The sequence below is a fragment of the Shewanella colwelliana ATCC 39565 genome, assembly GCF_000518705.1.
GTDB lineage: Bacteria > Pseudomonadota > Gammaproteobacteria > Enterobacterales > Shewanellaceae > Shewanella > Shewanella colwelliana.
Genome location: NZ_JAEC01000005.1, coordinates 1 through 57671, shown reverse-complemented (window position 1 = coordinate 57671; position 57671 = coordinate 1). Strand labels below are relative to the sequence as shown.

Below are 57671 nucleotides of genomic sequence, written 5' to 3'. Positions count from 1 at the left end.
CCTTCCTGCCCGACTAATGACAGCCATTGCTGTGCGACGTTCGCTTGATGACTGCTGCGACGATATGCACCAAACAGCGGCCGTTTTAATCCCTCTGCACCAAGTTTAACCGCCTTCAATGACAAGCCGTGGGCTTCATTAATTGACCAACTTGGTAGCGCCGCTACGCCATCTTTGCAAGCGACACGCTGCAGTAACATGGCGGTCAAGTCACAGCGGATCTGTTTGTTCACCGGGACACCCGCAGGTTCCATGAAGTGGCGATATATGTCTAAGCGGTCCACTGGCACTGGGTAGGTGATGAGTGGCTCTCCTGCTAACTGTGATGGTGTCACATAAGGGAGGGTGGCAAGCGGATGATCATTTGCCATGAGTAGTTTGACTTCAAAATCGAACAGGTGCAGATACGCAATATCGTTGTCAGGAATAGGATCTGAGGTGAGTACCACATCTAACTGTCCCTGTTTTAGTGCGCTCAGAGACTCAAAAAGATGCCGACTCGACAACTCCAAATTGGTATGGGGGAAGCTTTGGTTAAACTTTTCAGTGACAGGCATTAACCAACGAAAACAGCTATGGCAGTCTATGCCCACAAAGAGATCGCTAATTTGATCGGTTAAACCATTCTTGAGGTCAATTTCGGTTTCAACCACTTTTGGCAAAATTTCCTCTGCCAAATTAAGTAAGCGCGTGCCCTCTTGAGTAAAAGAGAGTGGTTTACTCTTTCTGACAAAAATGGTCGAGTTGATCCGTGTCTCCAGCTCCTTAATCTGATGGGACAAGGCCGATTGAGTAACAAAACGCTTTTTCGCCGCGCCAGCCAGACTGCCGCTTTCCTTGAGTGCGACCAATGTACGTAAGTGCCTAAGCTCTATCATTTTACCCTCACATGAATGTTGCTCATGTTGTTCTTGAAATCAATTCGATTGCGAAGTCACAGACTAACACAATAAACTTCTAGACGTCCAGACGCCCAAATATTTAATATCTATGATAGCGGCAATAGCGTGTCGCTATTTATCAACAGAAGGCGTTGATTCATGAATTTCGCTCATATTAACTCAAAAGGTATACAATATGCAAAGTGTAAAAATCGCCTCTTTAGGCTTTCCAAGGATTGGTCGCAAGCGAGAGCTGAAATTTGCGCAAGAGAAGTACTGGCGCGGGGAGATCTCCCGTCAAGCATTGTTTGATGTAGCCAAATCATTGCGGATACAACATTGGCAGTGGCAGGCTGAGGCCGGGGTTGAACTGCTGCCAGTGGGTGACTTTGCGTATTACGATCAAGTGTTGACCTTAAGCGCTACTATTGGAGCGATACCAGATCGCCACCGAGGCAGTGAGCAGGTTGATCTTGATACGCTGTTTCGTGTGGCTCGGGGCCGTGCACCTACTGGCGAGGAAGCGCCGGCAGCAGAGATGACCAAATACTTTAATACTAACTATCATTACATAGTGCCAGAGCTCAGCCCAGCGCAAACGTTCAGTATCGCTTATGAACAACTGTTCGAAGAAGTAGAGGAAGCAGTTGCACTGGGTTATAAAGTGAAACCTGTATTGTTAGGGCCCGTTTCATATCTCTACCTGGCTAAGGCGCAAGGGGAGGAATTTGACTGCTTAAGCTTATTGGACAATTTGGTCGCCGTTTACCAAGCGATTTTGGCGCGGTTTGCAGCCCAAGGTGTTGAATGGGTGCAGTTAGATGAACCCATTCTAGCTTTAGCACTTGAGCCACAATGGACACAGGCTTTTGAGTCGGCTTATCAAACGCTTAGCCATAGCAAGCCAAAGTTACTGCTTGCCAGCTATTACGGAACGATTGCTCATCATCAACCACTCGTTTCCGCTTTGCCCGTTGCAGGTCTGCATTTAGATCTGGTGGCGGCTCCAGAGCAACTGCCGCTGTTTGCTGCGCAGTTAAGTCAAGATCAAGTGCTCTCTCTTGGGGTGATCAATGGCCGTAATGTGTGGGCGGCCCAGTTAGATGACATTGCCGATAACCTTTCAGCTGTGGTGAAGGATTTTGCAGACCGAATTTGGATAGCGCCGTCATGTTCGTTATTACACTGCCCTGTTGACTTAGATTGTGAGCAGCAATTGGCCCCATCTTTACGTGATCAGCTAGCATTTGCTAAACAAAAATTGACTGAGCTTGCGCAGTTAAAGTTATTGTTAACGTCACCAGACAGCGAGTCAGCGAAACAGATTGTTGGTACCTGTATTGAGCGTCGCAATGCTCGTTCGCAAGCGGCGAATAAACAGGTTCAGCAACGTGTCGCTTCCTTGTGTCCCCAAGACTATGAGAGACAACATGCGTTCGCTTATCGCCAAGCGGCGCAGCAACAACGGTTTAAGCTCCCACTTCTGCCCACAACGACTATTGGCTCCTTTCCACAAACGCCAGCCATTCGAGGTTTGCGCAATCGTTGGCGTCTAGCTGAGATAACCCAAGCCCAATATACCGCGCAGCTTAAGGCGGTGACTCAAGACACCATTGAGCGCCAACTAAAACTCGGTATCGATGTGTTGGTGCATGGTGAAGCAGAACGCAATGACATGGTTGAGTACTTTGGTGAGCAACTGCAAGGCTTTGGTTTCACTCAGTATGGCTGGGTGCAAAGTTATGGTTCACGCTGCGTTAAACCGCCACTCATTTATGGTGATGTCAGTCGTAAGGGGCCGATGACGCTAGAGTGGGCAGAGTATGCACAGAGCCTTACCGATAAACCGGTCAAAGGGATGTTAACTGGGCCGGTGACCATTCTGCACTGGTCGTTTGCGCGTGAAGATATCAGTCGCGATACCATTGCGACGCAGATAGCCTTAGCCATACGCGATGAAGTGGTTGATCTGCAGGAGGCGGGCATAGGCATTATTCAGATTGATGAGCCAGCTTTTCGTGAAGGTTTGCCACTCAAACGTAGCGATTGGCAGCATTACCTCGACTGGGCAGTGGCGGCCTTTAAACTGAGCGCGGCAGGCGTGCGGGATGATACACAGATCCATACTCACATGTGTTACAGCGAGTTTAATGAGACGATTGCAGCCATCGCGGCCATGGACGCCGATGTAATAACCATTGAGACCTCGCGCTCGCGCATGGAGCTTTTAAATGCCTTTGAAGATTTTGAATACCCCAACGAAATCGGCCCAGGTGTATATGACATCCATAGTCCTAATATTCCAAGTGTCGAGCAGATGGTGAGTTTAATGGAAAAGGCGGCAAGTAAAGTGCCTGTACGGCAACTATGGGTTAACCCAGATTGCGGCTTAAAAACCCGTACCTGGGAGGAGGTTGAGCCTGCCTTAAAAAATCTTGTTACGGCAACAAAATCACTACGACGTAGCCTAGGATAATCAGTTGGGATAAACCATAAAGTGGCTCATCATGAGCCACGTTTTCGTTACGTTAGCGGTGTGACGCCGGCATAGTGAATGCCTGACAACAGCGCCATCTCTTTGTGCCATGTTGCTAAGTCATCAAGCGTAAAGTCAGCCAGATGATGATGGCCGCAGGCACGCGCCATCACTTGCATCAAGGTTGTTGACGCCGCAAAAAAATTGGCCAGTTGCTGCGCTGATTGATCGACATTGAGCCGTTGTCGCAGATCGGCTCTTTGGGTCGCTATGCCAGCAGGACAGTTGTTGGTGTTGCATATTCTTGCCGCAACACAGCCAATTGATTGCATGGCGCTGTTGGCGATGGCAACGCCATCAGCGCCCAGCGCCATCGCTTTGACAAAATCGATAGGCACTCGCAAGCCGCCGGTGACAATAAGGGTAACTCGCCCCTTTGCGCCCTGGCTGTCGAGGTAACGCCGTGCACGAGAAAGTGCAGGAATGGTGGGGACACTGATATGATCACGAAACATGCTTGGAGCGGCCCCAGTACCGCCACCGCGACCATCTAAGATGATGTAATCAGCACTGGCATCGAGAGCAAACTGGATATCTCGTTCAATATGGTTGGCACTGAGTTTAAAGCCGATTGGGATACCGCCACTGACCTCTCTGACTCGATCGGCAAATTTCTTAAAATCAGCAACTGAGTGTAAGTCTTTAAAGCAGGGGGGAGAGATGGCCGGTTGGCCCGCAGGAATACCTCTAACCTCTGAAATCTTGCCAATATTCTTGATACCCGGTAGGTGACCACCTGTGCCAGTTTTAGCGCCTTGACCGCCTTTAAAATGAAAGGCTTGCACCTTGTGAAGTAGCTGCTCTTGGTAGCCAAATTGGGCGCTAGCCAGCTCATAAAAATAGCGTGAGTTGGCCGCTTGTTCCTCAGGCAGCATACCCCCTTCGCCTGAGCATATCCCGGTCCCAGCAAGTTCTGCGCCTTTAGCCAGTGCCACTTTAGCCTCTTGTGATAATGCACCAAAGCTCATATCAGAGACAAACAGCGGTATCTTCAATATGAGTGGTTTTCTGGCTTGGGGACCGATAACCAATTCCGTTGCTACAGCCTGATCTTCTTGCAGTGGTTGGGTAGCCATCTGAGCGGTCATTATCTGTATGTCATCCCAGTGAGGCAGGTGGTGACGGGGAACACCCATTGAGGTCATAGGGCCATGGTGCCCCATTTTACTTAGGCCTTCGCGCGCTAATTGATGGATAAATTCTACCGTCGGCTCCTCTTGGGTAACGGCGGCGTGGGGTTGAGCGTCGGACCCGTTGAGTGTTGCGATGCCAGGACCTTCGTGGCCAACATCTTTGGCTGTAAATTGTTTATGGCTGCCATCACAAAACGGGGTGTTGGCGCTATGTTTGCAGGCGCATAGGTAGGCATCGCCCTCTTGCTTAGCAATAAAAGCTTTAGGTTTAAAGTTGGTGCCCGCATGAGAACCGTCACAGAAGGGTTGGCTTTTAGAGCGGCCACAAGCGCAAAAATAGTACTCTTGCCCTTTAGTTAGAGTGACTTTTTTGGGCTTGTTGTCAGCAATGATTGGATGAGACATAGGTCCTCCTTAGCATGGGCTTAAAACGCATGAGTAAACTATAGGAGATCTTTTGCTGCGATGCCCTAACTCAAGGCGTGAGTATTGATTGGGTGTTAATTTTCTAACTTTATGAATATTTTCAGTTAATGGGCGGTCTGGTGTATTAAGATAGTGAGTGCATTATTGGAGACGCTGAGGGAGCAATGATGGCCAGAATAACCAGGCAGCACCTGACGAATAAGGGCAATATGTCGCGTTACGCGTACGCATCAGGAATGAGCCGCCGAGCCTTTTTGCAAAAGACGGGGGCGGGTGCAGCACTGCTTGCGTTAATCGGCATCAAGCCGGTTTTTGCTGGCACCGAGGCGTTTGACCGTAACCAAGTGGTGCCAGATAGAAGTACAAGTTCCCCAAGAAACTTTGATGTGATCACCCGCGCGATTGTCGAAACCGTACAGCTGCATCTGTTCCCTGATGATGGTGATGGTCCGTCAGCTCAGCAGCTTAACGCCTATACCTATCTGTTGTGGGCGATCGATGAGCCTGACAATCAAGCCGATGGTGATAGGCCTTTTGTAATACAAGGCGCTAGCTGGCTGGAGGAGTTGTCGCAAGAGGAGTTAGGTACGAGTTTCTTGCTCCTCAATGAGACAGCTCAAGATAACCTGTTACAGCGAGTCGCCAAAAGCCGCGCTGGCGAGAATTGGTTGTCCTTGCTGCTCTATTACCTGTTAGAAGCGCTTACGCTTGATCCCATTTATGGCGGTAATCCCCAAGGTATCGGTTGGCAATGGCTTGAGTATCAACCAGGATTTCCGCGCCCAACGGTTGGTAAAACCTACTTGGATTTTTAGCGGGCTGTGGCGTTGTTCGCAAGGCTGAAGTACGGCCTATTGCGCTAGATTGTTGTACACGCCTTAAAGGTCACTCGACGTTTATCGTGATTGCCAAAGCAGATAAAGAGATAGTCTTTATGAATAACAAATTAGATTTTGATGTGTGTATTGTCGGCAGTGGAGCCGGGGCGGCTCCTATTGCCTATGAGCTGGCAAAAGCGGGTTACTCTGTTGGCGTGCTGGAAAAAGGGCGGTGGTACAAAGAGAGTGATTTTACCAAAGATGAGCAGTTAGGTCGTCATAACCGCTTTCGTTCACAGTTTAAAGATGAGCGACATCAGTTAGAAGAGCCTGATGAGCAAGGGGGCTGGTCTCTAGATACCACTGCGCAATTCTGGGGCGGTAATTTGGTCGGTGGTGCATCCAATTTTATGAGTGGCTATTTTCACCGATTAAAACCACAAGACTTTCGACTTATTAGCGAATTTGGTCCCATTGCGGGAGCCAATACGGTTGACTGGCCCATAAGTTATGCTGATTTAGAGCCATATTATACCAAGGTAGAGCAGGTCGTTGGAGTATCAGGGCGGGTGGTTGACCATCCTCACCTTGAGCCACGCTCAACCCAAGATTACCCTTTTCCACCCACAGCAGAGCATCCCATTGCCGCCAAATTTGATTTAGCGTGCAAATCATTAAAGCTCCATCCATTACCTATGGCTCGCGGCGTATTATCCATCCCATTTAATGGTCGGAAAAGTTGCGAATATTCAGGTTTTTGTGGCAGCTATGGTTGTCATTCAGGTGCTAAAGCCAGTGCGCGTGCAGCGCTACTTGATCAGGCTGTAGTGGGAGGGCATTGTGAGGTGATCACGCAAGCTATGGTGTATCGCCTTAATACTGACCACAAGGGGCTGGTGAGTTCGGTTGACTATTTTGACGCTGATGACAAGCGTCAGCGTGTGACGGCAAAGCTGTTTGTGGTGGCCTGTTATGCTATCGAGAGCGCGCGATTACTGCTTAACAGCAAAGGGGAGAAACATAAAAAAGGCATTGGTAATCGCTTTGGCCAAGTGGGCAAAAATCTGCATTGCTGCGCGGGAGGTACTGGCCACGGGGTCTTTAAACTAGATAGATTAAACGACAACCAAAAACGGCAGCTTAGCCTGCGAGGCCCCTTTTTCAATCGCGCATTGCAAGACTGGTATGTGATTGATGATAAGTCGATAGCAAGCAAACCAATAAAAGGCGGCACGCTAGATTTTGTTTTCGATCCGCCAGCACCAACGGCCGACACCTCAAGCCTCAAGTGGAAAGAGGGCAATTTACTTTGGGGCACACAGTTAAAGCAGCGAATAAAAGCCCATTTCACCCAGTCGAAGGATTTTAAATTTGAAGTGTTTTGCGACTGGCTGACCAACGATGAGTGTTATGTCAGTTTAGCTAAAGATGAAAAAGATCGTTGGGGCCAGCCCGTCGCGAACGTTAGAGTTGGCTTTCATCCTCATGACCTAATCGTTGCTCAATACCTGGTAGACAGAGGTGTTGAGGTCATGAAAGCCATGGGCGCCGACGAAGCATGGGGCAATGTGTTTAGTGCGCCGACCTCAAACTTAGTGGCGGGGGGCTGTCGTTTTGGCGATGATCCCAAAACGTCTGTACTGGATAAAAACTGCCGCGTGCATGACTGCGACAATCTTTATGTTACCGATGGCTCGTTTATGCCTAATGGTGGCTCGGTCACGCCAACATTAACCATCTATGCCAATGCTTTTCGCGTCGCCGATAAGATAGCCGCACATCTTGGTGAACTTGTTGCCGACAAAAACACAGCCGATTTAGCTGATTAACGCTGGCAGCCCTTTAAAAGTTGAATGACTTGATGCTTGAGGTGATGCCGATAATGAGTCGTATGGGATATCTATTCAGAAGATGAAAAGAAAATTTCAGGCACAAAAAAGCCCACAGGTTAATGCAGGCTTTTTTGTTTAAATTGGTGGCCCCTCACAGACTTGAACTGCTAGGTGTTTGAGATGATGACGATGATGAGTCAGCTTTCAAAAGCAAACTGTGGCGATTCAAATAGCGATTGGCAAGGCTACATGGCAGCTATGGGCGGTGTCTCTGCCAAACATAAAGATAGACCGATTAAACTGTATTACGAACTGAATATTGATGAAGAAACTGGGGAGTGCTTACAGAGCTACTATGACGGTGAGCTAATCACTAAAGTTAAGGGGTTATGGTTTGCAGGGCGGACTATCATCACCAGACTTTACCAATGGAGGATAGAAAAGGCTTAGTGCTTTTGGTTAGGCGTTAACCCAAATCAAAAAATGAACCGCAAAGTCTCAACTATTAATGCTGAGAGCCAATATATGAATAGAATAACACCTCACCAGTAGTTTTAGCCTAAAACTAGGTGCTACTTCTATGCCAACCCCCCTTCTTTAATCTTTTAGTAGTCGCCAGCCAGAATGGCTAAGATGCTTTTACTTGGAGTTCTGTAAACAACTGTACCAAATATGAATTATAGATTGGCTTTGCTCAGTGAATACCAACAATTCTAATTTATCACTCTCATAACGTGTTGATAAAAATTGTCAGAATTTGAATGTAAGATAGTTGTGCCATCCTTAGCAGTAGTGAAGCAAACTGCTAAGGAAGGCAGGCCGTATTATATATCTAACTTAGGCAGTGACTTCACAATTTTCATCGTTTCTAAACTAACTGTGATAACACGTTGGAATAGCTCCAATGGATATCTAGCATTACCCATTGTTTCTATTGCCCAATCGTTAGCATCGTTAGTAATCTGTGACTTTTTATCTGTAGTTACTGCTTGACGTTCAATCACCCAGTCGAGGGCAGGCTTGCCGTTAACAACATATTCGTAGGCTTCAACAGGAATGTTTTTGATGGTTATTCTGTCGTTATATTTAACGGCGGTTAAATCCTTCTCTTTCCCATTTTTGGCATACTTCATTTTGGTGACATAATAATCATCATTATTAAGCTCTTTGATTGATATATCGCCTGTATCTAGAGTTACAGGGTAGCAATCTACTGTTTCATAATTTAAATGCAGTTCAGCTAAGTCTCGACCTGCTTTTGATAATAACCAAAAATCATTTTCTGATTTTACAGTAGGTATTCTAGGTAAGGCTTTAGTTAGGTTTTCTCCAAATCTATCGTGATAATCTGGTGAATGTAAAACACCATAAATATAATAAAAGATATCCACTGGCGTTATTTCTACATTTGAATATAACTCTTTAAAATGTTCAATTATGGTGTCAGAAATTGCGCTTACTTGCTCTAGATTACCTACATCATTAGCTTCATATAAATATAAAGGAAAACCCTGACCACCAGAGTGTTGCAAATTCAAGTCTGGTAAACCGTCTAGCATAAGAGCCGTTAATTTTTTCCCGCTGTTACCTGAACCACTTAAATAAATAAGTTTATTTTGTGCCAACTTATCTGGAAAAATATTTGGCATTTGCCCAACACGATGATTAAACATCCCATCGTGATATAACCACTGCTTACTAAAAGGTCGGTAATATGATTTGATAATATTTCCTTCAGAATAGCTTGCAACAACACCTTTACCTACCTTAGGTAATAAACTACTAGACCAGCTTATTTTAGTGGGGTCATTATTAACAAAACTTTTTAAATCATTAGGTAATACTTCTTTATAACGAGCAACTTCAACATTATAAAATGAAGTCATTTTTTCCATATTAGATGCAAGTTTCTTTTTTGAGCCGTTATAGCACCATGCATCACGTGCTGTTTCTATTCCCCTTGAGTAATTTTTAAAAACAAAGTCCTCAGTAGTGCCTTTCTCTTTAGTTCCTATTACAACATGATCATAAAAGCTATCATCACGTTGGTTTATCCAATCATGGTATTTATCAGGGGTAATCTCAGTCCACTTGTTCTCATTTGTAATGCCATCAACGCTAGAAAAGTCACTTACTATATCTAACTTTTGCTGTTGTGTTAGATAATCACCAATATCATGCCAGTAGATTTTTCCTTTATCTTTAGCTTCAGGGTTCTTAACTAAAAGAGAAATAGCTATAGGTGCTCTACTACCACTACCAAAAATTTTTCCGCCTTCTTTTCGAGATAATTCACCAGATGTTCTTTGGTTTCCTCTAAGGTGGAATACATAAATATTACTGTATTCTTCAGCTAAACATTTTCTAATACCATCGGCAGTATTGCCTTCTAGAAAGCCTGCATTTGTAACAAAACCAACAATCCCTTTATCTTCGATTCGGTCACTTGCCCAACGAATAGCTCTGATATAAGAATCATATAGTGCATTTTTATTAGTTGCTGTTGAATGTGCTGCGTAGGTTTCTCTTATGCCATTGTCTAACTTTTCATAAGATAAATTCTGGTTATTGTCATTGGCATTCGTTTGACCAGCCGAATAAGGTGGGTTACCAATAATCACTTGAATGTTTTCTAAATTTTTCTGGCGAACTCTACGTTGGCTATTATCTGATAGACGCTCTTGGATTAGGTCGTCTTTTTCATAAAGCTGGAAGGTATCGGTTAAACAAATTCCGTTAAATGGCTCATAATGAGTTAAATCACCTGTTTCGTCTTGATTGCCAACTAATGAGTGATAAACAGCTTCAATGTTAATTGCTGCAATGTAATAAGCTAATAAAACGATCTCATTCGCATGTATTTCATTTTTGTATTTATGCTCAAGCTGCTCTTCAGAGATTAGTCCACTTTGTAGCAAGCGAGTTATAAATGTACCTGTGCCAGTAAATGGGTCGAGAATATGAACCCCTTCACTGCCGAGGGTTTGACCAAACTCTTTTTGAAGTAAGTCATTTACACTGTGAATAATAAAATCAACCACCTCCACAGGGGTATAAACAATTCCTAAGCGTTCGGTCATTTTTGGGAAGGCATTTCGGAAAAATTTATCGTATAACTCTACAATTATCTTTTGCTTTGCAGAGGCATCGTCAATGCCTTCAGCTCGCATTGCTACACTTGCATAGAATTGTTCAAGTGTATCAGCTTCTTTGTCTAACCTATGTTCATGCAGAACATCTAGAACTCCCTGCATAGCTAGAGAAACTGGATTATTAGTAGCAAAACTGTGATCTTTAAAAAGTGCATCGAATACTGGTTTAGTAATTAAATGCTGTGCGAGCATTTCAATCACTTCCTCAGAGGTAATAGCCTCATTTAAATCATCTCTTAATTCTTCAACAAAGCCATTAAACGCTTTAACTTCTCTAACATTGTTAGGATCTTCAACAATCGTTTTTATTCTTAATATGTGGGTATCAGCAATTTTGGCTATATCGTTTGCCCATTGCTCCCAATGCTTACGATTCCCACATTTTTTAACTACCTGAGCATATAGTGCTCTCTCAACTTCGGATACAGAAAAATCAAATGCACCTTGGCTATCATCTTGCTCTGTACCATGCTTTTTATTTCTACCATCTCGCTTACTACCAATGAAAAACTCGTCTTTACCTGATTTCTTTTGAGACTTTGATTTTTGTTTTGGTGCAATTTTGTCGGTAATAGCAATAACTTCCATTTTAGAAGGTGCTTTACCAATTAAATCAAGCTTGTTTATCATGGCATCAAAGCGATCATCATGAGATCTTAACGCTTGTAATACATCCCAAACCACTTTAAAAACTTGATTATCATTCAGTGCTTCATCTGGTTCCATGCCTGTAGGCACAACAACAGGTAAAATTACATAGCCACGTGTTTTACCCTCAGACTTACGCATAACACGGCCAACAGATTGAACAACATCAACCTGAGAGTTTCTTGGTGTTAAAAATAAAACAGCATCAAGCGCTGGGACATCTACACCTTCTGATAGACAACGAACATTACTTAAAATTCGACAAACGTTGTCTTCAGTTTTTTCTTTAAGCCAGCTAATTTTTTCGCCTTTTTCTGAAGCATTCATGCTGCCATCTATATGCTCAGCTTCACAGAAAAGGCCATCTTCAATGTCACTCGCTTCTTGATAGGCTTCCACTACTGATTGAAACATGGATGCAATATTCTTTGAACTGACTTTATGTTTGGCTGATTTTCGTTTTGATGTACTTTGAGGTTCAATAACCTGACAGAATGCTACCGCTTTTTGCATTGGATGAAGATCATCTGATAAATCTTCTTGAGTGTCCTGTTTACTTAGTGCTTTCCAACATCCGATAATTTTCGCAGCATCATCAACTTTAAGTTCATTGTTTTCATCTTTTAATAACGATTGAATTTTTTTACTGATATAGGCTTCATCAACGGTCAAAACAATGACTTTATAATCACAAAGTAAATCTCTTCTTACCGCTTCAGAGAAAGTGATGGTATGTAAATCTCTACCATATAAAGCAGGATCATCCATTGAGCAAAGCGTTACACTGTCTTTCTCCGCATTTGCTTTAGCAGAGTTACCGTATAACCTTGGTGTTGCTGTCATGTATAAGCGTTTATCTGCTCGAATAAAGTTTTGATCATGTACACGAACAAAAGCACTCTCATCTTCATCGGCAAATGTTGCGCCTGTAGTACGATGTGCTTCATCACAAATAATTAGATCGAAGTCAGCTAAACCGTGTTGTTTTTGCGCTCTATTTATAACGGTAATTGAATGGTAGGTAGAGTAAACAACGCTCATGTGTTCATCGTCATGACGTAGCTCAAATTCTTTTGCTAATTTATAAGCATCTGTTGTCGCGGGATATCTAAGTTCATGAACTAGCGTTTGAACAACATCATCTTCATTTGTATCTCTATTCTTACCAACATCAGAGTCGGAACAAACAGCAAAGCTATGTAGTGGAATTTCACTTTGCTGTGTCCATTCAGTTAATGTTTGAGATAATAATGACAAGCTTGGAACAAGGAACAATACTCTTTTGCCCTTACCTGCTTGTTGTTCTGCTAATCGTAAACTGGTAAAGGTTTTACCTGTACCGCAGGCCATGATTAACTTGCCACGATCAGTAGTTTTAAATTCACGAACTACGTTATCAATAGCTGTTTTTTGGTGAGGGCGAGGGTCAAACTTTTTCTTTAATACGGGAGCTTCGTTAGATTCATATTTTGACCAATCTATTTGACTGCTTTCTAAATCGGCTAAATCAATTTTGGAAACGGGAATTTGCTGATCTGCCATTGCATTTTCAGCATGCTCACTCCAGTTGGTTGTAGTGGTAACAATTAATCTGTGGGTGAAAGGTTTCTTACCTGAAGCAGTAAAAAAACTGTCTATATCAGCTTTTTGAATTCGATAATCTTCAGCGTAGCATTTACATTGAATAGCATGATATTCATTTGTTGCATCCGTTTGCGCAACCAAGTCGATACCTGTATCACGGCCATCTATACCTTGTTCCTTTGCCCAATCAGCGTATAACCAAACTTTAGAATATAAATCTTTATAAGTCGGTTCATTTTTAAAGTAAGTGACGATAAGTTCTTCGAAGTAGTTACCTTTTTCACGTTCCGTTTTTGATTCTTGTCGATATACTTCTAATAGGTTTTTGAGTGCAGACACAGGTCAATTCCTTTCATTTATCTTACTTCTGTAAGCTTTTGCTTCTTACACAGGCTTGTGAGTAGCTAGACAGCCAGATTAGGCTTAAAAGGTATCTAGCTGTGTTTATCAAAATTAGCTTTAAACATACTACATGAAATATTGTATTTAGCACTAACGAAATGGCAGGGTAATCAGTGACCTAGGTTAAAGTATGTCACAGTTGATGCTGTAGTGAGCAAAGTGCTACTCATTAGTATTATTACTGGGAGGTTGAATAGTGCTATTGATGTAGTGAGTGCAAAGCTTATACGTAAAACTTGGGAGAGCAATTAACTTTTAATGTAATTGATACATACTTTAATCTGCTACATATTTGCTACACAGAACTCCAGATACGAAAAAGCCGTAGTAGGTACTAACCTACTACGGCCTATCTGTATTGGTGGCCCCTCACAGACTTGAACTGTGGACCTGACGATTATGAGTCGTATGCTCTAACCAACTGAGCTAAGGGGCCGACTTAAGATAGTCGTCACTATCGAAAGCGCTGAGAAGTATACGAGGTTTGCAAGCGCTTGTCACCCCAGTTTTTCGCTCAAATCCTAAGTTTGAATTCAAGTGGTTATCTGTTAATCAATCTTACGTTTTTAAGGCCATAAAATAAAAAGCCCAGCGTTAGGGCTGGGCTTTAAATGGGTCAAACTAACGAGCGGTTACTCGTCTAAGAATGACTTTAAGATCTCTGAGCGAGAAGGGTGGCGCAGCTTACGCAGTGCCTTAGCTTCAATCTGACGAATACGCTCACGGGTAACATCAAACTGCTTGCCCACTTCCTCTAGGGTGTGGTCAGTGTTCATGTCGATACCAAAGCGCATACGCAGCACTTTGGCTTCACGGGCCGTTAGGCCTGCTAAGACTTCGTGAGTCGCGTTCTTCAAGCTTTCGCCTGTGGCTGAGTCCAGAGGTAGCTCAAGCGTCGTATCTTCAATAAAGTCACCTAAGTGCGAATCTTCATCGTCGCCAATAGGGGTTTCCATTGAGATAGGTTCTTTAGCAATCTTAAGTACCTTACGGATCTTATCTTCAGGCATTAACATGCGCTCTGCCAACTCTTCAGGAGATGGTTCACGACCCATCTCTTGCAGCATTTGACGAGAGATACGGTTAAGCTTGTTGATGGTTTCAATCATATGCACAGGAATACGGATCGTTCTTGCTTGGTCAGCAATAGAGCGAGTGATTGCCTGACGGATCCACCATGTTGCATAAGTTGAGAACTTATAACCACGACGGTATTCAAACTTATCTACCGCTTTCATCAGACCGATATTACCTTCTTGAATCAGATCCAAGAACTGTAAACCACGGTTGGTGTATTTCTTCGCGATAGAAATTACTAGACGTAAGTTCGCTTCAACCATCTCTTTCTTCGCACGACGCGCTTTCGCTTCACCGATTGACATGCGACGGTTGATATCTTTGATTGCTGCAATAGCAAGACCGGTTTCTTTTTCGATAGCATCGAGCTTAGCGCGACAACGTTTCACGTCATCAGCAACCATCTCCAAGCCTTCTGCATAAGGTTTCTTCGCTGCGATCTCTTCGTTAAACCATTCGATGCTGCTTTCGTTTGAGGTATAAACCTTAACGAAGTTTTTCTTTGGCATCTTGGCTTGTTCAACACAGAGCTTCATGATGAGACGTTCTTGAACACGTACCTTGTCCATCATTTCGCGCATGCTTTTTACTAAGCGGTCAAACTGCTTAGGAACTAGACGAAACTCTTTGAAGATTTCACCGATAACGAATAATGCACCAATAGCTTCAGGGTGATCTCGACCCTTCAACTCGATGATTTTTAATCCGTTGGTATGCGCTTCACGAAGTTGAGCGAAACGCTCGCGAGCTTCCTCAGGATCAGGACCCTTTGGCGTGTCATCTTCTTCGTCGTCATCCTCGTCATCATCTTCTTCATCTTCGTCATCAAGCTCTTCGTCTGAGAGCTCAGAGCCAACGTGTGTCGCGGTAGGCGCAACATCATCAGCATTAGGGTCAACAAATCCAGAGATAATATCAGATAGTCTGACTTCTTCAGCTTCGTAGCGGTCATACTGCTCAAGGATCATTGAGATGGCTTGAGGATATTCAGCTACTGAGGCTTGAACTGTATTGATACCTTCTTCGATACGCTTAGCGATAACAATCTCGCCTTCACGTGTCAGAAGTTCAACTGTACCCATTTCACGCATATACATACGGACAGGGTCTGTTGTGCGTCCCAGTTCAGCTTCAACCGTAGCCAGTGCTGCGGCAGCTTCTTCGGCAGCATCTTCATCGGTGCTGTCTTCAGACATCATGATGTCATCGGCATCCGGCGCCTGCTCATAGACGCGAATACCCATGTCATTAATCATCTGGATAATATCTTCGATCTGGTCTGAATCGACCATATCTGCAGGTAAGTGGTCATTCACTTCTGCATAGGTTAAGTAACCTTGCTCTTTACCTTTGGCAAGCAACAATTTAAGTTGCGACTGCGGAGTATGCTCCATAGATATCATCCAAGTTGGGTAACAGTTAAACGACGGGCAATTATGCCGCGCAAATCGTCAATTATAGCCGTGTGTGCTTTGCTGTGCTAGTCCAAGTCATTACTTATTGAGACAAATTTTGCTCTAAGTTTGACCTTGCATCACAGCAATGAGCTTTTTAAGTTGCATCCGCTCTTCTTTAGTATGGTGCTGTTTTAAGCTCAATTCCTGGTATCGCTGTTCAATATATTGATTGTTTAGCCATACCAAGGCTTTTTTGAACTCTTGCTGCAAGTTTTCATCCGCCACTTGATGGTCCCATTGGGTCAGTTTTTTCAGGGTGTCTAACTGGTCATCACCTCTGAACTGTTCAAGTAGTTGTGCGCTGGTTATGTTGTCTGCTCGAGTTCGGTCTAACAAGAGGATAAGCAATTCGATGCCTGTCATCTTTATATGTTTTAGCGCTCTTTGCTCGGGCAGTTCATTGCCCAAGTGCGGGTGTTGAACGAGCAGTGCGATGGCTAGTCGCAATGGTGTTCCACGTCCCTTAAGTGCTTTACTTTGTAGCGACTTGCTTTGGCTTTTTACATTAAAGCCTAGTTTTCGCTTAAGTTCTTCGGCACTGTTCATCCCCAGTTTATAGGCTAGGTTCTCTAGCAGTAAACTTTGTAAAACAGTGTCTTGTACTTTTTCTATTAGCGCCATCGCTTGTTTAGCTAAGGTGCCTTTATCTGTGCCGTGTCGCGTGGCCAAGGTTTCAAACAGAAAGTCAGGTAACGATTTAGCGATTCCTATTGACTGTTCAAACTTCTCTTTACCTATTTGGCGTATGAGAGAGTCAGGATCTTCCCCTTCGGGTAAGAACATAAACTTCACTTGATCGCCTGGTTTAATTAAGGGTAGGGCGGTTTCTAATGCGCGCCATGCCGCTTCTGTGCCTGCTCTGTCGCCGTCATAACAACAGATCACCTCTTTTGCACTACGTAACAACAGCTGAAATTGTTCAGCTGTGGTCGATGTGCCAAGCGAGGCTACACCATAGTCTACGCCAAATTGTGCTAGCGCGACGACGTCCATATATCCTTCAACAATCAATATTTGCTGCGGATCTCGGTGACGCTGCTTGAGCTCATACAAACCGTAGAGCTCATAACCTTTATGAAATATGGGCGTTTCTGGCGAATTCAAGTATTTGGGTGTGCCATCACCTAAAACACGGCCACCAAAACCAATGACTCTGCCGCGTCTATCGCGGATAGGAAACATTAAACGGTCGCGAAACCTGTCATAACGTTTGCCGCTGTCATTTTCAATTACCATACCTGCGGTAAGTAATTTGTCTTGTGACTCTTGGTTTTGTCTGTAACGGCTTAATAAGCCATCCCAGCCATCTGGTGCAAAACCAATATTGAAGTGGTCTATTACTTCATCAGACAGTCCTCGATGTGACAAATAGTCGAGCACTTTTTGTTTATCTGTATGTTGCCTAAGCTGCTTTTGAAAAAACAGACTCGACTCTTCCATTAACTGGTAGAGATCTCTGCTTAAGCCTTCATCTTTGCGCTTGCCTGTACCTTGCTCTCTCGGGACGTCTACACCGAGTCTGCCGGCAAGATCTTCAACGGCATCAACAAAGTCTAATCTGTCATACTCCATCACAAAGTCGATAGCGTTGCCGTGGGCGCCACAACCGAAACAGTGATAAAACTGTTTGTCTCTGCTAACGGTAAATGATGGGGACTTCTCGCTATGAAACGGACAGCAGGCAGAGTGATTTTTACCCGCTTTTTTTAAGGGCACTTTAGCATCGATAAGATCAACAATATCGGTGCGAGCTACAAGCTCATTGATAAAATCACGAGGTATCGCCATTGCTGTATAAATGCCGCCTTTCGCGAAAGAGAACAGATAGATATAAACAAACAAGCCGTGCAGAAGCACGGCTCATTCATACATCAAAAACTAAGTTACTGAAGTTTCGCCTTAATCATAGCGCCAATTGCCGCCATGTCAGCTCGTCCTTGTACTTTAGGTTTTAATGCTCCCATTACTTTGCCCATATCCGCCATCGATGATGCCGCTACCTCAAGGATAGTTGCCTCGACTAACGCAGCAACCTCTTCTTGTGAAAGAGGTTGAGGCAGGAAAGTTTCAAGAACTTGAATCTCACTTGCTTCGGCTTGCGCTAGCTCGTCACGACCGGCTGCTTCATATTGAGCAATCGAATCGCGTCGTTGTTTAACCATTTTGGTTAAGACGGCTATGACTTGATCATCATTCAGAGATTCGCGGGTATCCACTTCAATCTGTTTGACGGCTGCCAGTGCCATACGAATAGTTCCCAGACGCAGCTTTTCTTTAGCGCGCATGGCCTCTTTCATTTGGTCTTTTAGCTGATCAATTAGGCTCATAAGAGATTAGTATAAACGTACGCGACGCGCATTTTCGCGAGAAAGCTTCTTAGCAAGACGCTTAACTGCAGCGGCTTTAGCACGCTTACGTGCAGTAGTTGGCTTCTCGTAAAATTCACGAGCACGAACGTCGGCTAAGATACCAGCTTTTTCACAAGAGCGCTTGAAACGACGTAAAGCTACGTCAAATGGTTCATTTTCACGTACTTTAATAATTGGCATACGCCATCACCCCTTAGGTGTAGGTTGTATTGAGTTAATTTCTTAACCCAAGTTAATTTAAAAATGGTGCGGAATTCTATACCGAGCAGCAACCGTTTGTAAACCCCTTATCGCGATCCTATTTTCGATCTTTGTTCGCCACAGGGATCAAGTTTAGCAGCCTATCTTATTCTGACGCGGGTTTTCGCGCTTTATTGTCGTTGCGATGCGAGGTCTGCCTTGTTAGTTAACTCTATTGGAATAATGTCACTCAAGCAGGTAAAATCGGCGGCAACTAAATTGAGGTAGATTTAAAACGATGCGAGTTATTGGAATAGAGACATCTTGTGATGAGACTGGAATAGCCGTTTATGACGACGAGAAAGGGCTGTTATCTCATGCATTATATAGTCAGGTTAAGTTGCATGCCGATTATGGTGGAGTGGTGCCTGAATTGGCCTCGCGCGATCATGTTCGCAAGATTATTCCATTAATTAAGCAAGCTTTAAGTGATGCTAACTGCACCCAAGATGATATTGACGGCATTGCTTACACTAAGGGTCCGGGTTTAGTTGGAGCATTACTTGTGGGCGCATGTGTTGGCCGCGCCTTAGCGTTTGCATGGGGCAAGCCAGCCGTTGGTGTACATCATATGGAAGGTCATCTGCTGGCACCTATGTTAGAGGAAGATGTGCCTGAGTTCCCTTTCTTGGCGCTGCTTGTCTCTGGTGGCCACTCTATGATGGTCGCTGTCGAAGGGATAGGGCGTTATGAAGTACTTGGTGAGTCGGTAGATGATGCCGCAGGTGAAGCGTTCGATAAGACCGCCAAATTGATGGGGCTGGATTATCCCGGCGGTCCTCGCTTGGCAAAACTGGCAGCCAAAGGTGAACCTAGCCATTACCGTTTTCCACGGCCAATGACTGACCGTCCTGGTTTGGATTTTAGTTTCTCAGGCCTTAAAACCTTTGCGGCGAATACGATTGCTGCCGAGCCTGATGATGAACAGACTCGCGCTAATATTGCCAGAGCCTTTGAGGAAGCTGTCGTCGACACGTTAGCTATTAAGTGTAAGCGCGCCCTTAAACAGACGGGTTATAACCGTCTGGTTATTGCTGGCGGCGTGAGTGCAAATAGCCGCTTACGCGAGTCATTGGCTGAGATGATGCAAAGCTTAGGCGGTAAGGTCTACTATCCGCGTGGTGAGTTCTGCACCGACAATGGCGCTATGATTGCTTATGCTGGGTTGCAACGATTAAAAGCGGGGCAGATTGAAGATTTAGCGGTGAAAGGGATGCCTCGCTGGCCATTAGATTCATTGCCACCAGTGTAATGACTATGGCGTAACGACTGCGGTGTCACCTGCCTGCTGTGCTTGCTAAATATTAGTCGTTAGCATTCACTGCTGGGTCACGCCTTGTCTTTCTTTTTGCGCGTGACTTTAGACTCTTCGCCTTTGAGCAAACGGTGAATATTTTCTCGGTGACGGATCACAATGAGTACCGATAACATGGCGACAGGCAATGTAAATCGCTCATCGAAGTACCAAGTGTAGACTGGGGCTAACAGGGCTGTAGTGATGGCCGCCAGTGAAGAGTAACGACATATCAGTACCATCACCATCCAAGTCGCCACCAGTGCAAGTGATAGGTCTGCGCCGATAGGTGCCATCGCACCAAAAGCGGTTGCGACCCCTTTACCACCTTTAAACTTAAAAAATATCGGAAAAATGTGGCCCAAACAGGCTGCAATGGCGATAAGCCCTAACGATACCGCATCAAGACCCAATCTAAAGGCCAAATAAGCAGGAATTGCGCCTTTAAGCATATCAAATAGCAACACCATGGCCGCAGCACTGGCGCCGCCGATCCTCAGTACGTTAGTGGCACCTGGATTGCCAGAACCTTCATTGCGAGGATCTGGTAGGCCTCGAAGTCGACACACTAGCACAGCGCTTGAAATTGAACCGGCTAGATAGGCGGTTAATATCATCGCTAGGGTCAACAGTGTTAAGCTCAAATTGGTTTCCTTATCCTTCTTAGGGTATCATCGCGGCCTAGTATTGAGGCGCCTGATTAAACCTTGTATTTTGTGCATGGGTTCGCAAGTGATATTTATTGCTTGTTAGGTTTATTATGTAACATTTATATCCCATTATCCCACTATTACAGCAGCTTATCCTACTTGGGTTTTGCGCTGTACGAAAGGGGTAATCGGTTCAATTTTGCAATTATACCGAGATTATCCGGCTTAGCTTATTAGACCTCTTTTTTTGCCACATTTTATTTGCCTAGCGGGAGGCATTATGGACAAGGTGCTGATATCACAATTGAGCGTTGCAACTGTGATTGGAATATATGAGTGGGAAAAACAGATCCATCAGAACTTGCTTATTGATCTTGAGATGGCCTGGGACAATCGCCCCGCAGCAGATAGTGATGATTATCAACATGCACTTTGCTATGAAACTGTGTCAAATCGCCTTACTGCATTGATAACTGAAAAGCCCATTGAGCTGATTGAAACCGTTGCCGAACGCTGTGCGAAATGTGTGATGGATGAGTTTAATGTGCCTTGGGTCAAAGTGCGGGTGATGAAGCCTGGCGCTGTACCGAGTGCTGCAGCGGTTGGCGTCGAGATAGAGCGAGGTCATCTATAACATCATGGCGCGTATATTTATCAGTATTGGCAGTAACATAGAGCCAGAGCGGTATTTTAATGCGGGGTTAAAGGCCTTATCAGCGCATTTTTCAAATCTGTGTTTGTCCTCTGTGTTTGAAAGTGAGGCGGTGGGCTTTAATGGGAGTAACTTCCTGAATATGGTGGTCGCTGCCGACACCGAGCTTGATATTGCTGGGGTGGTCGCCGTCTTTAAGCAGATTGAGCAAGATAATGGCCGCAAGATAGGTGCTAAGAAATTTAGCCCACGTACCTTAGATATCGATCTACTGCTTTATGACGATTGCGTGGTCACAACGCCTGTTGAATTACCGAGGGCTGAAATCACCACCAATGCCTTTGTGCTTTGGCCACTTGCTGAGATAGCCCCTGATTTAAGCCATCCGCTTGCGCATCAATCTTACCAATCCCTGTGGGATAATTATGACAAGTCACAGCAAAAGTTGTGGCCAATAGAGTTTCATTGGTCTTATTAAGACATTTTTAAAGGATAAACATGGACACTTTTCAGGTAATTGTATTGGCTTTGATTCAAGGCCTTACTGAATTCTTACCGATCTCAAGCTCAGCGCACCTTATCTTACCCGCGCAGTTATTGGGCTGGGAAGATCAAGGCTTAACATTTGATGTCGCGGTTAATACTGGCTCGTTATTGGCGGTGGTTATCTATTTTCGCCGTGAGCTTTGGTCTATGTTTAACGCTTGGACAGGCAGTATTGTTAAGCGTGAACAAAATGAAGAGAGCAAATTAGCTTGGTGGATTATTCTCGCCACCATACCAGCCGTCATTGTCGGTTTTACTGCAAAAGGGTTTATTGAGACCCATCTGCGCAATATTGAAGTGATCGCATTCACTACCATAGTATTCGGCTTACTGCTTTGGTGGGCTGACAGAATGAATCGTGAAGGCTTTAATGAGTTTCAAGTGGGCTGGAAAAAAGCCCTAGTGATTGGTATCGCGCAAGCTATGGCCTTGATCCCCGGAACCTCACGTTCTGGTGCCACCATTACGGCGGCGCTAATGTTAGGTTTGAGCCGTGAGGCGGCGGCAAGATTTTCATTTTTAATGTCGGTACCTGTTAGTTTAGGGGCGGCCATTTTAGTGGTGAAAGATCTCTTTGAAAGCGGTGTCAATATTGACTATCAAGCACTCGTACTTGGAACGATTGTTTCATTTGTCGCAGCTTATTTATGTATTCACTACTTCTTGAAAATCATCAGCCGCATGGGCATGACACCTTTTGTTATTTATCGTCTAGTATTGGGTGCGGTGCTTTGCGTCGTTATTTTTTCCTAAGCGATTAATGAGCTAAACCTAATTACCCAGAGTCAGTTAAAGAGAGCCAATGAAAAGTCATTATTTGTGTCCTGTTTGCCAAGCCCCCATGAGTATTCATGAGGCGTCTCAAGGCCTGCATTGTGAAAATAAACATCATCTGGATAAAAATGAGCAGGGATACTGGGTATTTAGCCAAGCTAAGAAGCCTCACATCGATTCTAGGCAGCTGATGCGTGCTAAACGTTTCTTGCTGGAGTCTGGTGTCTTTGAACCTATGCTTGCTGCTGTGCGCAATCAATTAGTTGAGGCGTTAGCGGTATCACAAAATGGCGAGCCACTAGCGCACCTCGATTTTGATTGTGGCGAGGGTTTTTTTCTGCGGTCGCTAGCCAGTGCATTGTCAGAACATGATATTGAATGCCAGCAGACGGGTGTCGGTGAGGCGGAAAATGCCATGTTTGCTGCGGCAAAAAGCCATGCTGATGCCACTTACATTGTGAGCCAATTAAAAGTACTGCCCTTTGCCGACAACAGTTTTGACTTGATAACCCTTGTCGACAAGCCACTAAAAGGCAAGGAGCTGCTAAGAGTATTAAAGCCCAATGGCTTTTTTGTGCAGGTATCACCCGGCCCACGTCATCTTTGGCAGGTAAAAGAGTTTCTTTATAACGGTTTGTCAGAGAAAAATGGCGATGTGAGTGTGCCTAAAGGGCAACATTTACTTAGCCAAGAACGCATTAGCTTCAAATTGGACATGAGCGGTGAAGATGCGCTGACGCTGCTGGAAATGACGCCCTATGCGTGGCGGGCAAGCGAGAAAATCAAACGGCAAATTCTTGCGGCAAGTTTTGCCGAACTAGAGATAGATTTTTTTGTATCGGTTAGCCAAAAATTCGCTGACGAGACTGCAGATAAGTAGTGGATTAGCTAGAAAATTGGAGCGGCTCAGGGTAATCTTTGAGCCTATTATTCATGTTTTTATCGGAACCCATATTGATGATGCGTAAAATGCTGTTGCTCATCTTGAGTTTATCGCCACTGTTTGCTCAGGCCAATGTCTATTCGCTGCCTACAAATGGCGGCCGCCTTATTGGTGAACTGCAGACCCATGTGGTTGAAAAAGGTGATTACTTTAAGACAATTGCCGATAAATACAATATTGGCATCTTAGAGCTAATGGAAACAAATCCAGGTGTTGACCCTTTTCTGCCAACGGTCGGCACGGCACTGGTTATTCCAACGCAGATGCTACTGCCAGATGTTCCGCGTAAAGGCATAGTAATTAACCTGCCTGAACTACGCCTCTACTATTATCCAAAAAATGGCCGAGAAGTGCATGTGTTCCCGGTGGGCATTGGTCGTATTGGTCGTGAAACGCCTGAGATGACCACTAAGATTAAAGCTCGTATTCCCAATCCAAGTTGGACGCCACCGGCGAGTTTACGTGCCGAACATCTGCGTGAGCGCGGTGAAGTCTTACCTCGTGTGGTGCCAGCAGGTCCAGATAACCCGCTGGGCAAGTATGCCATGCAACTCTCCTATGGCGATGGCAGCTACCTTATTCATGGCACCAACAAAGATTTTGGTATCGGCATGCGCGTTAGTGCGGGTTGTATTCGCCTCAATCCTGATGATATTGAATGGCTATTTAATCAAGCTAAATATGGCGATAGCGTGCGTGTGATTAATCAGACGGTAAAGATCTCGGCAGAGCCAGACGGTCGCCACATTATTGAAGTGCACTCGCCATTGTCTGAATCTGAGCATGAGCAGCGCGAGAAGGTGATTAGCCTTAATAGTAAAATCGTGAAATTTATTAGCCAGAGCCATGTTGATAGTGATAAGGCCAACGATGCCTTGCTGACACAAAATGGTATTCCGATGAATATTGCTCAAGAGGCATTTACCGTGCTAGATGCCGATGCTTTAGCGCAGTAACATTTGCGGTGAATTGATTAAGCGTCCTTCGGGGCGCTTTTTTTGTGCTTTAAGCTGGGGAGAAATTCTTTGAGATATCTGGCTGGGCGGCAAAAATTTAGGGGATGAATCATTTGCTGATATCACTGGCAAGGTTGAGCGTATATTGATTTAGAGTCGCTTTAGAAGATGGAGCAAAGAGAAGGAGAGAGGTTGTGCAGAGGAGGAAATATATCGGCAACACAGATGTGTTGCCGATACAGACAAATTACTTCTTGTAAGAAGAAGCGATGTTGTCGATGCGATCGTTAGCACGCTTAGCTTCAGCTTGTGCGTCCATCGCAGCAGCTTTTGCATCTTTAACGTCTGCAGAAAGAGCGCCTTGCTCTGACTTAAGAGAGCTAACTTCAGCTGATAATTGATCAACCTTGTTGCCTAGGTTCGCAACGCTCTCTTCTAGAGCAGTAGTGTTTGCACAACCACCAAGAAGGGCAGTCATTGCTACGCCAGCAATCATCAGTACTTTTTTGTTCATTGGGAAATCCCTTTAAATAAGTTGGATTGAAATGGAGCAGCCGAAAATACAACTGCAACTGGTTAATTATGTCATAGCTATTTTATTTTGCTATGAATTTTCACCCTAAGGTACTAATACAATATCTCATCAACCTTTAAAAGCAAGCGTGAGGCCGCTTTTTGGACGAAAAATGGTGAATGATCACTAAAATTTAACTATTACTTGCTGTTAGTCGTACTTCGACGCCAATGTCGTCTTACATTCAGCAACGACTTCGATACGCTGACGCTGGAGTTCTGTTTTAATATCGGCGCCTTTGAAGCCCGACGCAATAATGGGTTTAATGTCGATATTTTTAGCGGCGTTAAAGCATGAAGTTAAATAATTTGCCTGTGGATAGTCTTGAGCTTCAAAACCCGTTCTTCCTTTCATGTCTGCTTCGCAGGCCAATAGTATCTGTGCTAGGCGTTCTGGTTTTCGCCACAGGTCGGCTTTATCGAACTGTTTGATGATGGTCTCTGGTCTAAGCTCAAACGCTTGGTGAATATTCTGGTGAAGATCGCTCACTAATAATGCTAAGTCTCGATACTCGTTGGGTACTCTAATTCGCTCACATAAGGCTTTAATAGGCGCTAAGCCCTTTTGTCCATGGCCGTGGTGCTTGGGTAAACTCTCTTTGGGACTGAGTGCTTTGCCGAGATCATGGACTAGTGCGGCGAAACGGACGGCATTATTGCTTGATAGCGCAGCCGATTGCTCGAGCACCATCAGGGTATGGGTGCCTGTATCAATCTCTGGGTGCCATTTTTCGGGTTGTGGGACGCCAAATAACGCTTCTATTTCAGGGAACAAGATAGGTAGCGCATGGCACTGGCGCAAGACCTCAATAAACACTTGTGGTGACTGGCAGCTTAAGGCTTTATCTAGCTCTAAAAATACACGCTCTGGGGTTAGTGCTTGTAACTCACCACTAGCAGCAATAGTTTGCATTAAGGTTAAGGTTTCAGGCGCAACGCTAAAGCCTAAATGGTGAAACCTAGCGGCAAATCGCGCCACTCGTAGCACACGCAGTGGGTCTTCGACAAAGGCGTCGGATACGTGTCTTAGTTGACGCCGTTCAATATCGCGTTGGCCGCCGTAGGGGTCGACCAAATTCCCCGCATCATCTTGAGCGATGGCGTTAATAGTAAGATCCCGTCTCAGCAGATCCTCTTCTATGGTGACATCTGGGGCGGCGTAACAACTAAAACCACCATAGCCAGCGGCGGTTTTGCGCTCGGTACGTGCTAAGGCGTACTCCTGTTGCGTTTTCGGATGTAAAAACACAGGAAAGTCTTTGCCAACCTGTTTATAGCCCAGTTGCAGCATCTCTTGCGGCGTCGAGCCCACCACCATGAAGTCGCGATCTTTTATGGGGAGTTGCAGCAATTGGTCGCGGACAGCGCCGCCAACTAAATAGATTTTCACGTTAGGTGTTGTCTTAATTGAACTTGCTTATAGATTAGCATGGCCCTTGGGTTATTTCGTACAAATAGATCGCCACTGCTTCACAATTATTTAGGGCGAAGTTTTGACAATGTAGCGCCTAAGGATTAATTTGAACCGTCATTTATTTTTTCGGACTGAAGGCTGCATGTACAAAGCGTTTTACGGACTTAGCGATAACCCATTTTCTATTGCACCCAATCCCCATTATCTGTTTTTGAGCGATCGGCATCGAGAGGCGTTGGCTCACTTGACCTATGGGCTGGGGGAAACCGGGGGCTTTGTTTTATTGACCGGTGAAGTCGGCACTGGAAAAACTACAGTTTCTCGCTGCCTACTCAATCAGTTACCAGAAAATACCGATACCGCTTTTATTTTGAATCCGTCATTAACTGAACTTGAGTTACTCGCCACCCTCTGTGATGAACTCTCGATTACGTATGGGGAATCACCCAGCTTAAAGCAGCTTACCGATAAAATTAGCCAATTCTTACTCGCCAATCATGATAAAGGCCGCAATACGGTGCTGATTATCGATGAGGCGCAACATCTAAGGGCTGACGTGTTGGAGCAGTTGCGTCTGCTGACCAATCTAGAAACGGATACAAAAAAATTACTCCAGGTGATCTTAATTGGCCAGCCAGAGCTGCAGCAATTATTGAAGCGCCAAGAGCTTAGGCAGTTGGCACAGCGGATCACCGCTCGTTACCACCTCTTGCCGCTTACGCAGGAGGAGATTGCGCTATATGTGCAACACCGCTTGCAGGTGGGCGGACGTCATGAACCCTTGTTTCATCGCAAAGCCATCAAGGCCTTGCATAAATACAGCGGCGGGATTCCGCGTCTCATCAACTTATTATGTGAACGCGCCTTAATGGCGGGATATGCGCAATCGAAAGTACCGATAGATGCGAATATGGTTAGCACGGCAGCGAGCGAAGTGCTGGGCGAAGAGATTAAGAAACCAAGCCGACTCCTGCAGATTGCCGCAGCAATTGCTGTCGTGTCTACCTTTGCTGGCGCTTTTTACCTGTTTAATCACAATCAGTTGCAAGCTGATACACCAAAGCCATTGGCAGCGACAAGCGAGCCACAGCAACAGCCACCCGCTGCAGCACCAACGAAGAGCCCGTCTTTGTCGGCCAACCAGCAGGTGCTCAGAAGTGCAATAGCCCAAAGCCGTAGCATAGACACCGCCTATGCCAGCATTCTTGGGCTGTGGGGTAAAGCCCCGTATATCGGCTTAACTGCATGCCAGTCAGCACAGCAACAGGGGTTGGCCTGTTTTCAGCAGCAGGGCAATTGGAACTCAATCGTTCGATTAAACTATCCTGCAGTGGTCTATTTACAAGATGATCAACAAGAGCCGTTTTATGGCACTGTGGTTTCACGTCAAGGAGAGCAGCTATTACTGCAACTCTCAGAGCAGCAACTCTGGGTTGACAGAGATTGGTTTAATCGCCACTTTAGCGGCACTTTTGAGCTGTTATGGCAAGCGCCTAGCAACCAACCACAAGAGATTGGTCGCAGTGCTCCAGTATCGCAAATACAGTGGTTAGAAAATGCCTTAGCTCATATTCAAGACAAGTCGCCGCGACTCGTCAGCTATTTTGATAGCGAACTCGAGCAGCAGCTAAAGGATTTCCAACGTCAACATGGTCTGCGTGCTGATGCGATAGCTGGCAGTCAGACGTTAGTACAACTCAATTTGTATCTCAGTAATCAGGGACCGCGCTTACAAGAGAGTGAGGGACGTTATTAATGTCTATCCTACTCGACGCGGTGACGCGCGCTAAACAGCAAGACCAAGTTATTGATCCGGTGATCACGCCGCGTGCTCAATACCAACAGATGAATAAGAGCAAACATTTAGGGCTCAAAATCGCCGGCTTTGTTGCGCTATTGCTGTTAGCGGTAGGCTCTGCTTGGTTATTGAGTACCAACGTGCCGTCTGGCACAAATCAAGGGCGTGATATCGAACCTGTGGTGCAACAGTCTGCGACTAAGCCTGATAGTCAGCACAGCGCGTTAACGCAGCAGCCTCAAGCAACATCAAGTGTGCAATTGGCGGGCAAAGTGGCCTTGCCAATGGCTGTCGCACGCCCACAGCAGACTCAGCAGAATTCGGTTCCAAATCGCAATCAAGTTGTTGAGCCAAATATTGCAGCAGGCTCACGTACCATTGCCTATGCTGCACCCAAAGAGACGAGTGCTCTGTCAGTGCAACAAACCCAAGAGCCGATAATCTTGGGAGCAAACAGCAATCAGCGTGGCCAAGAAGTGCTTAATTCGTTAAAACAGCAAGTCGACGATGCCGCACTGGATGTCGGGCTAGAATCAAAACCGCAAGCGCAACCTGTTAGTGCTGAAGCATCAAGTAATTTACTGGCAGCATTTGAGGCTGCACTGAAAGAGGTGGAGATAGAAAACGCCGTCGCCACACCAGTGACAGAAGCTAAACTGGACCCTATACCAACACCTAAGCCCGATGAACTGCCTAAATATGGAGAGTTACCCGCTGGAGTGCAGTTGCAGGTGCCAGAGTTTAATATCTTGGCTCATGTTTATGCCAGCGATCCTAATAACCGCTGGTTAAATGTCGATGGGGCTGAGTTGCAGCAAGGCGATAAAATTGGCGGGAAATTAACCATTGTTGAGATTAGACCGCGTGATGTCGTGTTAGAAGTCGCTGGGACTGAATTTAAGGTGCCCGCAATCTAGCAAACAAATGGTTGGACTAGATACAAGACCAGTTTCTACCGGTTAATTTCTATCCATTCATGGGAAATTGACACTCTGGTGTGTGCATCAATGTTCCTGACACAAAAAGGCGATGAATCACTTCATCGCCTTTTGCTTTTTAGGTGTCTTGGGTGGTGGCTGTTAACCGAAAAACTTGTATGCCAATAGCAAGGTCAATCCATAGCCACAGCTATAGCATAAGGTCAATGCGGGAACATATTTAAGGTAGGTCACGAAGGTGAGTTCCTTAACCTTACTCATGGCGATAATTCCCGCTGCACTACCAATGACCAATAGTGAGCCACCAACACCTACAGAGTAGGTTAAGCCAAGCCATTCAGGTGTTGTCAATACAGGCTCAGCCTTTAATAATGCAGCGGTGAGCGGCACGTTGTCCAATAGTGCAGAACCTATACCAGTAACAAAGTTAGAGATGTTTGGATCGAACTTTGCGTACACTTCAGTCAAAAGATGCAAGGTACCAATCTCCTTAAGCATACCCACAAGTAACAAGATCCCAAGGAAGAACAGCAAGGTATCAAATTCGACCTGACGGATATATTCCAGGATCTGCAGCTCCTCTTTGTTGCTGCGAGAGGTGGTGCCGACTAAGAACATAATCGACAGCCCAGATAGGAAGGTCAATACAGGTGGAATACCAAAGAAAATATTTAACACCATGGTAAGAATAATGGTGGTTAAAAAAATCAGCGCAATTAGCACGTCAATCTTATTGTATTGGCGCTTAATTGGGGTAGTGCTGACATGGCCTTCGGCTTTTAAAGAGAAGAGTACTGCCAGTAACATGACGCTAATCGCCGCAGGGATGAATAGGATTAACAGTTGCGAGATATGCACATGTCCACCGAGGAAAATCATCAAGGTGGTCACATCGCCAGTGATGAGGGCGACACCGCCAGAGTTCACTGCAAAAATAATGAGTACCGCCATCCGGCGTTTCATCTGACTTTCTAGTTGGAAAGTGGTCAATAGTCCTAGTGAAACTAGGGTCGCGGTGACGTTGTCACAGATGGCTGATAGGACTAATGAGAATAAGGCTACTTGGATCATTAACATTCGAACAGAAACTTTTTGCGGAAACAGCTTCTGCACCAAAATTTGTATCATGCCTTTAGCGTTAAGGTAGGCAACAAAGGTCATGGTTGACATCAAGAACAGCCACAGTGTCGCAATTTCAAGTATGTTCTCATTTAACTGTTCGGCAATCAGGTGTTGGTGGCTAGGATCACGAGCTGCGACAAACAGGGTTATCCAGGCAACACAGCCAAAGAATAGGGTGGTTTTTGCTTTGTTTAGGTGGGTAACTTCTTCAAAAATAATGCTTAATAGTGCTAGCACAGCAAGAGTTATCAGGAAAATGTTGAGCATACATTTGTTCCTACGGCTGACGTAAATCGAGAACTTGATGCCAAGTTCGCCATGACTTAAATCAAGGTTTAATTAAGGTTGTTGTGTTAGGCGGCGATCTGACCATAGGATGAAGTAATACGCAAGCGTTACCTTAGTCTAACTTTATTAAAAAATGAGATGTTACGCATGCGTGGGTTTTGTGGTTAGAAGAATATTTTTTTTAGACGTATTACTTTGGTGAATCGCTCTAGATAAAAATCAGTTAACCCTCGCATTTAGGCTATTATGCTTATTTAATTGGGTTTATCGTTTTTTATGGCGGTTGGCGGTGAAAAGTCAGTTAAAATCACTGCCAATCAGTTTTTCAGCAGCATTAAGGCTCATTAGGTTAATAAAAAAGGACGCCGAGGCGTCCTTTTATGCTCTGTGATCAGACAAACTTACTTAGCCATTTTAGCAAAGACGCGATCAGCGGCAGCAAGTGTGGCTTCAAGTTCTTTCTCGCCGTGAGCCATAGACAGGAAGCCTGCTTCATAGGCGCTAGGTGCAAGGTAAACCCCTTCATCTAACATGCCATGGTAGAAGGTTGGGAATGCTTCTGCATCACATTGAGTCACTTGGTCAAAACGAGTTACGTTTTCTTCTTCGGTGAAGAAGAGTCCAAACATACCACCTACGTAGTTAATGCTAAGCGGAATACCGTGCTTATTCGCAGCAGCCTTGAAGCCTTCTGCGATACGTTTTGTCTTAGCGGCTAGCTCTTCATAAAGGCCCTCTTCACAAAGTGCTTCCATCTGTGCAAGACCTGCTGACATGGCAATTGGGTTACCCGACAGCGTACCGGCTTGATAAACAGGACCCGTAGGTGCGATAAACTGCATCACATCTTTGCGTCCACCGAAAGCACCCACTGGCATACCGCCACCGATCACTTTACCTAAAGTTGTTAGATCTGGGGTGATACCGTAGTGACCTTGAGCTCCGCTTTTTGATACGCGGAAACCTGTCATCACTTCGTCAATAATCAGTAGCGCACCGTATTGGTCACAAAGGGCACGTAGACCCTCAAGGAAACCAGGGATCGGTGGAATGCAGTTCATGTTGCCAGCCACAGGCTCAAGAATGATGCACGAGATCTCTTCTGGGTACTGTTCAAATAGTGTTTTAACCGATTCCAATTCGTTATAAACGGCGGTTAGGGTGTGCTTAGCGAAATCTTCAGGGATACCTGGTGAGCTTGGTTGACCCAGAGTTAGTGCGCCAGAGCCTGCTTTCACTAGTAAGCAGTCAGCGTGGCCGTGGTAGCAGCCTTCAAACTTAAGAATTTTGTCACGGTTAGTGAAACCACGAGCCAGACGGATAGCGCTCATGGTCGCTTCAGTACCAGAGCTCACCATACGTACTTGTTCCATAGATGGAACCATTTCAATTACTTTTTCAGCCATGCGCACTTCAAGTTCTGTTGGCGCACCAAATGAAAGTCCGTTTTCAACGGCGGCTAAGACCGCTGCACGAATTTTAGGATGATTATGACCTAAAATCATCGGGCCCCAAGAACCCACATAATCGATATAGGCTTTACCGTCGGCATCATAGATATAAGCGCCATCAGCTTTTTCGATAAAAAGAGGTGAGCCACCCACGCCGTTAAAGGCTCGTACTGGCGAGTTAACGCCACCAGGGATGGTTTTTTTAGCCTGTTCAAATAGGGTTTCAGAACGGGTCATTCTATATCCTTAAAGTCAATTGCCAGATTAAAAATCGGCTTTTTGTGAATACCAATTAACTGGACATTCGTGTTGTTCGTGTTGTGAATCAACATCTAATGTCTGTGCAAACAGTGCCATGCGGATGAGTAATTCATTATCTGCCTGTCTAAAGATGACTAAGTTTGGACGACTGTTTAAATCGTTATCCAACTCATTTGTCTGCTCTCTAGCGTCTCGTGGCAGCGGATGCATGATCACTGTGTTTTATGTGTAATGCTGTGTGCAAATATTGTGGTTTAAACGAAAATCACCACGATACTTATCTGCTTCTTCCTGTCAAGGAAAACGCTCTCTTTGAATGCGTGTCAGATAGAGTATATGAGCCTGATCTAAATTGCCCTCAAATAGATCTATTATTGTGATCTTATACCCAGCATTTTCAACGTCATTGCTCACATATCTAGGCATTGATAGTGCTTTTAATGAGGTCTGTGTATACGTGCTATCTTGAGTTTTTTGTGAAGACTTTACTCGCCGGCCTCTCTTCACTCTACAGGGAAAGGAGGCCCAGTTTGGCTTGCATAATCAATGATAAGCTAGAGATGAAACAGCAACAATATGCTAATTCATCTCAAGTGATCATTTTTACGCTTGCTTAGACTAAGTGCGTTCGGTGACGATTTCTCGTGAAAAGACTTTTTCGCAGTATTTACACTTTAGGTGGATATCTTCTTGTTTTGCAATAACAGTAAAACTGCTGTCGACAGGCTCATTATGAGTGATGCAATTGCTATTAGGGCACTTGAAAATAGTATTGATTCTCTCTGGTAGTGACAATGTTAGCTTTTTAACCACTTCATAATTTTCAATTTGATTCACGGTTGCATTCGGTGCATATAAAGCCAGTTGGTTGGCTTGATCGGCGCTGATAAACACATTCTCAATCTTAATGAGATCTTTCGCGCCCAAGGCTGAAGATGGCAGGTTAAGGCCTATCGTCACACGTTGGTTGGTTTTATGCATTTTGAACAGTTTAAGCACCTTTATTCCTACATTTGCGGGAATGTGGTCGATAACAGAACCATTTTTGATTGCTTCAACCTGTTGGGTTTCCTTAGTCATAGCGATTCTCTCCTGCTTAAAGTTGTTCGTTTAGTACTAGAGCCAACAGTGCTTCACGCGCGTAAACCCCGTTTTCCGCTTGCTGAAAGTAGTACGCGTGTTTGGTTTTATCTACATCTACAGTAATTTCATCTATACGTGGTAACGGATGTAATACCTTTAAGTTGTCTCGCGCATCAGCCAGCATTGAAGCCGTTAGGATGTAAGCCGCTTTCATATGTACATACTCAGATTCGTCCAAACGCTCCTTCTGAACGCGAGTCATGTAGAGAACATCTAGCTCTGGTATCACCTCTTCCATGGTGGCGTGCACACTATAGTTAATGCCTGCTTGGTCTAGCTCTTCGCAGATGTAATCAGGCATGGCTAGGATTTCTGGCGATATAAAGAAGAAGTTAATCTTGTTAAACTTGGATAGCGCTTGGGTCAAAGAGTGTACGGTACGGCCATACTTGAGATCGCCAACGAAGGCGATGTTTAAGTTATCTAAGCGACCTTGAGTTTCAAAGATTGAATATAGGTCCAATAGGGTTTGAGTTGGATGCTGATTTGCCCCGTCACCGCCGTTAACGATTGGTACGCCATGAGAAAATTCTGAGGCCAGACGTGCAGCGCCCTCTTGTGGGTGACGCATCACAAAAGCGTCGACATAAGAGGAGATCACTTGTACGGAATCGACCAGAGTTTCTCCTTTCTTCGCCAGTGATGTATTGCCAGCGTTATCAAAACCAATAACCGTGCCGCCAAGACGTTGTATTGCGGTTTCGAAAGAGAGGCGAGTGCGTGTAGATGGTTCAAAGAAACAGCAAGCCACAACTTTATTTTTTAATAGTTCAGGATTTGGCTCTGCTTTTAATTTTCCAGCAGTTTCAACGATAAGTTCAAGTTCACTTCGGGTTAATTCCGGAATGGAGATGATATGTTTTTGAAACAACGAGTTAGCCATGGCTTCTCTTTCCTTTATTATAGATAACGGATACAAATGGTTTTAAGCTTTCTTCGCAGTGTTTACATTCAAGTTGTGCAATGAATGAAGCGCACATAAATAAAAAGGTTTAAAACAGTCTCCTCACGTAAAAAGCAGACAAAAAAAAGCCCCCTTAAACAAGGAGGCTTTTTTTTGAAATCGAAAAACAGAAAATAAAACCAACGCCGATCCTCGACGAAAATGAGTCAAGTTGTACTTAACTGCCTGGTTCATTATTACGCTCTGTTTTGAAAAATTCCGTGGGATTATACGCCCATTTCTTGCGATCGCAAGCGTTTGCCTTCCTGCAACTTTTTGTCGGGGGATATGGCTGCAATGATAGGCTTGGTTAGTGGTATTAATGCACTTCGTCATATTGGCACAGCGCTCAAAGCGTTAACTTACCAACGTAAGGTCAGATTTTTAACTTCACAGCTATGGGTAGTGACCTTGTTGATCACTCTGGTCGCAATGAGAGGACTGTGATTATATCTGCCCTGAGTTAATCTCTTTTTGTAGCATAGCCCAACTGATCACCCCCACCACATTTTCTACAGTACGCTGATAGATAAACACTTCGCCGCGCCGCTCACGAGACAGCACGTCATACACCTCTTTGAGGGTGCAGGTATCGACAAGTCCAGTAATAGGGTGGCGAGTCAGGGTGCTCATATCGTCAACCACTTGCAGCTCAAGTTGCAGCATCTCCATTTCGCCTGCTTGGTTTTGGGTTAATACTGAGCGCCCCTGTGCACGCTTCAGGACTTCAAGTAGCAGCTCATCATTGTTTCGAACAATAACAAAGCGCTTATCCATTAATGCTCTCACGCCTTTTTTCTGCAAGCCTAATTTGACTGAGGAGATTTTGTAGTCCAAGCCCATGATCTCCATCTGCTTATAAAACAGTGATTTTGTATTAAAAGCTTGGTGAGCAATGAGGAAAGCGGGGATGGTAACGAACATCGCTGGCAAAATAATCGCGGCATTATTGGTGAGCTCGAGTAGGGCTACCAACGCCGCCAGCGGAGCGCTTAAGCAGACGCCCATCATCGCTGTCATTCCTATGATGGTATAAAGCCCTACATAGGGGGTAATAGAGGGGAAGAAAAACGCACTGACGATAGCTAAAATGGAACCTATCAAGGCTCCAATACCAAATAACGGCCCTACAATGCCACCGGGAATACCGAGTCCAATTGCTGCAATGGTGGCGATAATTTTACCGACGAGTAAGCCCACGAGTAACCATAAACTTGGGTTATCACTAATGGCATGGTCTATCGCCAGATCACCACTGCCTAAGGCTTGTGGCAGAAATAGACCGATAATGGTGGTGATGGTACCTGCTAGGAGTAATCGGTAGATCAATGGCCATGATTGTCCAGTAGCGGTGACTTTCAATAGGCTGTGGTTAAACAGTGCGGCGATACAGCCTAAGGTAACCCCACACACGAGTAAGATTGGGTATTGTGACAGCGGAATACTGATCACACCTATTTGGTCATACTCATGAATATTGCCAAAAACTAATTGGCTAGAAACCGCGCCACAGATTGCCGACAACATAATAGGAAAGAAATAGTGGACTTTGTACTCGCGGAGCACCACTTCAAACACAAAAATGACTGCCGCTAACGGGGCGTTGAAGGTCGCCGCAATTCCGGCGGCAATGCCGCTGGCACACATGATTCGGACACTGTTGTCGGGCAGATTAAATTTTTCGGCCATGACACTCGCGCTCACTGCGCCTAAATGGATAGCGGGCCCCTCTCGGCCGACCGAGAAATTGGTGGCAAGGGCGAACAGCGCTTGGAAGAATTGACCTGGAGCTGATTGTAATGGGATTTTGCCGTAATGGAGTCTCATGCGCTGCATCACATAAGCAATTCCCATTCGCTTATAGCGTTTAGATCCCAAAATTGCCACAACCCAGATTAACAATGCACCTAAAAGTGGTAATAGCACTCGCCAGTCACCAAAGTTGCCAGTAAAATCGATCTCTTGGGTTTGGGTATAGTCATTGAACCATTGCAATAAAAGGCGAAATAATATGATAACGCCAGAGGCAACTAGTGCGAATGCCAACGCCAGCGAGCAAAGTTGTACGCTGATCTTGGCCTGAGACAAGTTGTCTTTCAGATCAGTATCTAAGTACTTTTGGCATTGCTTGATTGCGTTTTTTATGGGTAGCTGCACAGGAACCTTCCAGGTGATCCATTGCCGAACTCGAATATGAGTGTAGATTTTTTATAAGGGGCTAATAGTTAATGCCAAATTATCATCGTTGGGTCGATCGCATGCAAGTGGTTGAGCGAAAAATTAGACCTTCGAGCGTTTATCTGTTTTTTTTGGTGCTGGTGGCATTCTTTGCTGGCGTTCTCACCTGGGAGATTTGGTCATCACAGCATCAAGTTGTTCAGGTTAACACAGATGGCAGAGAGGTGGAGATTAGTCAGGCATTAACGGAACAGGCTGAAGTGTTGGCTGCACGTAATTTAGAATTGTCGTTAGAGCGTGAAGCCAATCAGAATATGCAAGCGATGTTTTTAGAGCAACATCAAAAGCAGAAAGAGCTTGATCGTGAACTCGCTTTCTACCGCAGCATTATGGCGCCCGAGCACCAAGCAGATGGAGTGGCGATTCATGGCGCTGAGATGTCTGCAGGCTTATTGCCGCAGCAATATCGGGTTAAGTTGGTACTCACTCAATTACAAAAGCGTAAACAGGGATTAAAGGGGCGTGCAGAGCTTAACTTTGTTGGCTTACAGGGAGGTAAGGTTGTCAGTTTACCGCTTAGCTCTTTGACTGAAGATAAATTCAACTTCAGTTTTCGTTATTTTCAGGTGTTAGAAACCGTCGTTACCTTCCCTGAGGATTTTGAGTTCTCTCGTCTAGAGGCCAAAGTGATTGTGCCTGCAAGCCGTTGGAGCAAAGGAGCTACTGCTGAACAATCTTTTACGGCACAAGAGTTACTGCCTAAACCCGAAATCCTAGACAGTGAGTTATCGAGCGAAGCGATGCAAGTATTGCAGTTTGGTAGCGCCGCCATGGCAGAGACTCAAGCAGAAGTTGATGCAAATAGCTCACAGAATTCACAACAGCCACGACTATTACTTGAACAAAATGGTCAGGTATCGGATAATTCCGCCCAGCAAACCGATGTTAGAGGTAGTAATGACTGAACAAGTTGAAGATACAATGCCAATCCGCTTCACTGATGCGGCAGCTTCAAAGGTAAAAACCTTGTTGGATGAGGAGCAAAACGAAGCGCTTAAGTTACGTGTATATGTAACAGGCGGTGGTTGCTCAGGTTTTCAGTATGGCTTTACTTTCGATGAAAAAGTCAATGAAGGTGATTTTACCGTTGAGAAGCAGGGTGTTCAGTTAGTGGTTGATCCCATGAGCTTGCAATACCTAGTGGGTGGCGAAGTGGATTATACTTCTGGTCTAGAGGGATCTCGCTTTTTCGTTAAAAACCCAAATGCAACAACAACTTGTGGTTGTGGCGCAAGTTTCTCAGTGTAAATTTAGATTGAGATGTAGCAATAAAAAAAGCCAGCATTGCTGGCTTTTTTGTGTCTGGAACACTTATGCCAAAAGCCATGGACGGAGTCTTTTGGTGTTTGTGTCTGGAACACTTATGCCAAAAGCCATGGACGGAGTCTTTTGGTGTTTGTGTCTGGAACACTTATACTCAATCTAGAATCTAGAATCTAGAATTTAGAATCTATCGCATGATATTCATGTTGGTTTTAACGTGGCAATAGGCTTTAACCTTGGCATTAAATGCCACCCACACCTGCACAACCGACAGCGTAATCAATAGGCCAAATACCAAATAGTCAGGCAGCTTACCCTCCCAATCACCCAGTCTAAAGGTCGATGGCCCCGCAACTAAGTTATCAGGGTCATACAAGATAACGGGCAATAGACTGACGAGACCAAGTTGAATGATGGTATAGCCTCGGAGCATGTAAAGACCGGCCTTTTGTCGACCTAACACAGCAATAACCATGAAGAGTGTCAGAATACAAAACAGTACGCCCTGTTTCGCAACAATGCCACTTATTGAGGCAATCGCCAAAAATAGCAGCAGAAGTATTAAGCGTTTTGGCAGCTTAGCGGCAACAACACTAGTTTGTTGCTCACGAGTCTCTTCAGGGTTGTTGAAGTGGGTTCTGACACGGCTTGCTCTCCTATTAAAAGCTTAGTGACGCTGTTTTGGGGTTAAGCGCTGTTCTAACTCATAAGGTGGGATCACCACGCCAAGATCTTCTTGCACTGGGAAAACCGCCACAAACAGATCATCGTCTTGCATGCCAGGTACCCAACGCTCTAACCACTCATCAAGTGGAATTGCTAACGGGGTGCAGTCAGCCCAGTCATCGACAGCCCACTGCTTAGCAGACTCTTCACATGGCCACATAGGAATGCAATCCTCATCTTCAGTGGTTAGCATCACACAGCCATCTAAATCTTGAAGTGTCCATAGGACCTTTTCTGATTTAGCTTGTTCAACAAGGTAATCGTAACGCGCTTCTGGGGTCATTTTGCTGGCGTCTTTTGCACTTTTGCTCATGGTATTCTCTTTACATTGGGACGGTAGAACCGATTGGCGGGAATAATAACATCTGTTGAGGGTGAGGTTAAAATAATTTGCGCGAAGAGGAGTGGAAGATAAGGAAGTGAAGCGCCGATATAGCGGGTCTCTATCGGCGCCATTTCTTAGTGTGTCTCTGGTGTATTAAAAAACTTATAAATAATGCCGGCTAAGATGGCGCCTGCGATGGGGGCGACCCAGAATAACCAAAGTTGCGAAATGGCCCAATCACCGACAAAGAGTGCTGGTCCTGTGCTGCGTGCCGGGTTTACCGAGGTATTGGTCACAGGAATACTGATTAAATGAATTAGCGTTAGCCCAAGACCAATGGCGATAGGGGCAAAGCCTGCTGGGGCGCGTTTATCGGTTGCCCCTAAGATGATGAGTAAGAAAAAGAGTGTCATCACCACTTCGCAGACCAGTGCAGCCGTGAGGGTATAACCACCGGGCGAGTGCTCACCATATCCGTTTGAGGCGAAACCACTGCTAAGGCTAAAATCGGCATTGCCTGACGCGATAAGGTATAGGATAGCGGCACCGGCAATACCGCCTGCGACTTGCGCCACAATATAGGGAAGGAGTTCATTGGCAGGAAAACGCCCGCCAGCCCACAAGCCAAAAGAGACGGCGGGATTAAGATGGCATCCCGAGATATGGCCTACCGCATAGGCCATGGTTAAAACTGTTAGACCAAAAGCGAAGGATACACCTAATAAGCCTATACCGACTTCTGGAAAGGCTGCGGCTAAAACTGCACTACCACACCCGCCTAATACCAACCACAGAGTGCCAATAAACTCTGCGGCCATTTTTTGCGTCATATTCATGTCACTATTCCTTGTTTGCATGGGTTGAAAGAGTGGACTTGTTAACCACTTATCTACTTTAGCCTTTATTAAATATATGGAAAGTGAAACTTTTATGCGCAGCAGTTGAATCGGGCGCTGCAGCGATTGTGTCAGTGCCCGTATTCATTATGGTTGGAGGTTTTTTTTAAGCCATTGCTCTTGTTCCCACAGCATGTGTTGCAATGATTCTTGCGCCACATAACTGTGGCTTTCAAATGGCAGCATCACCAGGCGTGCTTTGCCCCCAAGGCCACGAATGGCGTTAAACAGTCGAGTTGACTGCATGGGGTAGGTGCCTGAATTGGCGTCCATCTCTCCATGGATGATCAAAAGTGGTTCATCGATTTTATCAGCATGGGTAAAGGGCGACATCTGCTGATAAAGGTCGGGTGCTTCCCAATAATTACGTTTCTCGTATTGGAACCCAAACGGCGTCAAGCTACGATTGTAGGCACCACTTCGAGCGATTCCGGCTTTAAATAGATCTGAGTGAGCCAGTAGATTGGCAACCATAAAGGCACCATAGGAGTGACCACCAATAGCCACCCGTTCAGGGTCTGCAACCCCCATATCACTTAACGTGTCGATGGCGGCTTTGGCGTTGGCGACTAACTGATCGCGAAAGCTGTCATTGGGGTTGTTTTTACCTTCTCCCACTATTGGCATCGAGACCTTATCGAATACAGCAAAGCCTTTGGCAACAAAGGGGACCGGGCCTTTGGCACTGATGCTCTGGTATTGATTGGCTGAAAAGGCGACCTGTGCCGCCACGTTGGCATTTTTATACTCTCTTGGGTAAGCCCACATCAGCAGGGGTAAAGGGCCATGCTCTTTACGGTAACCTTTAGGTAGGTAGAGCATGCCGGATAGTGGCAGCCCATCGGCACGTTGATAGGTGATTAGTTGCCGTGTCATCCCTTGGTAGGCGCTCAAGGTTTGGGGCGGTTGGTAGATCAAGTGCTCAGTACTATCTTGTTGATTGAATAACACTAACTGCGGAGGGCTAATAGCATCTTCACGCTTAATAACCAACCTCAGTGGCGATAGACTCACCACATGTACTACCTGCTCAAGTTTATCTTTTGCGCTTTGCCATAAAGGTTCACTGACATGATTAGTTAAGTCGGTCTGCTTTAAAAAGGGTTTTAATCCCTCTGGTGATGCACCTTTGCCAAAGTGAATCACCTTGCCTTCATGGGTTTCAACCAGGGCGACGCCGGTATTTTGTGCACGATAAACTAAGGTGCCAGGGTGTTGATAGATGTCACGGATTGACTTTTCATACCAAAGTTTAAGTGTATTTCCAGTCGATAAATCAAGGCTACTGACACGCAATTTTTTTTCGTTGTTGTTCTTTTCAGTAAGCAACAGGGTGTTGCTATCGGTCCATTTTACGCTGTTGATGCGCCAAGGCGTGGTTGCAATGGTTTGTGCTGCGCCATTAAAAGGGGCATTTAAGGTTTGGAGTCTATCGCGTAATGGGAACTCTTGTTCCCCATCGCCCTTATCTAAGGCGGTGACGAAGGCTAAGGTATCGGGTTTATCTTGTCGCCAATGGATAAGCCTAGGGCCGGTATTGACAGAGTCAGCACCTGCAGGTCTAAGCTCGCCACTGTCAATATGGGCAAACGCTTTAAGGTAAGTCCCCGTGGCTGAATAGAGTTCGACATGGTGAGCAAAGTCCCTGTATTTTACGATGTGCGAATAGGGCGGACGAATCTGTTTTAGCAAAATAAATTGATCGTTGGGTGAGAGCTTGTAGTGGACGGTGATGCCTGGGCTACCAATTTGTTTATGTGCACCTTTTAGCGATAATAGTGCGAGTTGGCTAGTGGCCAGTTGTTCAAATTGCACCTCATCTTGACGGTTTTGCAATAAGTCTTGGTAAGTACGTCGAGGCGCTCTTTCACCAAAGGCTTGGCTAATGTTGGGGCCTATAGTGGTACTGGGCTCTGTGATGCTAGCCACGGCTAGAGTGGTTAAGATGGCGCTGCTATCATGAGACCATTGATAATTGGCACCAAATACGGCGTTAAGCGGAGTGTTGTTAAGTTGTCGTGTTTGGCCATTTTTTATGCTGTATAAAAATAGGTTGGCTGCACTTTCATTGATGGCAATATAACTTAGATATTGGCTATTAGGCGAAAACCTTACGTTAGCGATGGCGCCCGCACTCGGGTTAATGAAGTGTTGTTCTTGATTGTCTAAGTTCACTAAGCTTATGTGGCTATAGCGCTTTTTAGGGCGGCTTTGACTTAGGCTTTTTGGGGCTAACCTTAGCCCTGCGAGCTTGACCTCTTCGCTGGCGAGGCTGGCGATGCTGGGAGATGATATGGGGGTCATGACGGCTAAATAGATGCCGTTTGCTGATAAACGGCTATCAACCATTTTAGGTTGCTGCAGAACTTGCATCAGTGGAGCTGAGGGTTGTTGGTAGTCACCCGCAACAAGGTATTGGCTGGACAACAGTACCAGGACAGCCAATAGGTGTTTGAGATTAAACATGGTATCTCCTGATAAAGAAGGTGTGTTAAAGCAAAGCGCCCCAAAGAGGCGCTTAATTTCAACATACAGAGTCGGCTAGAACTTTTGAGAATAACCCAAGAATAACGTACGGCCTACCGTTGAGTAGCTACTGTTGTCCTCTTCAAAGAATGGCCAGTCGTTGTGACGATCATTGCGCTCATCAAACAGTGGTGGCATCTCATCGGTGAGGTTTTTCACTCCAGCACTGAATTTACCTTTCCAAGGCGTGCTATAGGCAAGGGTAAGGTTGATGGTTTGGTAAGCATCGAGTGTATCTGGATAGTCGTCCACCTCATAGTCATCGCCATCGGCATCGATAAGGGTAAATGTATCTTCACCCACAGCTTTGCCAGTATAGTAATAGGCTAATGTTGCACTAAAATCAGCGAGGTTCCACGTTAGGCTGGCATTGCCTTTCCATTTAGGCACGTAGTTAGTTTTGGTCTCATCCTCGATTTCAGTATCAACACTTTCCTGATATTCCTTCTTTAGCAGATAAGAAGCTGCAAGTTTTAACTTAAACTCACCTGCCGAAGTTTCAGGGAAGCGGTAGTTAACGCTGGCATCAATACCTTCTGATGCTTCATAGGCGCTGTTAATCGGGCCTTTACGCATACAGGCAAGATTTCGGATACCATCATCGTCGAGCTCAGTCACATAACCGACGATATCCATGTTCTCGCAGCTGTTATAGTTTGCGGTTTGATCGAATCTGTTGTCGTCAAGCATCTCGTTGGTGGAGATAGTTTTTACTGCGCCTTCTAGTTCAATATTCCACCAGTCTAAGGTTAAATCTGCATTATCACTGAGGTTGGCAACAAGGCCTAAGTTCCAAAAGTCACCTTTCTCTTCAGTTAGATTGAGATTTCCTGAGCTAAAACCATCATAGCTGTCTTCATATATCTCTCCCGGAATGGTTGGATGAACATAATCTGTGCTACCAAAGCTACGAGTTAAACCCGCATAGAGGCGGTGCATGTCTGGCGCCCTGAAGCTTTTACCCATATTGGCACGGATCATCACTTCACTGACTGGGCGATAGGTGATACCCACTTGAGGTGTTGTTGCGCCACCCACACTCGAATCATCTAGGTAATGGTCATAACGCAGCGCGGCAGACAGGTCGAGCGATTTGACGCCCGTAAGGTCTGCCAACAGCGGTATTTGCAGTTCACCTGCCATAGCAACACGGTCTCTATCGCCTTCGCCACCCGTGCCTCCCATACCTATGTAGCCGCCACTCATGGTGATCTCATCGAGGGTATCTTCGTAGCTCTCTCTGGCCCACTCAGCCGTGGTTGCAAAGCCTATCGTGCCCGCTGACAGTTCCATTAGATCTCCAGTAAAGACCGCTTGGAACTGGTGCATGCTGGATGTTGAGTCTTTGGTGGCGCTGCCAATTAGTTGATCAATCTGTTCAGATGTCAGGGCATTATTGGGGTACCACTTGGTTGGATCACTGTCGTTAGGGTTGAAGGTGACGATATCAAGCAAGGCATCCGCACTGACCATATGCGTGTTCTGTTTTTCATAACGGTTAAAACCGCTCGACCAAGAGAGATCTAATTCGTAATCTCCCACAGTTCCATTGGCACCAAAAGAGAAGGCGGCTTTAGTATTTTGGGTCTCATAAGTACGATCACCTGGAAACTCTTCCATTCGACGACGCATCTGGAATTTGTTTGAGTCTTCGAATGCATTGGCGTCATAGCTCATTGCGCCAGTGGCCTCATCTTCGTAGATATATACGCCAAAGCCTTTTTCATCTTTGTACTTAGAGGCTTCTTTGTAGGAGGCGTTTATCATGCCATAGAGCTGCCAGTCATCATTGAGATCATAGGTGGTATTAACCACTAGATTTAGGCGATCGTAAGCTGACAGTAGGCCGCGGTCGGCGTATTTATCGTAGTAACAGTCATAGGTACCTGCTGGGATGTAAATTCCCTTATCACCAAAGCGCTCGGTGCACTGGGTGTTATCGAGTGGACTGTATTTACTGTCGGTGTAGACTTTACCATAGTCCCTAATCCAAGCGCCCCAGCTTGAGGGCGTGGCATCACCATAGGGGCCTGCTCCCCAACGAATGTCACCATCTTCGTCTTCATAGTAAGCTGGGCTATATAGACCATCGCGTTGCTCAGTTTTGATCGCCTCAACTTTTTTATATTCGAGCATCACTAAGGTTTGGCTCTTTTCGGTATTAAAGCCTTGCAAGTAGGAGAGGTCTAACTGCTCACCACCACCTTGTGTTGGGTGGTTGTATTTGGCAGCGACCTTAGCTCCTTCATATTGTTTCTTCAAAATAATATTGACCACACCACCTACAGCATCAGAGCCATAAATAGCCGATGCGCCACCAGTTAAAATCTCAATACGTTCAACTGCTGCGGTGGGGATGTCTGAGGTATCAACAAAGTTTGTTGTGCCACCGGCCGCACTAGGAAACGATGCCTGACGACGACCATTGATAAGTACCAAGGTGCGATTGGCTCCCATACCGCGCAAGTTGACTGAACTAGCACTATCAGTAAATCCGTCACTCTCGCCATTGAGTGAACCACCAGTATTAGCCACTGATGCTTGGAGTATTTCTGAAATAGAGCTGAGGCCACTATTTGCAATATCATCGGCTGAGATAACGGTTACTGGTGCAACCCCTTCAAAGTCGGTGCGTTTAATGCGTGAACCCGTGACTTCGATTTTTTCCATCTTGGCCGACTGTGTGCCAGTTGTGTTTGTCTCAGCGGCAACGCTTAACACTGGGGTTAGTGCCATTGCTAAGGCGACGGTTAATGCTGATTGTTTGAGTTGAGGTTTCATCTAGTTGCTGTCCTTATTCTTATCGTTAACTACCTTTACTTGTTGCAAACGTCGGGGCATGGATAAGTCACTCTTAGGGATAGGAGAGTGTCAATAGACGGTATGGTTGTAACCATCGAGGTAGCCTGCTGTTTACTGGTGTCAGTTGTAATTAAATTGTTGCTGGCGAGCAATGTTGGGGGTGTCGTTTATAGATTGTTTATATGTCGATTAAACATCTATTTCCTTTTCTTCCAGTGGTTTACATGTCTATTCTATATCTATTTCCCGGTTGTAATCACTTGGTTAAAAGGGCTACACTTGTTGGCAAATGTAGGGGGAGTAAGCGTTAACTGAATAACTGTTTTGACCTACAAGGAGATGCAGGGAAGATGAGCGGTAGTGTTAAAGTTTCTAAACAGGCGAATTTTTCGTTGGGTCACTGCAAGGTGTCGCCTGCAGATAACAGCGTGGTGTTTGATGCCGAGAGTAAGGCAGATGGCATTTGCTTGTCTTTGCAGCCCAAGTTTATTGAAGTACTAAGTTACCTTGCGCGCCACTACCCTAACGTAGTCACCCGTGATGAGCTTATCGAAGAGATTTGGGACGGTAATGGATATGTTGGGACCAAAGCCTTAACCAATGCAATATGGCACTTGCGCCAGCAATTAAAGCCGTTGAATAGCGAGCAGCCGATCATAGAGACAGTAAGAAAGGCGGGTTATCGTTTACTTATTGCGCCACAATTTAATGCCGAGGACTTAGTCGACGAGCCAGATTTATTACGACGAGCCGAAAAGCAGATCAACTTACTGCAGCGCAAACTGACCAAATTTGCGCTGGCTAGTGGCACAGTGCTGGTAGCTGTTAGTGCACTACTGGTATGGCACCTCTATCATGATGAGGTTCATTTGATTCCGACTGTAAAGCAGCAGCTTACGAAAGCGGCTGATGCGGAGCTTTATCCCAATGTCTCGCCCGATGGTCGTTGGTTGGTATATGGCAGTCGCGGCAACGGTAAGCGTTCTAGCCTTTACTTAAAAGATCTCAATTCGCCTACAGAGATGCCAAAGCGACTGACGTCAGCAAAAAGTTCAGAGTTACGTGCGGTGTGGAGCCCAGACGGGCAGATGTTGTATTACCCGTCTCAGGAGTTGAAAGATTGCCAAATTATGCAGCTAACCCTTGACAGTAACGAAGCCCGCCCATTAACGCCCTGTAATAGCTATACCGCAGCATTAGACGTATCGCCCAATGGTGAGCGTCTAGTGTTTATCTGGCAAAGCAACAGTGATGCAACGTCAGGCTTGTATAGCTTTGCATTAAAGGAGACTGACAGTCTGCCCGTGCGTTTATCGTGTATCAATCATTGCAGCCATAGAGATAGGGATGTTGCCTTTAGTCCCGATGGACGTTACATGGCTATTTCTCGCCGTTTTGGCAATATATCTGAAGATATTTTTTTGCTCGACCTGACCACAGGGCAAGAGCGCCGACTGACAACGGGGTTGGAAGATATTCGTGGTTTAAGCTGGCATAAAGATGGACATCGCTTGGTTTTTAGCACCGAAAATTCAGGCGTGAGAAACGGTTACCTTATTGATGTTGAACATGAGGGTATTCAGGCGTTAGATGTGGAGGGCATGAGCTACCCACGCTTTATCCCTCATAGCAATGAGTTAGTGTACGCTAACTACATACGAGATTACCGAGTCACCAGCTTAGCGCTGGAGCAGTCGATACCGACCACTAGTTTTCCGCTGTTACGGGTGGAGTACAGTTATCGTAATCCAACCTATTCGGCCATAGCCCAGCGTATTGCCTATGTTTCCAATGAAACGGGGTTTAATGAGATTTGGAGCGCCGATAGCACGGGCAATAATAGACGTCAGCATACAAACCTTAAACGGCGAGTCGCTTATCCTAGCTGGTCCAGAGACGGCAGTAAAATTGCCTTTTTAGCGCCAGATGATCAAAATGAAGGCAATAAAATTCATGTCCTTGATCTGCAAACGGGTAACATTGCTATTTTAGCCACGCCTTATTTGGATCATAATCGTCCAAGTTGGGGGTGGGACAATGAAACTGTTATCGCCAGTACAGATGACGGCATTACCGAGTTCTACCTAGATAACCGTCTGCCTCAGGTGCTGAGTCACATCGATATGCGATTAGGTCAGATGATATCGAGTCAGCAGCTGCTTTTTACCCGTGCTGATAAAGATGGATTATGGTCTATCGATTTGTCACAGCCAGACAAGGTTCATGCGTTGATCAGCGAGAAAAAGTTTGATGAAGGTTACAATTGGATTGCGACAGAAAAAGGGATCTACTTTAGAGATAATCAGCAAGGATTTCAGCTGATTAACTTTTGGCGATTCAACACCGAACTTGTCACGCCTATCATTAAATTACCGCCAGGCACCATGCCCAGAGCAGGTTCAATGGGTTATATGCCTGAGTTACACAGCTTATTATTAACTCAGTCGCAAAATTATAAGCGCGATGTTATCCGCCTACAGCATAAGTTACTGCAGTAATACCAATCAGTTTAAAGCTGTGTATTACGCTGCTGGAAACAAGCCGCCAAGAATAGCCTCTCTGGATGCGCCAGTGACCGCAGGAAGGTTACCGGGCAAGCCTTTTTGATAGCGCATTGCCAACCAGGCAAAGGCAATGCCTTCAACCCATTGAGGATTGATCCCCAGTGCACTTGAGGTTTCAATATTGTAGTGAGGCAGTAAGTGGCGTAATCGCTTCAACAACTCATCATTAAAGGCGCCGCCGCCGCAGACATACATTTGCGCTGAGTCGGTTAAGGTTAAGCAGTCGTTAGCTATTGCATGGCAAGTGACATCTAATAGGGTCGATTGGATATCGACCTCTTTGAGGTAACCAAAGTCCGCGGTTTGTTGCTCCATCCAAGCTTGATTAAACAGCTCTCGACCAGTACTTTTTGGCGCACTCAGTGAGAAGTAAGAGTGAGACAACATCTGTTTGAGCAGGTCTTTATCACTACAGCCTGTCGCTGCCCATGCACCAGCCTTATCGTAAGGCTCCCCCTTTACTTGCTTAATCCACGCATCCATCAAGGTGTTGCCTGGCCCATTATCAAACCCAATCACAGCACTCGCATCACCAGGCAGGTAGGTCACGTTTGAGATACCGCCGATATTGAGGATCATTCTTTTGCTGCCAGCTTGGGCAAATAACTGCTGGTGGAAGGCGGGGACTAATGGCGCGCCTTGACCGCCTAAGGCGATATCTTTGCGGCGAAAGTCAGCGATCACATCGATACCCGTTAACGCAGCAATGGTATTTGGGTCACCAATTTGTAAGGTGAACCCCATCTCTAGATTTGGCATATGGCGCACGGTTTGTCCGTGGCTACCGATGGCGCGTACTTGGCTTTTATCTACTCCAGCTTTATCGATGAGATTGTTGACCGCTTGCGCAAACAGTTTACCGACGCTGCGATCTAAGGTACCAACACGATTAACTTCATCATTACCCGATTGGCATAAGCGTTGTAAGCCGCTAAGCAGGTGGCTGGGTAGCGCTTCGGTATGGCTGGCTAACAGCTTGATATTGTTATCACTGAAATCGACGAGCACGGCATCGACGCCGTCCATGCTGGTGCCAGACATCAGGCCGATATATAAGTTACTGGTCATGAAAGGATCCTATTGTGCGGCAAGTCGTAGCTGCTTGTTTTGTTCAAGTTTAGCCATGAGCAGCTTACTTAGCGCGAGGAATTTGCTTTTATGCTGCTTTTCGATAGGCAAAGACTGCGGCAATTTCACCGTTCTAGGGTTGCGATGAACACCGTTAACGATGAACTCATAATGTAGGTGTGCACCAGTTACCCGGCCGGTTGACCCTAAGGTACCGATGATTTGTCCCTGCTTGACCGTTTGTCCCTGCTTCACTTTGCGTTTTTTAAGGTGCAAGTACTTAGTGGTATAGGTTTCGTTGTGCTTAATAAACACATAGTTGCCGTTGTATTGATTGTACCCTGACTTAATGACCCGTCCTTTACCCGCCGCTTTAATCGGGGTGCCTACGGCGGCCACATAGTCAACGCCTCGGTGAGCCTTGACTTGCCCTGTTACCGGATGCAGGCGACGTGGATTAAAACTAGAGCTGACATATTTAAAGTCGACCGGTGAGCGCAGGAAGGCTTTACGCATGCTGCGTCCTTCGGCTGAATAGTAGCTGCCGTCTGTGTAACGCACTGCGGTGTAATTATCGCCTTGGTTGTTAAACTCGGCGGCTAAGATGTTCCCGTTGCGGAGGAACTCACCGTCGGCATATTCCTCTTCAAACAAAATGGCAAAGTTATCGCCTTGTCGAAGGTCGAGTGCAAAGTCGATATCCCAACCAAAAATGGTTGCAAGTTGCATGATTTGGTTTGGGGTTAGTCCTGCACCGACACCTGCATTCCAGAAGTTACTGCTAATGGTTGCACTGGCAAATTTAGTGCGACTTTCCACCTGTTTAGTGAGCACTTCCTCACTGTAACCGTTTGGAGCCTTACTGATGCTTAACGTGGAGATAGGGTCTAAGTGGTACAACACCTTGGTCAGTTCACCTGCGTCATTTTTGACAATAACGATCTCTTCGCCTGGCATGATTTTCAACAGGTTCTTTTTAGCCTTAGGCAATTGGGTTATTTCGTACACGTCTCGCGCACTAAGACCTGCGCGTTTAAACAGCGCAGCTAAGGTATCGCCTTTTTGAACAATAAACTGTTTGCTGTGTTCGCTTGGAACAGGCTCAAGGGTTTCGACTTCGTCTGCTGTGCCGAGTACGGTTGGCGAAGAGAGGGCGGTGTCGCTTAGGTTAACGTCGTTAGATTTACTGGTTTGTTTGGCAATCTCTGAGGCACTAGGTGCTTGGGGCGTTCGAAAGGCTAAAGGCACAGGGTAGGCATGAGCATCGTCATTTGCTTCATTGTTGCTGGCATCGGGGCCGTTGCCAATGTTAATGGTGCCAGTTAGTGAGCGATTGGCCGACTTTGAGGCTTGAGCATCGTCAGAGGGTAAAAAGACAACGGTTAACGTAACCAATACCAATATACTCAAGAGGATTTGATGTATTTTGGGTAATAGTTTTAAGAGTGTAATAACCTTTCCCATTGACTCCGATACCAATTTCTAACACTTAAGGCGATCCTGTTAGTGTACACTCTTTCATTTGTGCTGGCTAACAAGTAACATTAGTCCCCATTATTTACCTATAGGCTCTTAGGAGTAGCTGCCAAGATGGCTGATTTAGACCAAGCATTAGCAGAAATAAAACGTGGTACCGATGAGATTCTTCTTGAGTCGGATCTGCTGGAAAAGTTAAAAGAGGGACGTCCTTTGCGCATTAAGTTGGGAGCTGATCCCACCGCGCCAGACATTCATCTTGGCCACACAGTTATTCTAAACAAGATGAGAACCTTCCAAGAGCTAGGCCACGAAGTGATCTTCTTGATTGGTGACTTCACCGGCATGGTTGGCGACCCAAGTGGTAAAAATAGCACTCGTCCACCGTTAACTCGTGAGCAGGTGTTGGCAAATGCGGAAACCTATAAAGAGCAAGTGTATAAGATTTTAGACCCTGCCAAAACGCGTATTGAGTTTAACTCTAGCTGGCTAGAACCGCTCGGCGCAGCAGGCATGATCCGTCTAGCATCGCAGCAAACGGTTGCGCGCATGATGGAACGTGATGACTTTAAGAAGCGTTATGCATCGGGTCAGTCTATTGCGATTCACGAGTTTATGTACCCACTATTGCAAGGTTATGATTCAGTCGCGCTAGAGTCTGATGTCGAGCTAGGGGGGACCGATCAGAAGTTCAATCTGCTGATGGGTCGCGAGTTACAAAAGTCTGCGGGTCAAAAGCCACAAACCGTTATTATGATGCCGCTGCTTGAAGGCCTCGATGGCGTGAAGAAGATGTCTAAGTCGGCGCACAACTACATTGGTGTAAGCGAGCCTGCGAGTGAGATGTTTGGCAAAATCATGTCGATCTCTGATGATTTGATGTGGCGCTACTTTGATCTGCTTTCATTCCGTCCGTTGACTGAGCTTGCGCAGCTTAAGGCTGATGTTGAACAAGGCACAAACCCAAGAGATGTAAAAATCTTATTGGCGAAAGAGATCATTGCCCGTTTTCACGATGAAGCCGCTGCAGAAGCTGCACATCAAGAGTTTATCAATCGCTTTCAAAAAGGCGCTTTACCTGACGATATCGAAGAGTTTGAGATTGTTGCCGGTGAAGGTATTGCGATTGCTAACTTGCTTAAAGATGTCGGGCTGGTTGGCTCCACCTCTGATGCAATGCGTATGATTAAGCAAGGCGCGGCAAAGATTGATGGCGTGAAGATAGAAGATTCACGCTTGCAGCTCAGTGCTGGCACCAGTGGTGTATTCCAAGTCGGCAAGCGTAAGTTTGCTAAGATCACCTTAGTGTAACTTAAGTGACATAAAAAAGGCCTGCATCAGCAGGCCTTTTTTATGTCTGGAACATTTATGCCAAAAACCAGGGATGGAATCTTTTGGTATTTATGTCTGGAACATTTATGCCAAAAACCAGGGATGGAATATAGCGCGCCTATCACCTTATTGCGTCGAAAGTTGATCAGCCATTGTTTGATAATCCATCAAATCTTCATGAACTTTGACTCTGTGATTGTTCATATCGACTTTAATGGTTGTGACACCAGGAATCGCTAGTTCGATAATCTTACCAGGTTTTCCAAATTGACTGCCTGGGCCGCGATAGTGGTAGTTACCTATCATCACCACTAAAGAGCCTGAGTTAAACATATGCTCGATATTAAAATGATATTCAAGCACACCACGATGCGCACGCTCAAAGAACTCTAAAATGTTACGCCGTCCGGTATAGCTTTTACTGGCGGTTCTATCTTTAAAGATGCTATCTCGATTATAAAAAGAAGCCAGCGTTTTATAGTCGTGATCGGTCAGCGCCTGAATGTATTTTACCGCCATCTGTTGCTCGCGAGGCATATCCCCTGGATTGGCTTGCGCTAACAAGGGGAGTAAGGCTAACACTGTGAGTATAAATCGCTTGATCATGTTAGGTTTTCTTCAAATCGAATGCGGGTAGTCGTAAATGCCACTTGATGGCAGCGAGTCGAATCGTTAAGGCGCTTAGCATCGCAAGGCCTAAAGCTATCTCATTTGCGGCACCTAAGTGGATGGCCAATGTATAACTAATGCCGCCAAAAATTGATGCAGTAGCGTAGATTTCGGTACGCATAATCATCGGCACTTGGCGACAGAGCAAGTCTCGAATCATGCCTCCTCCGACGCCCGTTATCAAGCCCATCACTACAGCAATCATGCCACCCAAGCCAAGGCTGAGTGCTTTTTCTGCCCCAATGACGGTAAAGAGCGCCAAACCTAGTGCATCGGCAACCGGTAAAGTGTACTGAGGGACCTTTTTAGGCTTACGAATAAAGATAAGCGTCAGTAAGACTGTGGCTAAGATGACGATGATGTAATTGGGGTCGCGGATCCAAAACACTGGCGTTGTGCCAAGCAGTGCATCGCGAATGCTGCCGCCGCCAATTGCGGTAACAGAAGCCAATACGATAACCCCGAACGGATCCATGCGGTGACGTCCCGCGGCGAGTGCGCCAGATAGGGCGAACACTGCCGTGCCACAAAGGTCAAAAAAATAGATCCAATGGCTCACTGATCTAACTCTTTTAGGTGATAGTTCAAGGCATCGACGGAGATACGGATCTCGATAACCGATAACAGCAAAGAGTAGAGCAACAGCAGTAAGCTTGAACCAAAAATGATGGAGCCGGTTTTATTAAAGCCAATATAGATAAAAATCATACACAGGACGCACAGTGCAAAGCTTAAGACCCCTGACTCTTGCATACGCCTGATAATGACAATACGCTGCCTTAAGTTTTTTAGTTGGCCGCTATGGACTGGTTTCCCCTGACTACTTAAGTTGCGGATAAGCGCAGCAAGAGAGAAAAAGCGATTGGTATATGCCAGCAATAATAATGAGATAGCAGGAAACAGTAGCGCGGGCGTCGTCAGTGAAATGTGAAGATTCTCAAACAAAATAGTTATGCCTATTGGAACGTGATGTTGCTGGGTGAGAGGGCATAATACCAAGCAAAAATCGCTTGTCTAGTGCAATCGGTAGACAAACAAACCTAGCGCTTACGAAACGCTTTGAAGATAGCGCAGTGTCGCCCACATCGCAGGAATGACAATCACAGATAAGACCCAGATGTTAATCGCTGTACTTACCAAAGTCAGTGCAGGTTTGAGGTTGTCCGCATTTGGTTTGGGGCCATCACCTATGGTTTCAACGCGGATTTTGGTGCCGTTCATTTTAATCGGTCCACCCAGCTCAATGTTAAGGGCGTGCGCTGCGATTTCGCACGAGGGGAGGTGGTTGTTCACCCGGTACAGGCTTTTTTTCGGCCGTAACAACATTAGCAGTGCCTTAGGACCTGCTTGTATCGCTAGCGAAAAATTCCAACACAGTGTGGGGAGGTAGTAGAGCCCATAGCTGAGGTAATAGACCGGGCGGCCAAAATTACTAAACCTTGGGTTTACTGATGGCCAGCAGTATTCGAGCTGCTTAATCATGCGGGCCCCAAGCACTAACGGGATGCCGCCGAGTGTGAAGAATAAAATGGTAGCGACAGACCCGTACACTGGCGAGGTGACCAATCTTTCGATAGTGGCTTTTACGAGACCAATCTCTGACAACTCTTGGGTGTCGCGATACATCCAAGGCGTTAACAGGCGGCGGGCGCTGGTTTTATCATCGCGCTTTAACGCTTGGGCGACCTCTTCTGCGACCTTATGAAACTGCTCATCACATAAACAGAGGTAGAGAATGATGAATTCAAAAAACCACGGAAAAGCAGCCAGTTCCACTAAAAATGTGGCAATGAGCCAAAAAGGCAGTACCAATAAAATGGTTGCCATTATGCCCGCAGTCACTTGTTGAGAGGCGGTGCGGTGGCGACGATTAACCTTAGCTGCGAGACTTTTAGCCAGCAGGCTAAACCAATAAAACGCTTGCGCCTCTCGGGGGGAGAGGAGCCAGTTTCGCCAGCACTATGGCCACCAATAGCGTTAGTGCCCCCTGATACAGAGGGCTCTCATTAGCGAGCAGTTGAGTGAAATCTGGCAACATAGGCGATAGATTAAAGCTGTTTGAGTAAAGCGATAACCATCAAGGCCGAATGATGACCCGCTTTAACGATATAGCTGTCAAAATCCACTGGCGAGTCGTTATTAGCGTTGTCAGACAGCGAACGGATCACCACAAACGGCACATCAAACTGATGACACACTTGCGCAATGGCAGCGCCTTCCATTTCACATGCGGCCATCGTTGGGAAATGTTCTAGCATGGTTTTGGTGCGCGCTGGATCGCAGATAAAGCTGTCGCCAGTGCAGATAAGACCTTCGATGGTGTTAACTTCTCCAAGGCTGGCAACGGCCTTTTTGGCAGCATCAACCAGTGTGGCATTAGGCATAAACGCCGCAGGTTGCTGCGCCATTTGCCCTATCTCATAACCAAATGCGGTGACATCAACATCGTGATGACGTACTTCTGATGAGATAACAATATCGCCAATGGCTAGGCTGTCGACGAATCCGCCAGCAGAGCCGGTGTTGATCACATAATCAGGGGCATACTTTTCGATTAACAGTGTGGTAGCAATACTCGCAGCCACTTTGCCAATGCCCGATCGCGTAATCACCACATCTTTACCGTCTAGCTGTCCGGCAACAAATTCGATGCCAGCAATCGTTTGTGATTTAGGGTTAGTCAGAGAGGCGATGAGGTGAGCGACTTCTGGCTCCATGGCGCCAATAATACCGATTTTCATTGAATGACCTTAATGTGGTGATGGTTGCGACTACGTTTGCTATTACGTTTGATAGTAGGTTTGACGTAATAGGCAGACTAATGGGCGCTAATATAGCAAACAAGTGCTTCTGTGGCGAGATCGTGGATCGCAAGCTCGATGGCTTGTGGGGAAACAAGTTAGAAGTTTCTTTGTCGATGCCCATAGCCATACTGGACAATCCTTAGCTGGTGCTAGTCTTGAGCTGTATTGTTTTTGAATTGCTTGCTGTAGGTGAAGCGCATGGATGCGTAAATGTCGTGATCACAGGATGTGAAAGAGGGACCTATTCGTGCAAACAAAAATAAGCTGACCTTAGAATGAGGTGTTGGCATTTTTGGCTTATAACATTTGACGAAGTTGTTTCTATTTATTGATGGTAGCGTTAACCTTCATGGCAACCAATTGCCTGCAGCATGCCTTGCGTGCAGGTATTTCGGTGGAACGCTGCAAGTATATCCCTATACGCTCGACGGTGGCATCTGACGTGAATGGATTCACAAATGCCGCGATGACATGGACGTCAGAGAGCGGCCATGCCTCAGAAGGTCACAACTGTGTTCGCACCGAGCTTTCTATCTCTTCGATTTGACCTTGCTTCTACCACTTGGGCAATCACAAGTTAAATCGTTTTTGGACAAAAATAAGCTGACCTTCGAATGAAGGTGTTGGCATTTTTGTGGTTTAACATTTGGCTGTATTGGTTTTTATTTCGCTGACGGTAGCGTTGACTTTCATTGTTTTGAATTGCTTGCTGCAGGCCCCACGTGCAAACACATTTGTATGCCTCAGAAGGTCACAACTGTGTTCGCACCGAGTTTTCTATCTCTTCGATTTGACCTTGCTGCTACCACTTGGGCAATCACAAGTTAAATCGTTTCTGGACAGAAATTGGTTAGAGTCAAAGCTCTTAAAGTGATGATTCTTATTAGGGAAAGTATGGCAAGCTGATATACGGCAACGCCCAACTAAGGGGCTGATAATTGTTGGCTAAAATGTGAAACGAAGTGGAACTGAGCCAACGATTAGCAGTCCCGCTTTAGTTACTTGTTAGGTGTTTTATATATACTTTCTAACAGACTAACAACCTCTTTATAGTTTTGAGGTTTTTCGCAAATCCCTCTCGTATTTACAGTTAAATTAGATGATTTAATAAAAAGCTGAAATGTGTGACCATCGCAAATTAGGCCTTCTGTAGATTCTGGATATTGGATTTTCCATTTATGTACGCCAAGAGAGATTAATTGTTTTATTAAATATTCTTGCTGTTCATGTGTTACTTGAGCCGTAACAAACTCAGGAATATAAGGGGTAACGTTAAGCCCAGTATTGTCAACTTTATAATGATCATCAATATGAACAAAACTTCCCTGTTTTATATAAGTTTGATGTCTATACATTCCTCTAAAGTTCGCTTCGGTATGACTCAAGCTGAATTCTTCAGCACTTATTAGCATTGTGCAAAAACCCAAAAATAAGATTAAAAGCCTAATCATCAAAAACACCTAACGCCTTGCTCAGCGGTTGGGGTGAATTGGCGGCTTGTTTGCGTTTTTTGCAAACAAGGTGACAGTTTACCCCAATCCGACTGGAGCAACTTGTTATGCCTAGACATTGATTTTACCACTGACCCACCACTCAATGTATTTTTGCATGCTTGGTGCAACCCAGTTTCTACTATCATCTTCGTGGCTCCATACGAAAACATCATTTCGCCTTACTTTGCTACTTTGTAGTGGAAAGAAAAACTGATCCCCATTTCCAGCGTCTGCGAAGAAGAGCATTGAATCAAATGGCATGTATAGTTCAGAAAACTCGGTACTTTCACGAAACTCAATATTCGTTGAAATAATGCGCTCGATAGACCAAACCAAACCTAAGTCATATTCACCGAAAATGCCGTTGGATTCAAGCAGGCATGCTTTTAGAGCATCCGGAAGAACTACATTGAGTTTAGCTTCAGCTACGGCAATTTCTGAATTATTTGCTTGAGTCTCAAACCTGCATTCTTTGCCTAAACCCTCAACTAAAGACTTCCACATTTCTCGATTCCTTGATGGGCATAACGCCTCGTTAAGAGGCAAATAATATGTTGGCTAAAATAAGCGACGCAGGAGCAAAAGCCAACTGTTATTTGTCCTGCTTTAACGACTTGTTATATGCCCGATTATACAAAGCTACAGCATGTTTTGCAGGTTCGCTCTTAGTTAAAAGATAATTGGCTATAAACATCGCTGGAAATAGTAACAAGAAGACCAAATTACTAGCATCGTTTTTTGCCGCAGACGACCAAACAGGAATACTAAAATTACCACTTAATAAAAAAGTAGAAACAAAAAAGCATTTTAGATAGCCATCCGCTTTTTGGTAAATAGCTAAATTACGATAAAAAAAGAATGCTGCCACTAAGGCTACTAAAGTAGAAACTGCAACTTTGTCATAGTATTCACTAGCAAGTGTTGAAGCTAAAAAGCCGGGGTACATTGCTAGAACTGCACAAGGAAGTGCAATTATATTCTTCGATTTAATAGTGCACCTCAACTTCCTTTAGGGCATATAACATTTTATTAGTGCGCATGCGCGTTTACCTCGTTGGACCAGTGAAAACGTGCACAGTTAACTATCTGTATGTAATGAACTTATCAGCATTTTGCTAAATATACCATCTGGAAAAACGCGCATGCGCGTTTTCCAAACCTATTATCTACTTAACAAATAGTATAAGT

General features: G+C 45.4%; 46 protein-coding genes, 1 tRNA gene and 1 pseudogene (1 of these 48 running past the window's edge). 16 read left to right on the top strand and 32 right to left on the bottom strand.

What is annotated here, in order from left to right; genetic code table 11:
• Window positions 1-878 carry the 5' portion of a LysR family transcriptional regulator gene (locus L876_RS0102185; RefSeq protein WP_028762292.1) on the bottom strand. Its footprint begins 25 nt before the window's first position, so only the first 878 of its 903 coding nucleotides appear in the window; the start codon lies at window positions 876-878; its stop codon lies beyond the left edge, outside the window.
• 199 nt (window positions 879-1077) lie between these two features.
• On the opposite strand from L876_RS0102185, the gene metE reads away from it, so the two are divergent.
• Entirely contained in the window at window positions 1078-3357 is a 2280-nt protein-coding gene (metE, locus tag L876_RS0102180) for a 5-methyltetrahydropteroyltriglutamate--homocysteine S-methyltransferase (protein ID WP_028762291.1), read from the top strand.
• 47 nt (window positions 3358-3404) lie between these two features.
• On the opposite strand, the gene L876_RS0102175 is transcribed toward metE, so the two are convergent.
• Window positions 3405-4955: a glutamate synthase-related protein gene (locus L876_RS0102175; RefSeq protein ID WP_028762290.1), complete on the bottom strand. Its 1551-nt coding sequence runs from the start codon at window positions 4953-4955 to the stop codon at window positions 3405-3407.
• Window positions 4956-5143: 188 nt separating this feature from the next.
• Between L876_RS0102175 and L876_RS20890 the strand changes: the two genes are divergently transcribed.
• The 3 genes from L876_RS20890 (at window position 5144) to L876_RS0102160 (ending at window position 8076) form a co-directional block, all read left to right on the top strand.
• Window positions 5144-5791, top strand: coding sequence for a gluconate 2-dehydrogenase subunit 3 family protein (locus tag L876_RS20890; RefSeq protein WP_248674446.1), 648 nt, complete (start codon window positions 5144-5146; stop codon window positions 5789-5791).
• A 119-nt stretch (window positions 5792-5910) separates the two neighbouring features.
• Entirely contained in the window at window positions 5911-7623 is a 1713-nt protein-coding gene (locus L876_RS0102165) for a GMC family oxidoreductase (protein WP_028762289.1), read from the top strand.
• Between the two features lie 183 nt (window positions 7624-7806).
• Window positions 7807-8076, top strand: coding sequence for a hypothetical protein (locus L876_RS0102160; protein ID WP_028762288.1), 270 nt, complete (start codon window positions 7807-7809; stop codon window positions 8074-8076).
• Window positions 8077-8450: 374 nt separating this feature from the next.
• Here the strand turns inward: L876_RS0102160 and L876_RS0102155 are convergent, their stop codons facing one another.
• The 6 genes from L876_RS0102155 to rpsU form a co-directional block, all read right to left on the bottom strand.
• A complete protein-coding gene (locus tag L876_RS0102155; RefSeq protein ID WP_028762287.1) occupies window positions 8451-13349 on the bottom strand; it encodes a DEAD/DEAH box helicase in 4899 nt (1632 codons plus the stop codon).
• A gap of 422 nt (window positions 13350-13771) precedes the next feature.
• Window positions 13772-13848: transfer RNA gene (locus L876_RS0102150), tRNA-Ile, on the bottom strand.
• Between the two features lie 196 nt (window positions 13849-14044).
• Complete coding sequence (gene rpoD / locus L876_RS0102145) at window positions 14045-15883, bottom strand: RNA polymerase sigma factor RpoD (protein ID WP_028762286.1); 1839 nt, start codon at window positions 15881-15883, stop codon at window positions 14045-14047.
• Between the two features lie 123 nt (window positions 15884-16006).
• Window positions 16007-17734, bottom strand: a complete 1728-nt coding sequence (dnaG, locus tag L876_RS0102140) for a DNA primase (RefSeq protein WP_028762285.1) — start codon at window positions 17732-17734, stop codon at window positions 16007-16009.
• Between the two features lie 95 nt (window positions 17735-17829).
• Entirely contained in the window at window positions 17830-18273 is a 444-nt protein-coding gene (locus L876_RS0102135) for a GatB/YqeY domain-containing protein (protein WP_028762284.1), read from the bottom strand.
• Between the two features lie 6 nt (window positions 18274-18279).
• Window positions 18280-18495, bottom strand: a complete 216-nt coding sequence (gene rpsU, locus L876_RS0102130) for a 30S ribosomal protein S21 (protein ID WP_006080725.1) — start codon at window positions 18493-18495, stop codon at window positions 18280-18282.
• A 298-nt stretch (window positions 18496-18793) separates the two neighbouring features.
• Between rpsU and tsaD the strand changes: the two genes are divergently transcribed.
• The gene (gene tsaD / locus L876_RS0102125; RefSeq protein WP_028762283.1) at window positions 18794-19807 is read left to right on the top strand and encodes a tRNA (adenosine(37)-N6)-threonylcarbamoyltransferase complex transferase subunit TsaD; all 1014 of its coding nucleotides are present in this window, start codon (window positions 18794-18796) and stop codon (window positions 19805-19807) included.
• Between the two features lie 77 nt (window positions 19808-19884).
• Here the strand turns inward: tsaD and plsY are convergent, their stop codons facing one another.
• Window positions 19885-20493 (bottom strand): glycerol-3-phosphate 1-O-acyltransferase PlsY, encoded by a 609-nt coding sequence (gene plsY / locus L876_RS0102120; protein WP_028762282.1) that lies wholly within the window; start codon window positions 20491-20493, stop codon window positions 19885-19887.
• 286 nt (window positions 20494-20779) lie between these two features.
• On the opposite strand from plsY, the gene folB reads away from it, so the two are divergent.
• The 5 genes from folB to L876_RS20885 all read left to right on the top strand — a co-directional run bounded on the left by folB (window position 20780) and on the right by L876_RS20885 (window position 24370).
• Window positions 20780-21133: a dihydroneopterin aldolase gene (folB, locus tag L876_RS0102115; RefSeq protein WP_028762281.1), complete on the top strand. Its 354-nt coding sequence runs from the start codon at window positions 20780-20782 to the stop codon at window positions 21131-21133.
• Between the two features lie 4 nt (window positions 21134-21137).
• Window positions 21138-21629: a 2-amino-4-hydroxy-6-hydroxymethyldihydropteridine diphosphokinase gene (gene folK / locus L876_RS0102110; protein WP_028762280.1), complete on the top strand. Its 492-nt coding sequence runs from the start codon at window positions 21138-21140 to the stop codon at window positions 21627-21629.
• Window positions 21630-21649: 20 nt separating this feature from the next.
• Window positions 21650-22450 carry an undecaprenyl-diphosphate phosphatase gene (locus tag L876_RS0102105; protein WP_028762279.1) on the top strand — a complete coding sequence of 267 codons (801 nt, stop codon included), beginning with the start codon at window positions 21650-21652 and terminating at the stop codon, window positions 22448-22450.
• A gap of 49 nt (window positions 22451-22499) precedes the next feature.
• Window positions 22500-23351 carry a methyltransferase domain-containing protein gene (locus tag L876_RS0102100; protein WP_028762278.1) on the top strand — a complete coding sequence of 284 codons (852 nt, stop codon included), beginning with the start codon at window positions 22500-22502 and terminating at the stop codon, window positions 23349-23351.
• 77 nt (window positions 23352-23428) lie between these two features.
• On the top strand, window positions 23429-24370 hold the full coding sequence (locus L876_RS20885; RefSeq protein ID WP_081730621.1) for a L,D-transpeptidase family protein: 942 nt from the start codon (window positions 23429-23431) through the stop codon (window positions 24368-24370).
• Between the two features lie 247 nt (window positions 24371-24617).
• On the opposite strand, the gene L876_RS0102090 is transcribed toward L876_RS20885, so the two are convergent.
• Together L876_RS0102090 and L876_RS0102085 are read right to left on the bottom strand one after the other, a co-directional pair.
• Window positions 24618-24884, bottom strand: coding sequence for an Lpp/OprI family alanine-zipper lipoprotein (locus L876_RS0102090; protein WP_028762277.1), 267 nt, complete (start codon window positions 24882-24884; stop codon window positions 24618-24620).
• Between the two features lie 210 nt (window positions 24885-25094).
• Window positions 25095-26333, bottom strand: coding sequence for a multifunctional CCA addition/repair protein (locus L876_RS0102085; protein ID WP_028762276.1), 1239 nt, complete (start codon window positions 26331-26333; stop codon window positions 25095-25097).
• A 166-nt stretch (window positions 26334-26499) separates the two neighbouring features.
• Here L876_RS0102085 and L876_RS0102080 point away from each other — a divergent pair, with 166 nt between their 5' ends.
• Together L876_RS0102080 and L876_RS0102075 are read left to right on the top strand one after the other, a co-directional pair.
• On the top strand, window positions 26500-28113 hold the full coding sequence (locus L876_RS0102080) for an ExeA family protein (RefSeq protein WP_028762275.1): 1614 nt from the start codon (window positions 26500-26502) through the stop codon (window positions 28111-28113).
• A complete protein-coding gene (locus L876_RS0102075) occupies window positions 28113-29072 on the top strand; it encodes a general secretion pathway protein GspB (RefSeq protein ID WP_028762274.1) in 960 nt (319 codons plus the stop codon). The genes L876_RS0102080 and L876_RS0102075 overlap by 1 nt, the downstream gene beginning before the upstream one ends.
• A 162-nt stretch (window positions 29073-29234) precedes the next feature.
• Here the strand turns inward: L876_RS0102075 and nhaD are convergent, their stop codons facing one another.
• The 6 genes and pseudogenes from nhaD to L876_RS0102040 form a co-directional block, all read right to left on the bottom strand.
• Window positions 29235-30482: a sodium:proton antiporter NhaD gene (gene nhaD / locus L876_RS0102070; protein WP_028762273.1), complete on the bottom strand. Its 1248-nt coding sequence runs from the start codon at window positions 30480-30482 to the stop codon at window positions 29235-29237.
• 422 nt (window positions 30483-30904) lie between these two features.
• Window positions 30905-32191 carry a glutamate-1-semialdehyde 2,1-aminomutase gene (gene hemL, locus L876_RS0102065; protein WP_028762272.1) on the bottom strand — a complete coding sequence of 429 codons (1287 nt, stop codon included), beginning with the start codon at window positions 32189-32191 and terminating at the stop codon, window positions 30905-30907.
• Between the two features lie 27 nt (window positions 32192-32218).
• A pseudogene (locus L876_RS23230) lies at window positions 32219-32722 on the bottom strand (aspartate carbamoyltransferase); the annotation flags it as partial.
• Window positions 32723-32833: 111 nt separating this feature from the next.
• A complete protein-coding gene (pyrI, locus tag L876_RS0102055; protein WP_028762270.1) occupies window positions 32834-33295 on the bottom strand; it encodes an aspartate carbamoyltransferase regulatory subunit in 462 nt (153 codons plus the stop codon).
• Window positions 33296-33311: 16 nt separating this feature from the next.
• The gene (gene pyrB, locus L876_RS0102050) at window positions 33312-34241 is read right to left on the bottom strand and encodes an aspartate carbamoyltransferase (protein WP_028762269.1); all 930 of its coding nucleotides are present in this window, start codon (window positions 34239-34241) and stop codon (window positions 33312-33314) included.
• A 507-nt stretch (window positions 34242-34748) separates the two neighbouring features.
• On the bottom strand, window positions 34749-36458 hold the full coding sequence (locus L876_RS0102040) for a chloride channel protein (protein WP_028762268.1): 1710 nt from the start codon (window positions 36456-36458) through the stop codon (window positions 34749-34751).
• A gap of 71 nt (window positions 36459-36529) precedes the next feature.
• Between L876_RS0102040 and L876_RS0102035 the strand changes: the two genes are divergently transcribed.
• Together L876_RS0102035 and erpA are read left to right on the top strand one after the other, a co-directional pair.
• The gene (locus tag L876_RS0102035) at window positions 36530-37444 is read left to right on the top strand and encodes a DUF6776 family protein (protein WP_028762267.1); all 915 of its coding nucleotides are present in this window, start codon (window positions 36530-36532) and stop codon (window positions 37442-37444) included.
• Window positions 37437-37787 (top strand): iron-sulfur cluster insertion protein ErpA, encoded by a 351-nt coding sequence (erpA, locus tag L876_RS0102030; RefSeq protein ID WP_028762266.1) that lies wholly within the window; start codon window positions 37437-37439, stop codon window positions 37785-37787. Before L876_RS0102035 ends, erpA begins: the two co-directional genes overlap by 8 nt.
• A 202-nt stretch (window positions 37788-37989) precedes the next feature.
• Here the strand turns inward: erpA and L876_RS20875 are convergent, their stop codons facing one another.
• The 5 genes from L876_RS20875 to L876_RS0102005 all read right to left on the bottom strand — a co-directional run bounded on the left by L876_RS20875 (window position 37990) and on the right by L876_RS0102005 (window position 45056).
• Entirely contained in the window at window positions 37990-38379 is a 390-nt protein-coding gene (locus tag L876_RS20875) for a hypothetical protein (protein ID WP_051412858.1), read from the bottom strand.
• 90 nt (window positions 38380-38469) lie between these two features.
• Complete coding sequence (locus L876_RS0102020) at window positions 38470-38841, bottom strand: DUF2750 domain-containing protein (protein WP_028762265.1); 372 nt, start codon at window positions 38839-38841, stop codon at window positions 38470-38472.
• Window positions 38842-38987: 146 nt separating this feature from the next.
• Window positions 38988-39689, bottom strand: a complete 702-nt coding sequence (aqpZ, locus tag L876_RS0102015; protein ID WP_028762264.1) for an aquaporin Z — start codon at window positions 39687-39689, stop codon at window positions 38988-38990.
• A 147-nt stretch (window positions 39690-39836) separates the two neighbouring features.
• Window positions 39837-42215, bottom strand: a complete 2379-nt coding sequence (locus L876_RS0102010; RefSeq protein ID WP_028762263.1) for a S9 family peptidase — start codon at window positions 42213-42215, stop codon at window positions 39837-39839.
• Window positions 42216-42290: 75 nt separating this feature from the next.
• On the bottom strand, window positions 42291-45056 hold the full coding sequence (locus tag L876_RS0102005; RefSeq protein WP_028762262.1) for a TonB-dependent receptor plug domain-containing protein: 2766 nt from the start codon (window positions 45054-45056) through the stop codon (window positions 42291-42293).
• A 371-nt stretch (window positions 45057-45427) separates the two neighbouring features.
• Between L876_RS0102005 and L876_RS0102000 the strand changes: the two genes are divergently transcribed.
• Entirely contained in the window at window positions 45428-47575 is a 2148-nt protein-coding gene (locus L876_RS0102000; protein ID WP_037427812.1) for a winged helix-turn-helix domain-containing protein, read from the top strand.
• A 24-nt stretch (window positions 47576-47599) separates the two neighbouring features.
• On the opposite strand, the gene L876_RS0101995 is transcribed toward L876_RS0102000, so the two are convergent.
• Together L876_RS0101995 and L876_RS0101990 are read right to left on the bottom strand one after the other, a co-directional pair.
• A complete protein-coding gene (locus L876_RS0101995; RefSeq protein WP_028762260.1) occupies window positions 47600-48709 on the bottom strand; it encodes an anhydro-N-acetylmuramic acid kinase in 1110 nt (369 codons plus the stop codon).
• A 9-nt stretch (window positions 48710-48718) separates the two neighbouring features.
• Window positions 48719-50173 carry a peptidoglycan DD-metalloendopeptidase family protein gene (locus tag L876_RS0101990; RefSeq protein WP_028762259.1) on the bottom strand — a complete coding sequence of 485 codons (1455 nt, stop codon included), beginning with the start codon at window positions 50171-50173 and terminating at the stop codon, window positions 48719-48721.
• Between the two features lie 126 nt (window positions 50174-50299).
• Between L876_RS0101990 and tyrS the strand changes: the two genes are divergently transcribed.
• Window positions 50300-51496, top strand: a complete 1197-nt coding sequence (gene tyrS / locus L876_RS0101985; protein WP_028762258.1) for a tyrosine--tRNA ligase — start codon at window positions 50300-50302, stop codon at window positions 51494-51496.
• Window positions 51497-51643: 147 nt separating this feature from the next.
• On the opposite strand, the gene L876_RS0101980 is transcribed toward tyrS, so the two are convergent.
• The 8 genes from L876_RS0101980 to L876_RS0101940 form a co-directional block, all read right to left on the bottom strand.
• Window positions 51644-52123, bottom strand: a complete 480-nt coding sequence (locus L876_RS0101980) for a nuclear transport factor 2 family protein (protein WP_051412856.1) — start codon at window positions 52121-52123, stop codon at window positions 51644-51646.
• A 1-nt stretch (window position 52124) separates the two neighbouring features.
• Complete coding sequence (locus L876_RS0101975) at window positions 52125-52745, bottom strand: trimeric intracellular cation channel family protein (protein WP_028762256.1); 621 nt, start codon at window positions 52743-52745, stop codon at window positions 52125-52127.
• The gene (locus L876_RS0101970) at window positions 52742-53131 is read right to left on the bottom strand and encodes a DUF2721 domain-containing protein (protein WP_028762255.1); all 390 of its coding nucleotides are present in this window, start codon (window positions 53129-53131) and stop codon (window positions 52742-52744) included. Before L876_RS0101970 ends, L876_RS0101975 begins: the two co-directional genes overlap by 4 nt.
• A 102-nt stretch (window positions 53132-53233) precedes the next feature.
• Window positions 53234-54085 carry a cobalamin biosynthesis protein CobD/CbiB gene (locus L876_RS20870; protein ID WP_345939959.1) on the bottom strand — a complete coding sequence of 284 codons (852 nt, stop codon included), beginning with the start codon at window positions 54083-54085 and terminating at the stop codon, window positions 53234-53236.
• Between the two features lie 149 nt (window positions 54086-54234).
• On the bottom strand, window positions 54235-54927 hold the full coding sequence (locus tag L876_RS0101960; RefSeq protein ID WP_028762254.1) for a 5'-methylthioadenosine/adenosylhomocysteine nucleosidase: 693 nt from the start codon (window positions 54925-54927) through the stop codon (window positions 54235-54237).
• Window positions 54928-55988: 1061 nt separating this feature from the next.
• Window positions 55989-56441, bottom strand: a complete 453-nt coding sequence (locus L876_RS0101950) for a hypothetical protein (RefSeq protein ID WP_051412855.1) — start codon at window positions 56439-56441, stop codon at window positions 55989-55991.
• Between the two features lie 111 nt (window positions 56442-56552).
• Entirely contained in the window at window positions 56553-56987 is a 435-nt protein-coding gene (locus L876_RS0101945; protein ID WP_028762251.1) for an SMI1/KNR4 family protein, read from the bottom strand.
• Between the two features lie 88 nt (window positions 56988-57075).
• Window positions 57076-57429 (bottom strand): hypothetical protein, encoded by a 354-nt coding sequence (locus L876_RS0101940; RefSeq protein WP_028762250.1) that lies wholly within the window; start codon window positions 57427-57429, stop codon window positions 57076-57078.
• Window positions 57430-57671: the final 242 nt, after the last annotated feature.

Coding starts and splice junctions, on each gene's coding strand:
- metE (WP_028762291.1), top strand. CDS start 1,078: ATGCAAAGTGTAAAAATCGCCTCTTTAGGCTTTCCAAGGATTGGTCGC.
- L876_RS0102175 (WP_028762290.1), bottom strand. CDS start 4,955: ATGTCTCATCCAATCATTGCTGACAACAAGCCCAAAAAAGTCACTCTA.
- L876_RS20890 (WP_248674446.1), top strand. CDS start 5,144: ATGGCCAGAATAACCAGGCAGCACCTGACGAATAAGGGCAATATGTCG.
- L876_RS0102165 (WP_028762289.1), top strand. CDS start 5,911: ATGAATAACAAATTAGATTTTGATGTGTGTATTGTCGGCAGTGGAGCC.
- L876_RS0102160 (WP_028762288.1), top strand. CDS start 7,807: ATGATGACGATGATGAGTCAGCTTTCAAAAGCAAACTGTGGCGATTCA.
- rpoD (WP_028762286.1), bottom strand. CDS start 15,883: ATGGAGCATACTCCGCAGTCGCAACTTAAATTGTTGCTTGCCAAAGGT.
- dnaG (WP_028762285.1), bottom strand. CDS start 17,734: ATGGCGATACCTCGTGATTTTATCAATGAGCTTGTAGCTCGCACCGAT.
- L876_RS0102135 (WP_028762284.1), bottom strand. CDS start 18,273: ATGAGCCTAATTGATCAGCTAAAAGACCAAATGAAAGAGGCCATGCGC.
- rpsU (WP_006080725.1), bottom strand. CDS start 18,495: ATGCCAATTATTAAAGTACGTGAAAATGAACCATTTGACGTAGCTTTA.
- tsaD (WP_028762283.1), top strand. CDS start 18,794: ATGCGAGTTATTGGAATAGAGACATCTTGTGATGAGACTGGAATAGCC.
- folB (WP_028762281.1), top strand. CDS start 20,780: ATGGACAAGGTGCTGATATCACAATTGAGCGTTGCAACTGTGATTGGA.
- folK (WP_028762280.1), top strand. CDS start 21,138: ATGGCGCGTATATTTATCAGTATTGGCAGTAACATAGAGCCAGAGCGG.
- L876_RS0102105 (WP_028762279.1), top strand. CDS start 21,650: ATGGACACTTTTCAGGTAATTGTATTGGCTTTGATTCAAGGCCTTACT.
- L876_RS0102100 (WP_028762278.1), top strand. CDS start 22,500: ATGAAAAGTCATTATTTGTGTCCTGTTTGCCAAGCCCCCATGAGTATT.
- L876_RS20885 (WP_081730621.1), top strand. CDS start 23,429: ATGATGCGTAAAATGCTGTTGCTCATCTTGAGTTTATCGCCACTGTTT.
- L876_RS0102090 (WP_028762277.1), bottom strand. CDS start 24,884: ATGAACAAAAAAGTACTGATGATTGCTGGCGTAGCAATGACTGCCCTT.
- L876_RS0102080 (WP_028762275.1), top strand. CDS start 26,500: ATGTACAAAGCGTTTTACGGACTTAGCGATAACCCATTTTCTATTGCA.
- L876_RS0102075 (WP_028762274.1), top strand. CDS start 28,113: ATGTCTATCCTACTCGACGCGGTGACGCGCGCTAAACAGCAAGACCAA.
- nhaD (WP_028762273.1), bottom strand. CDS start 30,482: ATGCTCAACATTTTCCTGATAACTCTTGCTGTGCTAGCACTATTAAGC.
- hemL (WP_028762272.1), bottom strand. CDS start 32,191: ATGACCCGTTCTGAAACCCTATTTGAACAGGCTAAAAAAACCATCCCT.
- pyrI (WP_028762270.1), bottom strand. CDS start 33,295: ATGACTAAGGAAACCCAACAGGTTGAAGCAATCAAAAATGGTTCTGTT.
- pyrB (WP_028762269.1), bottom strand. CDS start 34,241: ATGGCTAACTCGTTGTTTCAAAAACATATCATCTCCATTCCGGAATTA.
- L876_RS0102035 (WP_028762267.1), top strand. CDS start 36,530: ATGCCAAATTATCATCGTTGGGTCGATCGCATGCAAGTGGTTGAGCGA.
- erpA (WP_028762266.1), top strand. CDS start 37,437: ATGACTGAACAAGTTGAAGATACAATGCCAATCCGCTTCACTGATGCG.
- L876_RS0102020 (WP_028762265.1), bottom strand. CDS start 38,841: ATGAGCAAAAGTGCAAAAGACGCCAGCAAAATGACCCCAGAAGCGCGT.
- aqpZ (WP_028762264.1), bottom strand. CDS start 39,689: ATGAATATGACGCAAAAAATGGCCGCAGAGTTTATTGGCACTCTGTGG.
- L876_RS0102010 (WP_028762263.1), bottom strand. CDS start 42,215: ATGTTTAATCTCAAACACCTATTGGCTGTCCTGGTACTGTTGTCCAGC.
- L876_RS0102005 (WP_028762262.1), bottom strand. CDS start 45,056: ATGAAACCTCAACTCAAACAATCAGCATTAACCGTCGCCTTAGCAATG.
- L876_RS0102000 (WP_037427812.1), top strand. CDS start 45,428: ATGAGCGGTAGTGTTAAAGTTTCTAAACAGGCGAATTTTTCGTTGGGT.
- L876_RS0101995 (WP_028762260.1), bottom strand. CDS start 48,709: ATGACCAGTAACTTATATATCGGCCTGATGTCTGGCACCAGCATGGAC.
- L876_RS0101990 (WP_028762259.1), bottom strand. CDS start 50,173: ATGGGAAAGGTTATTACACTCTTAAAACTATTACCCAAAATACATCAA.
- tyrS (WP_028762258.1), top strand. CDS start 50,300: ATGGCTGATTTAGACCAAGCATTAGCAGAAATAAAACGTGGTACCGAT.
- L876_RS0101980 (WP_051412856.1), bottom strand. CDS start 52,123: ATGATCAAGCGATTTATACTCACAGTGTTAGCCTTACTCCCCTTGTTA.
- L876_RS0101960 (WP_028762254.1), bottom strand. CDS start 54,927: ATGAAAATCGGTATTATTGGCGCCATGGAGCCAGAAGTCGCTCACCTC.
- L876_RS0101950 (WP_051412855.1), bottom strand. CDS start 56,441: ATGATTAGGCTTTTAATCTTATTTTTGGGTTTTTGCACAATGCTAATA.
- L876_RS0101945 (WP_028762251.1), bottom strand. CDS start 56,987: ATGTGGAAGTCTTTAGTTGAGGGTTTAGGCAAAGAATGCAGGTTTGAG.
- L876_RS0101940 (WP_028762250.1), bottom strand. CDS start 57,429: ATGTACCCCGGCTTTTTAGCTTCAACACTTGCTAGTGAATACTATGAC.